This is a genomic window from Microbacterium sp. Mcb102, assembly GCF_024519805.1.
GTDB lineage: Bacteria > Actinomycetota > Actinomycetes > Actinomycetales > Microbacteriaceae > Microbacterium.
In genome coordinates, this window is the sequence record NZ_JALJRG010000008.1 from 172,218 (window position 1) to 229,527 (window position 57,310).

General features: G+C 69.0%; 55 protein-coding genes (2 of these 55 only partly in view). 28 read left to right on the forward strand and 27 right to left on the reverse strand.

The window, feature by feature from the left end:
* The 3 genes in view from OC372_RS17955 to OC372_RS17965 are tightly spaced (at most 28 nt apart) and all read left to right on the forward strand, a layout consistent with a single transcriptional unit that may run on beyond the window.
* Positions 1-1,399: the 3' portion of a flagellar hook-length control protein FliK gene (locus tag OC372_RS17955; RefSeq protein ID WP_262003412.1), read on the forward strand. It extends 50 nt beyond the left edge of the window; 1,399 of the gene's 1,449 nt are visible here — the last part of the coding sequence; the start codon falls outside the window, past its left edge; the stop codon is at positions 1,397-1,399.
* A gap of 15 nt (positions 1,400-1,414) precedes the next feature.
* On the forward strand, positions 1,415-1,852 hold the full coding sequence (locus tag OC372_RS17960; RefSeq protein WP_262003415.1) for a flagellar hook assembly protein FlgD: 438 nt from the start codon (positions 1,415-1,417) through the stop codon (positions 1,850-1,852).
* A gap of 28 nt (positions 1,853-1,880) precedes the next feature.
* Positions 1,881-3,041, forward strand: coding sequence for a flagellar hook protein FlgE (locus OC372_RS17965; protein WP_262003417.1), 1,161 nt, complete (start codon positions 1,881-1,883; stop codon positions 3,039-3,041).
* Positions 3,042-3,110: 69 nt separating this feature from the next.
* Here OC372_RS17965 and OC372_RS17970 read toward each other — a convergent pair whose 3' ends face one another.
* A complete protein-coding gene (locus OC372_RS17970; RefSeq protein ID WP_262003419.1) occupies positions 3,111-4,190 on the reverse strand; it encodes a Fic family protein in 1,080 nt (359 codons plus the stop codon).
* A gap of 356 nt (positions 4,191-4,546) precedes the next feature.
* On the opposite strand from OC372_RS17970, the gene OC372_RS17975 reads away from it, so the two are divergent.
* Genes OC372_RS17975 through csrA form a run of 12 tightly spaced genes read left to right on the forward strand, consistent with a single transcriptional unit; the run spans position 4,547 to position 13,790 of the window.
* The gene (locus OC372_RS17975) at positions 4,547-4,789 is read left to right on the forward strand and encodes a flagellar FlbD family protein (RefSeq protein WP_262003421.1); all 243 of its coding nucleotides are present in this window, start codon (positions 4,547-4,549) and stop codon (positions 4,787-4,789) included.
* Positions 4,789-5,604 (forward strand): motility protein A, encoded by an 816-nt coding sequence (locus tag OC372_RS17980; RefSeq protein WP_262003423.1) that lies wholly within the window; start codon positions 4,789-4,791, stop codon positions 5,602-5,604. The genes OC372_RS17975 and OC372_RS17980 overlap by 1 nt, the downstream gene beginning before the upstream one ends.
* On the forward strand, positions 5,601-6,410 hold the full coding sequence (locus tag OC372_RS17985; RefSeq protein WP_372468673.1) for a flagellar motor protein MotB: 810 nt from the start codon (positions 5,601-5,603) through the stop codon (positions 6,408-6,410). The genes OC372_RS17980 and OC372_RS17985 overlap by 4 nt, the downstream gene beginning before the upstream one ends.
* 52 nt (positions 6,411-6,462) lie before the next feature.
* Entirely contained in the window at positions 6,463-7,389 is a 927-nt protein-coding gene (locus OC372_RS17990) for a flagellar motor switch protein FliM (protein WP_262003603.1), read from the forward strand.
* Positions 7,386-8,045, forward strand: a complete 660-nt coding sequence (gene fliN / locus OC372_RS17995) for a flagellar motor switch protein FliN (protein ID WP_262003425.1) — start codon at positions 7,386-7,388, stop codon at positions 8,043-8,045. Before OC372_RS17990 ends, fliN begins: the two co-directional genes overlap by 4 nt.
* Before the next feature lie 32 nt (positions 8,046-8,077).
* On the forward strand, positions 8,078-8,542 hold the full coding sequence (locus OC372_RS18000) for a FliO/MopB family protein (RefSeq protein WP_262003427.1): 465 nt from the start codon (positions 8,078-8,080) through the stop codon (positions 8,540-8,542).
* Complete coding sequence (gene fliP, locus OC372_RS18005) at positions 8,539-9,354, forward strand: flagellar type III secretion system pore protein FliP (protein ID WP_262003430.1); 816 nt, start codon at positions 8,539-8,541, stop codon at positions 9,352-9,354. The genes OC372_RS18000 and fliP overlap by 4 nt, the downstream gene beginning before the upstream one ends.
* Entirely contained in the window at positions 9,351-9,623 is a 273-nt protein-coding gene (gene fliQ, locus OC372_RS18010; protein WP_029261100.1) for a flagellar biosynthesis protein FliQ, read from the forward strand. The genes fliP and fliQ overlap by 4 nt, the downstream gene beginning before the upstream one ends.
* Positions 9,624-9,627: 4 nt before the next feature.
* Complete coding sequence (locus OC372_RS18015; RefSeq protein WP_105711644.1) at positions 9,628-10,389, forward strand: flagellar biosynthetic protein FliR; 762 nt, start codon at positions 9,628-9,630, stop codon at positions 10,387-10,389.
* Positions 10,386-11,477 carry a flagellar biosynthesis protein FlhB gene (locus OC372_RS18020; RefSeq protein ID WP_105711645.1) on the forward strand — a complete coding sequence of 364 codons (1,092 nt, stop codon included), beginning with the start codon at positions 10,386-10,388 and terminating at the stop codon, positions 11,475-11,477. The genes OC372_RS18015 and OC372_RS18020 overlap by 4 nt, the downstream gene beginning before the upstream one ends.
* Entirely contained in the window at positions 11,474-13,534 is a 2,061-nt protein-coding gene (locus tag OC372_RS18025) for a flagellar biosynthesis protein FlhA (RefSeq protein ID WP_105711646.1), read from the forward strand. Before OC372_RS18020 ends, OC372_RS18025 begins: the two co-directional genes overlap by 4 nt.
* A 4-nt stretch (positions 13,535-13,538) precedes the next feature.
* Entirely contained in the window at positions 13,539-13,790 is a 252-nt protein-coding gene (gene csrA / locus OC372_RS18030) for a carbon storage regulator CsrA (RefSeq protein WP_105711647.1), read from the forward strand.
* 49 nt (positions 13,791-13,839) lie between these two features.
* Here the strand turns inward: csrA and OC372_RS18035 are convergent, their stop codons facing one another.
* The 10 genes from OC372_RS18035 to OC372_RS18080 all read right to left on the reverse strand — a co-directional run bounded on the left by OC372_RS18035 (position 13,840) and on the right by OC372_RS18080 (position 24,427).
* Positions 13,840-14,979, reverse strand: a complete 1,140-nt coding sequence (locus tag OC372_RS18035; RefSeq protein WP_105711648.1) for a hypothetical protein — start codon at positions 14,977-14,979, stop codon at positions 13,840-13,842.
* The gene (locus OC372_RS18040; protein ID WP_262003435.1) at positions 14,976-16,571 is read right to left on the reverse strand and encodes an ATP-binding protein; all 1,596 of its coding nucleotides are present in this window, start codon (positions 16,569-16,571) and stop codon (positions 14,976-14,978) included. The genes OC372_RS18035 and OC372_RS18040 overlap by 4 nt, the downstream gene beginning before the upstream one ends.
* Before the next feature lie 206 nt (positions 16,572-16,777).
* Positions 16,778-17,581 carry a response regulator transcription factor gene (locus OC372_RS18045; protein WP_105711650.1) on the reverse strand — a complete coding sequence of 268 codons (804 nt, stop codon included), beginning with the start codon at positions 17,579-17,581 and terminating at the stop codon, positions 16,778-16,780.
* The gene (gene tsaE / locus OC372_RS18050) at positions 17,578-18,075 is read right to left on the reverse strand and encodes a tRNA (adenosine(37)-N6)-threonylcarbamoyltransferase complex ATPase subunit type 1 TsaE (protein ID WP_029261108.1); all 498 of its coding nucleotides are present in this window, start codon (positions 18,073-18,075) and stop codon (positions 17,578-17,580) included. The genes OC372_RS18045 and tsaE overlap by 4 nt, the downstream gene beginning before the upstream one ends.
* Entirely contained in the window at positions 18,072-19,178 is a 1,107-nt protein-coding gene (gene alr / locus OC372_RS18055) for an alanine racemase (RefSeq protein WP_262003438.1), read from the reverse strand. The genes tsaE and alr overlap by 4 nt, the downstream gene beginning before the upstream one ends.
* Positions 19,175-19,534 (reverse strand): holo-ACP synthase, encoded by a 360-nt coding sequence (locus OC372_RS18060; RefSeq protein ID WP_029261110.1) that lies wholly within the window; start codon positions 19,532-19,534, stop codon positions 19,175-19,177. The genes alr and OC372_RS18060 overlap by 4 nt, the downstream gene beginning before the upstream one ends.
* Positions 19,535-19,627: 93 nt before the next feature.
* The gene (glmS, locus tag OC372_RS18065) at positions 19,628-21,475 is read right to left on the reverse strand and encodes a glutamine--fructose-6-phosphate transaminase (isomerizing) (protein WP_029261111.1); all 1,848 of its coding nucleotides are present in this window, start codon (positions 21,473-21,475) and stop codon (positions 19,628-19,630) included.
* Positions 21,476-21,538: 63 nt separating this feature from the next.
* Positions 21,539-22,492 (reverse strand): type I pantothenate kinase, encoded by a 954-nt coding sequence (coaA, locus tag OC372_RS18070; protein WP_091035079.1) that lies wholly within the window; start codon positions 22,490-22,492, stop codon positions 21,539-21,541.
* Between the two features lie 44 nt (positions 22,493-22,536).
* Positions 22,537-23,415: a hypothetical protein gene (locus OC372_RS18075; RefSeq protein WP_262003442.1), complete on the reverse strand. Its 879-nt coding sequence runs from the start codon at positions 23,413-23,415 to the stop codon at positions 22,537-22,539.
* Complete coding sequence (locus OC372_RS18080) at positions 23,402-24,427, reverse strand: hypothetical protein (RefSeq protein WP_262003444.1); 1,026 nt, start codon at positions 24,425-24,427, stop codon at positions 23,402-23,404. Before OC372_RS18080 ends, OC372_RS18075 begins: the two co-directional genes overlap by 14 nt.
* A gap of 86 nt (positions 24,428-24,513) precedes the next feature.
* Between OC372_RS18080 and OC372_RS18085 the strand changes: the two genes are divergently transcribed.
* The 4 genes from OC372_RS18085 (at position 24,514) to OC372_RS18100 (ending at position 28,292) form a co-directional block, all read left to right on the forward strand.
* On the forward strand, positions 24,514-25,458 hold the full coding sequence (locus tag OC372_RS18085) for a Ppx/GppA phosphatase family protein (RefSeq protein ID WP_105711656.1): 945 nt from the start codon (positions 24,514-24,516) through the stop codon (positions 25,456-25,458).
* 35 nt (positions 25,459-25,493) lie between these two features.
* Complete coding sequence (locus OC372_RS18090) at positions 25,494-25,964, forward strand: VanZ family protein (protein WP_262003447.1); 471 nt, start codon at positions 25,494-25,496, stop codon at positions 25,962-25,964.
* Positions 25,961-26,734: a low molecular weight phosphatase family protein gene (locus tag OC372_RS18095; protein WP_262003449.1), complete on the forward strand. Its 774-nt coding sequence runs from the start codon at positions 25,961-25,963 to the stop codon at positions 26,732-26,734. The genes OC372_RS18090 and OC372_RS18095 overlap by 4 nt, the downstream gene beginning before the upstream one ends.
* 94 nt (positions 26,735-26,828) lie before the next feature.
* Positions 26,829-28,292, forward strand: a complete 1,464-nt coding sequence (locus tag OC372_RS18100; protein ID WP_146114882.1) for a polysaccharide biosynthesis tyrosine autokinase — start codon at positions 26,829-26,831, stop codon at positions 28,290-28,292.
* Between the two features lie 25 nt (positions 28,293-28,317).
* On the opposite strand, the gene OC372_RS18105 is transcribed toward OC372_RS18100, so the two are convergent.
* The gene (locus OC372_RS18105) at positions 28,318-29,403 is read right to left on the reverse strand and encodes a hypothetical protein (protein WP_105712229.1); all 1,086 of its coding nucleotides are present in this window, start codon (positions 29,401-29,403) and stop codon (positions 28,318-28,320) included.
* 328 nt (positions 29,404-29,731) lie between these two features.
* Here OC372_RS18105 and OC372_RS18110 point away from each other — a divergent pair, with 328 nt between their 5' ends.
* From OC372_RS18110 to OC372_RS18120, 3 genes are all read left to right on the forward strand, one after another.
* Entirely contained in the window at positions 29,732-30,628 is an 897-nt protein-coding gene (locus OC372_RS18110) for a helix-turn-helix domain-containing protein (RefSeq protein WP_262003452.1), read from the forward strand.
* A 195-nt stretch (positions 30,629-30,823) separates the two neighbouring features.
* Entirely contained in the window at positions 30,824-31,360 is a 537-nt protein-coding gene (locus tag OC372_RS18115) for a hypothetical protein (protein WP_262003454.1), read from the forward strand.
* 149 nt (positions 31,361-31,509) lie between these two features.
* Complete coding sequence (locus tag OC372_RS18120; protein ID WP_262003456.1) at positions 31,510-32,499, forward strand: MauE/DoxX family redox-associated membrane protein; 990 nt, start codon at positions 31,510-31,512, stop codon at positions 32,497-32,499.
* Between the two features lie 27 nt (positions 32,500-32,526).
* Here the strand turns inward: OC372_RS18120 and OC372_RS18125 are convergent, their stop codons facing one another.
* Positions 32,527-33,591 carry an acyltransferase family protein gene (locus OC372_RS18125; protein ID WP_262003458.1) on the reverse strand — a complete coding sequence of 355 codons (1,065 nt, stop codon included), beginning with the start codon at positions 33,589-33,591 and terminating at the stop codon, positions 32,527-32,529.
* 48 nt (positions 33,592-33,639) lie between these two features.
* Here OC372_RS18125 and lepB point away from each other — a divergent pair, with 48 nt between their 5' ends.
* Positions 33,640-34,323 (forward strand): signal peptidase I, encoded by a 684-nt coding sequence (lepB, locus tag OC372_RS18130; RefSeq protein ID WP_262003460.1) that lies wholly within the window; start codon positions 33,640-33,642, stop codon positions 34,321-34,323.
* 21 nt (positions 34,324-34,344) lie between these two features.
* Here lepB and OC372_RS18135 read toward each other — a convergent pair whose 3' ends face one another.
* The 9 genes from OC372_RS18135 to OC372_RS18175 form a co-directional block, all read right to left on the reverse strand.
* Positions 34,345-36,180: a DUF4012 domain-containing protein gene (locus OC372_RS18135; protein ID WP_262003462.1), complete on the reverse strand. Its 1,836-nt coding sequence runs from the start codon at positions 36,178-36,180 to the stop codon at positions 34,345-34,347.
* A gap of 64 nt (positions 36,181-36,244) precedes the next feature.
* Positions 36,245-37,510 carry a glycosyltransferase gene (locus OC372_RS18140; RefSeq protein ID WP_262003465.1) on the reverse strand — a complete coding sequence of 422 codons (1,266 nt, stop codon included), beginning with the start codon at positions 37,508-37,510 and terminating at the stop codon, positions 36,245-36,247.
* An 8-nt stretch (positions 37,511-37,518) separates the two neighbouring features.
* Positions 37,519-38,715 (reverse strand): ATP-grasp domain-containing protein, encoded by a 1,197-nt coding sequence (locus tag OC372_RS18145; protein ID WP_262003467.1) that lies wholly within the window; start codon positions 38,713-38,715, stop codon positions 37,519-37,521.
* Between the two features lie 26 nt (positions 38,716-38,741).
* Entirely contained in the window at positions 38,742-39,926 is a 1,185-nt protein-coding gene (locus tag OC372_RS18150) for an ATP-grasp domain-containing protein (protein ID WP_262003469.1), read from the reverse strand.
* On the reverse strand, positions 39,923-40,549 hold the full coding sequence (locus OC372_RS18155) for a sugar transferase (protein WP_262003471.1): 627 nt from the start codon (positions 40,547-40,549) through the stop codon (positions 39,923-39,925). Before OC372_RS18155 ends, OC372_RS18150 begins: the two co-directional genes overlap by 4 nt.
* The gene (locus OC372_RS18160; RefSeq protein ID WP_262003473.1) at positions 40,546-41,670 is read right to left on the reverse strand and encodes a glycosyltransferase; all 1,125 of its coding nucleotides are present in this window, start codon (positions 41,668-41,670) and stop codon (positions 40,546-40,548) included. Before OC372_RS18160 ends, OC372_RS18155 begins: the two co-directional genes overlap by 4 nt.
* Complete coding sequence (locus OC372_RS18165) at positions 41,660-43,111, reverse strand: lipopolysaccharide biosynthesis protein (RefSeq protein ID WP_262003475.1); 1,452 nt, start codon at positions 43,109-43,111, stop codon at positions 41,660-41,662. Before OC372_RS18165 ends, OC372_RS18160 begins: the two co-directional genes overlap by 11 nt.
* A gap of 46 nt (positions 43,112-43,157) precedes the next feature.
* Positions 43,158-44,678 (reverse strand): O-antigen polysaccharide polymerase Wzy family protein, encoded by a 1,521-nt coding sequence (locus OC372_RS18170; RefSeq protein WP_262003477.1) that lies wholly within the window; start codon positions 44,676-44,678, stop codon positions 43,158-43,160.
* Between the two features lie 7 nt (positions 44,679-44,685).
* On the reverse strand, positions 44,686-45,888 hold the full coding sequence (locus OC372_RS18175; RefSeq protein WP_262003479.1) for a DegT/DnrJ/EryC1/StrS family aminotransferase: 1,203 nt from the start codon (positions 45,886-45,888) through the stop codon (positions 44,686-44,688).
* 168 nt (positions 45,889-46,056) lie between these two features.
* On the opposite strand from OC372_RS18175, the gene OC372_RS18180 reads away from it, so the two are divergent.
* On the forward strand, positions 46,057-46,980 hold the full coding sequence (locus OC372_RS18180) for a nucleotidyltransferase family protein (RefSeq protein WP_262003481.1): 924 nt from the start codon (positions 46,057-46,059) through the stop codon (positions 46,978-46,980).
* On the opposite strand, the gene OC372_RS18185 is transcribed toward OC372_RS18180, so the two are convergent.
* The 3 genes from OC372_RS18185 to OC372_RS18195 all read right to left on the reverse strand — a co-directional run bounded on the left by OC372_RS18185 (position 46,969) and on the right by OC372_RS18195 (position 50,419).
* Positions 46,969-47,268 (reverse strand): PqqD family protein, encoded by a 300-nt coding sequence (locus OC372_RS18185; protein ID WP_262003483.1) that lies wholly within the window; start codon positions 47,266-47,268, stop codon positions 46,969-46,971. The genes OC372_RS18180 and OC372_RS18185 overlap by 12 nt on opposite strands.
* 4 nt (positions 47,269-47,272) lie before the next feature.
* Positions 47,273-49,084 (reverse strand): nucleoside-diphosphate sugar epimerase/dehydratase, encoded by a 1,812-nt coding sequence (locus tag OC372_RS18190; protein WP_262003485.1) that lies wholly within the window; start codon positions 49,082-49,084, stop codon positions 47,273-47,275.
* Between the two features lie 129 nt (positions 49,085-49,213).
* The gene (locus OC372_RS18195) at positions 49,214-50,419 is read right to left on the reverse strand and encodes a hypothetical protein (protein ID WP_262003487.1); all 1,206 of its coding nucleotides are present in this window, start codon (positions 50,417-50,419) and stop codon (positions 49,214-49,216) included.
* A gap of 70 nt (positions 50,420-50,489) precedes the next feature.
* On the opposite strand from OC372_RS18195, the gene OC372_RS18200 reads away from it, so the two are divergent.
* Complete coding sequence (locus OC372_RS18200; protein ID WP_262003489.1) at positions 50,490-51,842, forward strand: polysaccharide biosynthesis tyrosine autokinase; 1,353 nt, start codon at positions 50,490-50,492, stop codon at positions 51,840-51,842.
* 112 nt (positions 51,843-51,954) lie between these two features.
* Positions 51,955-53,412 carry a polysaccharide biosynthesis tyrosine autokinase gene (locus tag OC372_RS18205; protein WP_262003491.1) on the forward strand — a complete coding sequence of 486 codons (1,458 nt, stop codon included), beginning with the start codon at positions 51,955-51,957 and terminating at the stop codon, positions 53,410-53,412.
* A 21-nt stretch (positions 53,413-53,433) separates the two neighbouring features.
* On the opposite strand, the gene OC372_RS18210 is transcribed toward OC372_RS18205, so the two are convergent.
* The gene (locus OC372_RS18210) at positions 53,434-53,877 is read right to left on the reverse strand and encodes a GtrA family protein (protein ID WP_105712247.1); all 444 of its coding nucleotides are present in this window, start codon (positions 53,875-53,877) and stop codon (positions 53,434-53,436) included.
* Positions 53,878-53,931: 54 nt separating this feature from the next.
* On the opposite strand from OC372_RS18210, the gene OC372_RS18215 reads away from it, so the two are divergent.
* Both OC372_RS18215 and OC372_RS18220 read left to right on the forward strand, forming a co-directional pair.
* Positions 53,932-54,717: a glycosyltransferase family 2 protein gene (locus tag OC372_RS18215; RefSeq protein WP_262003495.1), complete on the forward strand. Its 786-nt coding sequence runs from the start codon at positions 53,932-53,934 to the stop codon at positions 54,715-54,717.
* On the forward strand, positions 54,714-56,162 hold the full coding sequence (locus OC372_RS18220; protein WP_262003497.1) for a hypothetical protein: 1,449 nt from the start codon (positions 54,714-54,716) through the stop codon (positions 56,160-56,162). The genes OC372_RS18215 and OC372_RS18220 overlap by 4 nt, the downstream gene beginning before the upstream one ends.
* 82 nt (positions 56,163-56,244) lie before the next feature.
* Here OC372_RS18220 and glmM read toward each other — a convergent pair whose 3' ends face one another.
* On the reverse strand, positions 56,245-57,310 hold the 3' portion of the coding sequence (gene glmM, locus OC372_RS18225; protein ID WP_105712250.1) for a phosphoglucosamine mutase. 293 nt of this gene lie beyond the right edge of the window; the window shows 1,066 of its 1,359 coding nt (coding positions 294-1,359); its start codon lies off the right edge, out of view — the gene reads right to left on this strand; it ends in the stop codon at positions 56,245-56,247.

Sequence of the window (57,310 nt, forward strand, 5' to 3'; positions counted from 1 at the left end):
GAGCGGCGCGGCGCCTTCGCGCGGCGTGACCCCGGGTGCCGCGGCCTTCGCCGACGTGATCCAGGTTGCGGCGCGGGCTCAGCTCGCCGACGACGCGCCCACCGAAGGCGTCCTCGCTGAGGGAGTGTCGTCGGGTGCGTCGACGGGAACCGAGACGACGGATGCGACCGCCGAATCCGCTGATCCGGTTGTTCCGGTGACCGCATCGCCTCTCCCACCCCTCACGATCCCGAGCGGGTCGGGGACGGCGGCTCCCGTCGACGGAAGCACCACGGGAGCGGACCCCGACCTCGACCTGGTGCCGCCACCGGCGGATGCCGCGGAGGGCACCGGACTCGCGGATGCTCCTGCGGAAGCAGCCGGCCCCACGCCGATCGCAGCGTCCGGCACTGCTGCCGCATCCGCCGATCCGGCACGCGCCGCCGCATCGGCGACCGCCCTAGCCGCCTCATCCCTCCCGCCCGCCGTCACCGGTGCATCGTCGCGTGCCTCGACCGGCAACGGCGTCGGTGCCGCATCGGCTCCGGTCGGCAACGCCGCTGTCGCCGGCGCACCCGGCGCGAACAGCACGACGGCGGATGTTCCGGCCGAGACCGCTCTCCGCCTCGTCACCGCCCCCGCCGGGCCGCACGGTGCCGTCGCCGCGGCTGCCTCGTCGGAACCGGCACCGGCGTCGAACGCCGACACGGCGCTCCTGTCGGGGACAGCATCCGCCGTCGATAGGGCATCCGACGCCGCGCCGTCCCCTGCAGTCTCGGCTCCGGTTGCCACTGCCACCGCCGCGTCGGTACCCGCGACCGCAGATGCTGCCGCCCCGACGTCCGCCGTCACCGCACCGGCTCCCGCCTCTCCGCCCCCGGTCGCCCCGGCCACGCCTGCCGCGGCAGCAGCGATCGCCCGGCCGGTACTGCTTCCCCAGATCACAGCCCCCGTCGTCTCCCTCGCCCAGGCCGCAGACGGTGATCACAGCCTCACGCTGACCGTGTCGCCGGAGAACCTCGGGCCGGTGACCGTGCGCGCGCACATCTCCGGCGGGGCCATCCACATCGAGCTGCACGCCCCGAACGATCTCGGCCGCGAGGCGCTGCGGGCCGTGCTCGCCGACCTGCGGCGGGATCTCGCGGCAGCGGCACCGCACGCCTCCCTGATGCTCTCGACCTCGGACGACGGCCCCGGCTCGTCGAATCCGCAATCGTCGCCGAACGGCGGCGGCTCGGCGAACGGCAACGCGGCGAACGGGAACGCGGCGAGCGCGGGCGGCGGGCAGACTCGCGGCGACGCCCCCGCCGACCGGAATGCGGCCGCGCGGCCGAACCCGGCCGTCGTCCCCTCCGCACCAGACGGCGCACCATCCGTCCCCCTCGTCTCGCCGCTCGGCGGCATCGATGTCTTCGCCTGATCCGAGAGGAACCCCATGACCACGGTCGACCCCATCACCGGCACCATCCCGCCCACCGGCGTGCAGACCGGCAGCACCACGTCCCCGGTCGAGCGCAAGAAGACGCTCGACTCGGAGGTGTTCCTGAAGCTGCTGGTGACGCAGCTGACCAACCAGGACCCCAGCTCTCCCATGAACACGAACGAGATGATCTCGCAGACCACGCAGCTCGCGTCCATGGAGCAGCTGACCGCGCTGTCGGCCACCTCGACCGAGAGCTTCGCGCTCAGCATGCGGCAGACCGCCGCCGCGCTCATCGGCCATGAAGCGCAGTACGTCGATGAAGACGGTGTCACCCAGAAGGGCATCGTCACCTCGGTCTCCTACGCGGGGGCTGTGCCGCTCGTGACCATCGGTGAAGCCTCCATCCCCCTCGACGCCGTCTCCGGCGTCTCCCTCGTCCCCAAATCCTGATCAGCCCCGCACCCAGAAAGGCACCACCATGCTCCGCTCCCTCTTCGCCGGAATCTCGGGCCTGCGCTCGCACCAGACCATGCTCGACGTCACGGGCAACAACATCGCCAACGTCAACACGACGGGCTTCAAGGCCTCGGCCGTGCAGTTCCAGGATTCGCTGTCGCAGCTGCTGCGCAACTCGATGATGCCGCAGACGAACCTCGGCGGTCAGAACCCCGCCCAGGTCGGTCTCGGTGTGCAGGTCGCCGGCATCAGCACCAACTTCGCGTCGGGGGCACCGCAGCCCACCGGCGTCCCGACCGACCTCATGATCGCCGGCGACGGCTTCTTCGTGGTGCGCTCCGGCGGCGAGACGCTGTACACCCGCAACGGCGGCTTCTCGTTCGATGCGAGCGGCAAGCTGGTCTCGGCCGACGGTGCGCTCGTGCAGGGCTGGACCGCGCGCGGCGGAGCCATCGTCCCCGGTCAGGGCATCGGCGACATCACGCTCCCCGTTGGCGCTCTGAGCCCGGCCGCCGCGACGACCACCGCCCGGGTGACCGGCAACCTCCCCTCCGGCGCGGCCGTCGGCGACACGCTCGTGCGCGACATCAAGACCTACGACGCGCAGGGCACGGAGACCTCGATGCGCCTCACCTTCACCCGCACGACCGCCGGCTGGGACGTCACCGACGCTGCCGGCGTGCGCACCCCGCTGGCCTTCACCGACGGCAAGCAGGCCGGTGCCTCGTCGATCGTGTCCGGCGGCATCACGGTCGACCTCTCGGCGGTCACCGGCTTCGCCGACGTCAGCGACATCGCCATCAAGGAGCAGAACGGCAAGCCGGCCGGCACCCTGAGCTCCTACGCCCTGACGAACGACGGCAGCCTCGTGGGCACGTTCAGCAACGGCGACACCGAGGTGCTCGCACGCATCGCACTGGCGGGCTTCGTGAACCCCGGCGGACTCGAGAAGACCGGGTCCTCCCAGTTCCGCCCCAGCGGCAACTCCGGCCAGCCGACGCTCGGCGAGGCCGGGACCGACGGCCTGGGCGGCATCATCAGCGGCGCCCTCGAGATGTCGAACGTCGACCTCTCGCAGGAGTTCACCAACCTGATCGTCGCGCAGCGCGGCTTCCAGGCGAACGCCCGCATCATCACCACGAGCGACGAAGTGCTGCAGGAGCTCACGAACCTCAAGCGCTGAGCCGCGGCCGCTCGCTGCTTCCCCGGGAGGGTTCTCCGCGTGATCGCGGGGAGCCCTCCCGGTCTGCGTTCAGATGCTCATCTCCGCCTGGATACGGCGGTCGAGGTCGTCGAGTTCTGCGAGCAGTTCAGCGGCGACCCACACCCTGTCCCGCTTGCGCCCGGTGATCTCCTGGACGAATCCCGCTTCTTCGAGCCGGATGATGGCCTTGTAGGCCTGCTGCTCGGACGCTCCCGAGCGCTGCTCGATCTCGGCAGCCGCCATGACGGGGTGGTCGTAGAACGCAGAGATAAGCGCGGCCGCTGCTGACCCGGCACGTGGGCGCAGCTCGTTCGCCCACTCCTCTGGCAGGGCTTTGATGCGGGCGATGGATACACGCGAGCACACAGCCGCCGCACGTGCCGATCGGGCGAACAGGTCGATGAGTGGCGTAGGGTCGCCCCGCCGATAGTCGCCCAGCGCGGCGAAATAATCGTCCCTCTTGGCGAGCAGACCGCTCGCCAGCGGGACGACCGCGTTCACCGTCGCGCCTCGGCGACGGAGCACCGCCGATACGAGAGCTCGACCGAGGCGGCCGTTGCCATCCGTGAACGCGTGTATGGACTCGAACTGCGCGTGCCCGATCGCGGCCTGCACCATCACCGGGACGTCATCCCGGTTGAGGAAGGTGATCAGGTCGTCCATCAGCGGAGCGACTCGTTGCGACGCTGGCGGCACATGCAGCGCACCGCGCGGCGAGTGGTCACTCCCCCCGATCCAGTTCTGCATGTCACGCAGACGGCCCGCATAACTCGCCTCCACGGGGTCGTCCTTCATCAGTTCATGGTGACCCGCCAGCAGATCATCGACCGCGAACCGGCCTCGATCGCCGACGCCGGTGACGAGCGCGTGCAGCGCGGTGCTCGCCGCCACCATGCTCGTCGCCGAGGAGTTCGAACGGTTGCCCGCCAGCGCCCTGGCGTAGTCCGTCGCTGTGGCCGTGATCCGCTCGATCTTCGACGATGCGACGGATTCCGTGCGAATCATGAACCGGCTCAACGCCGCCGAATGCCCCTCGGCGTCGGTATCCGCCTGTGCGACGGCGAGCAGCGCGCGCTCCGCGGCGACGATAGTCGCCGCGGGTGCGAGAAAGTCGAGATCCGCGATCATCGGGGGAATGGACGCCTCCACCGACGCCAGCATCCGATCTGCTCGCGTACCGCCGCGAACCTGCTGGCGCCAAGGAAGCGTCTCCGTGGCATGTTCTGGCCACCCGGTTCCCTGCGCATCTGCCTGGGGGTTCATAAAGCCGATTATCGCACCCGAAACTAAGGTTTAGCATCCTTAACCACGAGTAACGGAGCGACTACTCGTGTTTACAGCACCAGTGCGCCGGTTCCCCGCGCCCACCGGCCCCGTCACTAACGCCGGACGCTCACCGGCCGACAGTCACCTCCGACAGCCCAGGACGGGCCGTCGGGTCCGCGCTCCCCGGAACGCGGACGGATCTTTCCAGGATGGAGCCCATGATCGTCCTCACGCGCCTGAACCGTTCCCGGTTCGCGGTGAATCCCGACCTGATCGAACGTGTCCAGGCAACGCCCGACACGACGCTCATCATGGTCGACGGTGCGACGTTCGTCGTCACCGAGACGATGGACGACGTGATCGCGCAGATCACCCGGTTCCGGGCCGGCGTGCTCGCTACCGCCGCCGCCCTCATCTCCGCGAACGAGGGCGACTCCCCCACTCCCGAGGTGGGTCTCTGATGGATCCGTCCCTCATCCTCGGGCTGGTGCTCGCGTTCGGCGCTTTGATCGCCATGATCAACCTCGAAGGCGCGACCATCGGATCGCTGCTGATCCCCGCCCCGATGGTGCTGGTCTTCGGAGCCACGATCGCCGTCGGCATCGCGAGCGGCACCGTGCGCGATGCGCTGCATGCGGTCAAGTCGCTCCCCCGCGCCTTCCGCGGCGAGCGCCGCACCGCGTCGAGCATGATCGACACGGTGGTCGGCTACGCCGAGAAGGCGCGAGCAGAAGGGCTCCTCGCCCTCGAGCAGGGGCTGGAGGACGAGAAGGACCCGTTCCTGCGCCAGGCACTGCAGAGCATCGCCGACGGCACGGACGCCGAAGACCTGCGAACCCTGCTGGAGGATGAGCTCACCTCGACCGCTGCCCGTAACCGCACCGCCTCACGCTTCTACATGACGCTCGGCGGCTTCGCGCCCACGGTCGGCATCATCGGCACGGTCGTCTCCCTCACGCACGTGCTGGAGAAGCTCGACAAGCCCGACACCCTCGGTCCCATGATCGCGACGGCATTCGTGGCGACGCTGTGGGGTCTCCTGTCGGCCAACTTCATCTGGCTGCCCATCGGCGGACGCCTCCAGCGTCTCGGCGAGCTCGAGCTCGAACGCATGACCGTGCTCATGGAGGGCATGCTCGCGATCCAGGCCGGCGCCCCGCCGCAGTTCGTCGGAGAGCGCCTGCGCGCCCTCGTGTCCGAGCGCCCCTCCGCCCGCTCCGGCCGTCGCACCCGCACCCGCGCCGCGGAGGAGACGGAGACGGAGCCCGCGCCGTGAGCGTCCGGGCCCGTCGCCGAGTGCCCCAGGAGGAGCACAGCGGTCCGGACGAGCGGTGGATGGCGTCCTACATGGACATGGTGACCGTGCTGATGTGCATGTTCATCGTCCTGTTCGCGATGTCGACCGTCGACCAGGAGAAGTTCGAGGCGCTCAGCGCGTCACTCGCGACCGGCTTCGGCCAGGAGCCCTCCGAAGACGTGGACGCCGTCACGGGGGTCGTGGTGCCGCCGGAACTGGTCGACGAGAAGGGCGAGGACTTCGCCGACATCGAGCTGGCCGCGGCGCAGACCGAGTTCGACGAGCTCTCGGCCCTCCGCGAGCGGCTGCGCACGGTGCTCGCCGAGAACGGCCTCGAAGCCGACGTCACCTTCACCATCGACGAGCGCGGTCTCACGATCGGACTCGTCAGCGCCGAGACGTTCTTCACCACGAACAGCACCACCCTCAGCTCGAAGGCCGTGCTGGTGCTCGACGCACTCGGCTCGGTCCTCGTGACCGCGCCGAATGAGATCTCGGTCGAAGGTCACGCCGACGTCCGCGGATCGGTCGCCCCGTTCCCGACGAACTGGGAGCTCTCGGCCGGTCGATCCACCCAGGTGCTGCGGCACCTCGTCGAATCGTCCGGGCTCCCGCCGGCGCACCTGAAGTCGGTCGGGTTCGGCGACACGCGGCCCGTCGCGGCGGGTTCTTCGCCCGCGGCGCTGGCCCAGAACCGGCGCGTCGACATCGTCGTCCTCTCCGACGCGACGGAGGAGGTGCGAGCACTCATCCCGGAAGCACAGGCCGCGCAGCCGGCCTCCTGACCGTTCCCTTCTAACGCACGTCGATCACCACCCGATAGTCGGGTTCGTGGTGATGGAGGACAGCGTGCGCTCCGACGTGCGCACAGCGACGGCGTCGAAGACCGCCGAAGTCGAGGTATACGACTTCGGCCGTTCGGCGACCCTGTCGCGCGAGCACACCCGCGCCCTGGAGCTGGCCTTCGAGACGTTCTCGCGGCAGTGGTCGGCGCAGCTCTCGGCGAAGATCCACGTACGTGCCACCATCGCCGTCGAGCATGTCGGGATGCTGACCTACGGCGAGTACGCCGCCTCGCTGCCGACCACGACGACCTTGATCGTGTGCGCGCTGCCCGACTCCGACGAGCGGCTCATCGTGCAGCTGCCGACCTCCGCCGCCACGACCTGGATCGTGCAGATGGTCGGTGGACGAGCGTCCGCGACGTCGGAGGACCGCACGTTCACCCCGATCGAGCAGGCACTGATCCGCTCCCTCATCGTCGACGCGCTCGACCACCTGACCGGCTCCCTGGACGGGTTGCTCCCCGCCGGTGTCACCGTGAGCGGCATCCAGTACAGCTCGCAGTTCGCCCAGGTCGCGGCATCGGGCGAACCGGTCATCGTCGCCCGCTTCTCGATGCGCCTCGCGGGTCGGGCGGTACCGGTGAGCATCATGCTGCCGGCGTCGGTCCTCGCCGGCTTCACCGTGCGCACCTCCGACGCCGACCGCGCCGCAGCGCCGGGCCTGGTCCGACGCCAGGTCGAGGTCTCCCCCATCGAGCTCTCGCTGCGTCTGGCCCCGCGCGCCGTGCTCCCCCGTGAGGTGCTCGACCTCGCCGTCGGCGACATCATCTCCTTCCCGCACTCCGCCGATCGCCCGATGCTGCTCGCCGTGGGCGATCAGACCGTCGCCACCGCCGCTGTGGGCAGTGCCGGCGCCCGTCTCGCGTGCGTCGTCGCCACCACCGTCCCCGATCCCGTCTTCGCCGAGGAGCCCGCGTGACCAGCACCACCACCTATGAGTCGGCCGTCGCGGCCGCCTTCGCCGCGTCGTTGCCGACCGCCGCTCCCGTCACCGCCCGCGCCTCGCAGGTCTCCGGAGACACCGGCGATGCCGTGATCGTGCAGTTCGTCGGTGAGGCCAGCGCGCAGCTCGCCGTGCAGCTCTTCGACGCCGAGACCCTGGTCGACGGGCTCTCCGGAGCGCCCCTCGCCGATCGGCTGCGCGACGTGCTGGAAGCCTCGACGAGCGCCCTGGGAGCCGGCGCGCTCGGTGATGCCGTGATCGGCGATGCCTCTCCGCTCTTCTCGAATACCACCGCGCAGCTCTTCGACCTGCAGGACGACGCGGATCGCACGATCGGCCGCCTCGCCGTCGTCGTCACCCGCGCTCCGGCGGCGGCATCGAGCTCGACCCGGCGTCTGCACCGCATCGCCGGCGTCGAGATGGAGCTCACGGTCGAGATCGGCCGAACCCGCATGTCGGTGCGCGATGTGCTCGACCTCGAACCCGGCCGCATCGTCGAGCTCGACCGTTCCGCCGGCGCCCCGGCCGACATCAAGCTCAACGGCCGCATCATCGCGCACGGCGAGGTGGTCGTGGTCGACCAGGACTACGCGGTGCGGATCACCCGCATCCTCGAGAACGTCGAGGCCTGACCCTGGACGACCTCCTGCTCGGCCTGCGGGTCGTGCTCTCGCTCGCCGCCGTGCTCGGGGTGTTGTGGTTCCTGCAGCGCCGCGTCGCACGTACGCAGGCGCGTCGGCGCGACGGCGAGGTCATCACGGTGCTCGGGCGGCAGGGCGTGGGTCCGAAGGCGCAGGTCGTCGTGGTCCAGACCGAGGACGCCCGGTACGTCCTCGGTGTCACCGAGCACGGCGTGAGCGTGGTCGACAAGCTGCCGGTCAAGGCCGCGGCGCTGCCCGATGAGGACACCCGCGCCGAGTGGTCGACGGCCACCGCGGACGCCGCATCCGATGCCGCGGAGTTCGACCGCATCCTCGCCGCCACCGCCCTGACCGAGACGACCGCGGCATCGCCGACCCGGCCGGCTCCGCAGCGTCGGGTGCGTCATCGGAACGATCCCCTGCGCGGCTCCATCCTCTCCCCCGAAACCTGGCGGCAGACCGCCGAGGCCATCCGGCGCACGCGATGAGCGCGTCCCGTGGGGTCGTCGACGGCCGCGCGCTGCGACGGGTCGCGCTGATCCTCCTCGCGGCCTTCGCCCTGGTCGCGGTGCTCACATTGCTCACCGGCACCGCCGCCCACGCCGAGGTCACCCCCGACGCCCCGGGCGAGGGCGTCACGATCGACATCAACGGCGTCGACGGCGGCCCCTCGGGTTCGATCCTGACCCTGCTGGGCATCACGCTGCTCTCGGTCGCCCCGGCGCTCCTGCTGATGATGTCGTCGTTCACGAAGATCTTCGTCGTGCTGGCGATGACCAGGAACGCGCTGTCGCTGCCCACGATCCCCCCGAACCAGGTGCTGGCCGGACTCTCCCTCTTCCTGTCGCTGTTCATCATGTGGCCGGTGCTGACCGAGATCAACACGGTCGCCGTGCAGCCCTACATCGACGGAAGCCTCACCTTCACGCAGGCGATCGACGTCGGCCAGCTGCCGCTGCAGGAGTGGATGCTGCGCTTCACGCGCGAAGAAGACCTGGCCCTGATGACGCGGATGGCGGGTCAGCCGAACCCCGAGGATCCCTCGAGCGTGCCGATGTACACACTCATCCCGGCGTTCATGATCTCCGAGCTGCGCGCCGCCTTCATCATCGGCTTCGTCATCTTCGTGCCGTTCCTCGTGATCGACCTCGTCGTCGCCGCGGCGCTGATGTCGATGGGCATGATGATGCTGCCGCCGGTCATGATCTCGCTGCCCTTCAAGATCCTGCTGTTCATCCTCGTCGACGGCTGGGGCCTCATCATCCGCGCCCTGCTGGAGAGTTACGGGGGTGTCGGATGAGCCCGGAAGCGGTCATCGACATCGGCACCCAGGGCCTGATCATCGCCGCGAAGCTGGCCGCCCCGGTGCTCGTCACGGCCCTCGTGGTCGGCTTCGCGATCTCGCTGCTGCAGTCCATCACGCAGGTGCAGGAGGTGACGCTGTCGTTCGTGCCGAAGATCGTCGCCGTCGGCATCGCGCTGCTCATCGCCGGCAACTGGATGATCGCCGAGATGATCGCCTTCACGAACGAGATGTTCGCCCGCATCCCCACCCTGCTGAGCGGGTGACCGCGTGTTCATCCCCATCGACTTCGCGTGGCTCGAGGCGACCATGCTCGCCGCCGTGCGCATCACCGCCTTCATCATGATCGCCCCGCCGTTCTCCTACGGCGCCATCCCGGTGCGGGTGAAGGCGATGCTCGCCATCGGCCTCTCCCTCGCCGTGGGCACGGCCGTCGCTCCCGGCTACGAGAACCTCGACACCGGCCCGTTCCTCGGAGCCCTCGTGCTGCAGCTGCTCACGGGAGCCCTGCTCGGCTTCCTCGTGCTGCTGTGCTTCTCGGCGCTGCAGGCGGCCGGCAGCCTGATCGACGTCTTCGGCGGGTTCCAGCTCGCGCAGGCGTTCGACCCGCACTCGCTCGTGAACGGCGCCCAATTCACCCGGCTCTTCCACATCACCGCGCTCACGCTGCTGTTCGCCTCGGGCGGGTATCAGCTGATCCTCGCCGGTCTCGCCCGGAGCTTCGAGGCGGTGCCGGTCGACGGCATCTTCGAGGTGGCCGGGCCCGCCGAACTCCTCATCGACGGGGTGTCGCAGATGGTCCTCGCCGCCGTGCAGATCGCAGGTCCCCTGGTGCTGGTGCTGTTCCTCGCCGACGTCGGGCTCGGACTGATCACCCGGGTCGCGCCGGCGCTCAACGCCTTCGCGATGGGCTTCCCGGTGAAGATCCTGCTCACCCTGCTGCTGGCCGGTGCCGTGTACGCGGTGCTCCCCGGCATCGTCGACGCCCTCTCCGGGCAGGCGCTGAAGATGATGCAGGGGGTGCACGAGTGAGCGGCACCGACACCGGCGAACGCAGCGAGAAGGCCACCGACAAGCACCTCAATGAGGCCCGCAAGAAGGGGCGTCTCTCGCGCAGCCAGGACCTCACGGCGTGGCTCGGCATCGGCGCCGCGGCGATCGCCATGCCCGCGGCGATCGCCCTCGGCGCAGGCGCCGGGACCGAGCAGCTCCTCACCGTCACCTCCCTGGTGTTCAGCCCCACTCCGGAGGCGGCGCTCGGTGCACTGGAGCGCGGCCTCGGCTCGGTGCTCCCGACCATCGCGGTGATGCTCGCCGCCGTCGCCATCGTCACGCTGATCGGCGCCGTGGTCCAGGGCGGCGTGCATCTGAAACCGCTCACCGGGCGCTTCGAGCAGTTCAACATCGTCAGCGGCATCCGTCGCGTGTTCGGCCTGCAGGCGCTGTGGGAGGGCGCCAAAGCCCTGCTGAAGACCGCGGCGATCGGCATCGCGCTCTGGGTGGTCATCGCCGGTCTGATGCCGGTGCTCACCGCCAGCGGCGCCCATTCGATCTCGCGCCTGCTCGGCACGGCATCCGAGGGCACGGCCGCCCTGCTGCAGACCGCGATCGCCGTCGGTCTGGTCCTCGCCGCGATCGACATGTTCGTCGTGATGCGCCGCAACCGCAAGCACACCCGCATGACCAAGCGCGAGATCCGCGACGAGAGCAAGAACTCCGAGGGCGATCCGCTGATCCGTCAGCAGCGGCGGTCCCGGCAGCTCGCCGCCAGCCGCAACCGCATGATCGCCGCGGTCGCCGGATCGGATGTCGTGGTCGTCAACCCGACGCACATCGCGATCGCCCTCCGGTACGAGCCCGGTCGCGCGGCCCCCAAGGTCGTCGCGAAGGGCAGCGGTGTGATCGCGGAGCGCATCCGTGACGAGGCCGTGCGCGCCGGTGTGCCGCTCGTGCGCGAGATCACGCTCGCCCGCGCCCTGCACGCCGCGTGCGAGCTCGGCCAGGAGATCCCCGAAGACCTGTACAACGCCGTCGCGCGCGTGCTGGTGTTCGTCGACGCGCTGCGTCGGCGCGGCGCCGCCCGCGGCATCCACACCCTTCCCTACCGGAGGACCGCATGAGACAGCTGTTCGTCAAGCTCATGGTGCCCATCGGGGTCGTCGGCATCATCATGCTGCTCGTCGTCCCGGTGCCGCCGTTCCTGCTCGACATCCTCATCATCCTGAACATCATGTTCGCACTCGTGATCCTGCTCACGTCGATGTTCGTGAAGAAGCCGCTGGACTTCTCGGTGTTCCCCTCGCTGCTGCTGGTGGCGACGCTGTTCCGGCTCGGGCTGAACGTCGCGTCGACCCGGCTGGTGCTCGGGGAGGCGTACGCAGGTCAGGTGATCGAGGCGTTCGGGGCGATCGCCGTCGGCGGCTCGCTCATCATCGGCGCCGTGGTGTTCCTCATCCTCGTCGTCATCCAGTTCGTGGTCGTCACCAAGGGTGCCGAGCGCGTGGCCGAGGTCGGCGCCCGGTTCACGCTCGACGCCATGCCCGGCAAGCAGATGGCGATCGACGCCGACCTCAACGCCGGACTCATCACGGATGCCGAGGCCCGCGAACGCCGTGCGGAGGTCGCCGCGGAGGCCGACTTCTACGGCGCCATGGACGGTGCGTCGAAGTTCGTGAAGGGCGATGCGATCGCCGGCCTCGTCATCATCATCATCAACCTCATCGGCGGCATCGCGATCGGCATCGTGCAGCACGGCATGGCGATCGACGAGGCCGTGAGCACGTACAGCCTGCTCACGATCGGTGACGGGCTCGTCACGCAGATCCCGGCCCTGCTGATGGCCGTCTCGACCGGCATGATCGTCACCCGCTCCACGGCCGAGGCCGAGATGGGGACGGCGGCATCGGCGCAGCTCGGGCAGTCCCGCAACGCGCTCATCATCGCGGGATGCGCCGCGATCATCATGTCGCTCATCCCGCACATGCCGATGCTGCCGTTCGTCGCGATCGGAGCCCTCCTGCTGCTCGTCGCGCAGCGCATCAAGGCGAACCAAAAGCGCGAGGAGGCGGTCGCCGCCCAGACCCCGACGGCCGCCCCGACCGACCAGCCGGAGGAGCTGATCGAGAAGATGCGGGTGCACCCGCTCGAGATCCTCCTCTCCCCCGACATCGTCGATCTGGTCACGGGCGGCCCGGACGACCTCCTGGCGCGCGTGAAAGCACTCCGCCGCCGGATCGCCCTCGACCTGGGCCTGATCACCCCGCCCGTGCGCACCCGCGACAGCATCGAACTCGCACAGGCGACCTATGTGATCCGCATCGCCGGGGTCGAAACCGGGCGCGGCACGGCACCGATCGGCTCGGTGCTGGCCCTCGGACAGGGCCTGGAGTCCCTTCCGGGGACGGCCACGCTCGACCCGGTGTTCGGGCTGGAGGGCAAGTGGATCCCCCTGGAGATGCGGCACAGCGCCGAGTTCGCCGGGGCCACCGTGATCGACCGGGCCAGCGTCATCATCACGCACCTCTCCAGCGTGATCCACGCCCACGCCGCGCGTCTGCTGAGCCGCGAGGACGTCCGTCAGCTCACCGACGCCCTCAAGCAGGCCTCCCCGGCCGCCGTCGAGGAGCTCACGCCCGCCCTGCTGTCGCTGGCCGAGATCCAGCGCGTGCTCCAGGGTCTCCTCGCCGAGCGCGTGCCGATCAACGACCTGAGCCGGATCTACGAGGCGCTCGCGCTGCGGGCCAGGACATCGACCGACCCCGAGGGTCTGATCGAGGCAGCACGCGCCGCACTCGGCCCCGCGATCGCCGCGCGCTTCGCCGACGCGGGCATCCTGCGCGTGGTGATGATCAACCCGCTCCTCGAGCAGGCCATGCTCGAGAACCTGCGTCCCGGCGACGAGGGTACTCAGATCGTCTTCGACCCGCAGCGCATGGAGTCCGTCGTGGAGTCGGTGAAGCAGGCCGTCTCCTCGGTGCGCGAGGGCGGAGAGCCGGTGCTGGTGTGCGCTCCGTCACTGCGTCCCGCCGTGCGACGACTCGTGTCGGCGCAGACCGACGGCCTCCCCGTGCTCTCCTACACGGAGGCGACGTCCGCCGCGCTCACCATCGAGACGGTCGGTGTCGTCCGTGACGCCCCGGCCCCGTCGATCGGCGCCGTCTCCGCGGCAGTAGGCTGAACGAATGCTGGTTTTGACGAGGCGGATCGGTGAGAGCGTGCGCATCGACGGCGACATCGAGATCACGCTGCTCGAGATCAAGGGCGACAGCGTGCGGATCGGCGTGAAGGCGCCGCGAGAGACGCGCATCCAGCGGACCGAGATCATCGAGGCCGTGGTCGCGGAGAACGTGTCTGCCGCTGCCGAGACCGGCGCCGATGCCGAGGATGCGATCGTCGCCGCCCTCGCCCGTGGCCGCGAGTCGCGCCCGTCCTGACTCGCATACGGACGGAGGATCGTCGTCCGCCGTCGACGACCTCAACCTCTCAGGCGACCGTCGAGTCGGCCTCGGCCGCTCGCTTCCACTGATCGCCACCGGCCTCTCGTGCCCGCGCCGCCGCCCGTCCTGCAGCGGCCACCAGCACGTCGTAGTCGTAGCCGCAGGTGTCGGCCGTGGCCCACCCGATACTGGCGGAGGCGCGGACGCCACCGACGGCCCGGTCGTGGTCGATGTCGGAGATCCGGCTCAGCACCGCCCTGACATGGAACCTGACCGCTTCATCGCTCGCACGGATCACCACGACGGCACGGTCGTCGGCGATCCGCTCGGCATCGGCCAGCGGCGGGAGCGCCTCCTGGATGTCGTCGTGGAAGCGATCGACGATGCGTGCGAACTCCGAGCCCGACATCGCCTCGCGGAGGTCGGCGGGGTCGTCCAGACGCACCTCGAGAATCGACCAGCCGTGGTCGTTCTGCGCCTCCGCCTTCCGGAGCCGCCGACGGGCGCGCTGCGCGACCCCATCCGTCTCGGTGGGTCGGGACTCCCCCGCCCGCACCAGCAGCACGAGCGTGAAGGCCGCGCAGGTCGACACCACGATGGTGCCGACGGCGTTCATGCCGCGCAGGGCGTCCAGCTGCTCCGAGGAGCTCGCCGTGCCGATCGTGAGCGCACTGACCGCGCTGGCGACCGACACGATCACGAAGCCGCAGGACGCCAGGGCGAGCGGGAGAATGATGTCCCGCGAGACCGGCTGCCTGCGCAGCAGCTCGTAGGCGACGAGACCGGCGAAGACGCCGCTGCCGACGAAGACGAGGTTGAAAGCGGACAGATACCAGGGCGAGTCCGATGTCGCGACGAGCAACACGGGAGCGACGGCCACGAACACCACCACGATCCACCAGGGAGCGCGTCGTCCGAGGTGCACCCGCAGACCGATCCAGATCAGCGGTTCGAAGCAGAGCAGCAGCGCCGATGCCGCACTGCGAAGCGGCTGGAAGTCGTTCTGGTGCCCCGCGAGCCAGAGGTATGCGCCGAGCATGCCGAGCCCGAACGCGGCTCCCCAGATCACCGTCGCCCGCGATGGGCGGGCGAGTGTGGCGAGGCCGAGCACCAGCACCGTCAGGACAGTGACGACCGCGACCATGCTCGTGGTGATGTCGACGTTCACGGGCACGAGAGGCGTCATGCCTGCACCTCTTTCTTACGACGGCGGGGAAAACGGAGTGTGACGGTGGTGCCCTGCCCCACCTCGCTCGTGACCTCGATGGCGCCCTCGTGGGCGACCACGATCTCGCGGGCGATGCCCATGCCGAGACCGGTGCCGGCGATGCCGCCGCGGATGGCGGCGTCGGAACGGAAGTACGGCTCGAACAGCCGGGGCAGCTCATCCGGCGCGATGCCCATGCCCGTGTCGGAGAGGACGAGCTCGGCCTGCGCACCCATCGCCCGCAGCCGGGCCGTGATGCGCCCACCGGAGGGCGTGTACTTGACGGCGTTGCTGAGCAGATTGTCGAGCACCTGACGCAGCCGGAAGGCATCCCCGTGGATGATGAGGGCATCCACGCCGACGATTTCCAGCACCTGGCGATTCACCGCGATCAGCGGCGCAGCGGATGCGGCGGCGGCATCGAAGATCTGACGAAGGTCCACAGGCTCGAACGGGTCCTCGGTCGGCGGCACGGCCTGGTCCAGCATGGTCGTCACGAGCTCCTGCATCCGCTCTCCGGCACTGGCGATGACCTCGAGCTGCGCGGGGACCCGGCCCGGCAGATCCTCGCGCTCGCGCAGCAGGTCGACGTGGCCGACGATCGCGGTGAGGGGATTGCGCAGCTCGTGGGAGACGATCGCGGTGAGTGCGCGGCGCTCCTCTGCTGCTTCGAGGAGCATCGTGACGTCGTCGATGACGACGAGCGTGATCTGGTCGCGCGCCTTCGCGCTGGCCACCGTCTGCGTCGTCACCTCCAGCGCACGCCACTTGCCGGTGCCGTCGAAGAGCCAGACGCGCTCGTCCTGCAGCTGCTCGCCGGCGGCCGCCCTGGCGAGGGTCGTGCGCTCGGGGGGCACGGTCGCCCCGCGCCTTCCGTCGTACTCCACGGCCGCCGTGGGCAATGCGGCTCCGAAGCGATCCCGCCCGTACAGCACCCGGTAGGCATCGTTCATCTGCAGGATGCGTCCCTCCGCCGTGACCACGACGAGGGCCACCCCGAGTGCATCGATGATCTGCGTCACCCGCTGCTGGTTAGTCTCGGCACGCTCCGCGGCGCGGTTGATCTGCTCGGAGCGACGCTGGAGGAGCCGCCGGGAGGCGCGCGCCCGCTGCGCTCCGATGCGGACCGTCACCCCGAGGAAGCCGAGCGTGATGATCGCGGTGAGCACGCGCAGCAGAACGTCGGCCGGCGTGCCGGTGCGATCGGAGAACACCGCCAGACAGAGTCCGATGAAGGCGATGCCTCCCACCACCCACGGCATGGTGAAGTATGACGCCAGCCACACGACCGGGAAGACCCACAGGAACCCGAGCCGCAGGTCGGGAGCGTTGGTGGTCAAGCCCACCGCGAGCGCGTCGAGGAACGGCACGACGATCACCGCGTTCGGTGGGAGGCGGTGCCACGGGACGAGCAGCGTCGCGATGGTCGTGACGACGATCAGCGTGATCCCCGCGAGGAAGAAGGGTATGCCGAGAGTCTGCGGCTTGAAGGCTGCGACCATCACGACGATCGCCACCATGCTGCCGGTGAAGACCAATTGCCAGCGCCAGATCGACACAGTACGGATCATCGACGCTCGCCCTCCCCCAAGAACCTCAGCTTTACCGCAAGATTACTCAAAGATCGCGGGTGCCAGCTCTTCAGGCGTCCCCGCAGCCCTAGCATTCTGAGTGGGGGCCGACACTGCGACTGGGGAACAACGCAGACGCTGGGGCCACGCGAATGGGGATTCGCAGGCACCGGGGCCGCGGCTGGGGAGCCGCGGCCCCGCCCCAGTCAGGTCGCCGTGTCATCGGCGGGAGCGAGGCGATAGCCCACGCCGCGGACTGTCTCGATGTAGCGCGGTCGCGCAGAGCTGTCGCCGAGCTTGCGCCGCAGATTCGCGATGTGCGTCTCGATCGCGCGCTTGTCCGGCTCGCTCACGTAGTCGGTGGAGCCGTCGGGAGCGCCGCGCAGCCCGCGCGCGAGGTCCGCTTTGCTGCGCACCCGGAGCTTCGCTTCGAGGATGGCGGCGAGCAGGTCGAACTCCGTGGGTGTGAGGTCGATCCGCTTCTGCCCGATCAGCACGAGCCGCGTGTCCAGGTCGACGCTGAGGTCGCGGTGCACCAGGCCCCGCCAGGTCAAGACGGTGGCGCCTTCCGTCCCCGGCTCGTGCACGACGGCCGGGGCCGGCGTCGGGTCCGGGCGCGTGTCGACGATCCGGGGGCGTCGGAGGAGCGCCTCGATCCGCGCGCGCAGCTCTCGGGGCCGGAACGGCTTCACGAGGTACTCGTCCGCACCGGAGGTGAGCCCGAGGACCACGTCCGACTCGTCGGAGAGCGCGGACAGCATGATGATGAACGTGTCGCTCACCCGACGGATGCGTCGAGCGACCTCGAACCCGTCGATGCCGGGGAGGTTGATGTCGAGGGTCGTGATCACCGGCTGGTGTTCCTCGATCGCGGCGATGCCCTCCGGCCCGGAACCGGCGAGGTGGGTCTCGAAACCGGCGGCGAGGAACACCTCGTCCAGGAGCGAGCGCACACCCGGGTCGTCTTCGATGATGACGGCGACGAGCGGCGGGCGCACAGCCGCCGTCACGTGATGCCCTCGCGCACGATCGTGACGATCCGCGGAGCGTCGGCGTCGAGCTCTGCGGGGTCGAGCTCTGCGGGGTCGAGGTCGGAGGCGCCGACCGGCCGCTCGAGCTCGATGTCCCACCACGAATCGGCGAGCTCTTCGGCCATGCCGCGTCCCCACTCGATCACGACCACCGAATGCTCCAGGTCCAGATCGAGGTCGTCGAGCTCCGCAGCGGAGCCCAGGCGGTAGGCGTCGACGTGCACGAGCGGAGCCCGGCCGGTGAGCGACGGATGCGTGCGCGCGATCACGAAAGTCGGACTCTGCACGGGTCCGCGCACCCCGAGCCCCTCGGCGAGGCCGCGGGTGAAGGTGGTCTTCCCGGCGCCGAGAGGGCCGGTGAGGATGAGCAGGTCGCCCGCCTCCAGCTGCTCGCCGATGCGGAGGCCCAGCTGCTCCATCGCCTCGGTCGTCGCGATCTCCCGCCGGCCGAGGAAGGCCGGGTCGACGCTCATGATGCCCGCCGGGGGACGCGGGGACCGATGCGCGTGACGATCTCGTAGTTGATGGTGTCGGCGGCCGCAGCCCAATCGGCGGCGGAGGGCACCCCGAGCGTGGGGTCGCCGAAGAGCACGACCTCGTCGCCGATCGAGACCGGGGTGTCGCCGACGTCGACGACGAACTGATCCATCGCGATCCGCCCGACGTTCACGAAGCGGCGTCCGGCGATCGAGACGGGGAGTCGCCCGGAGGCATTCCGCGGCACACCGTCGGCGTATCCGAGCGGGACGAGGACCAGCGTCGTGTCCCGGTCGGTGCGGTGGTCGTAGCCGTACGAGACGCCCGTGCCCGCCGGCACTCTGCGCACGGCGGCGATCGCTCCGCGGAGGGTCATGGCGGGTCGCAGCCCGAGTTCGGCGGAACTGCGGTCGTCGAAGGGGGACAGGCCGAACAGGCCGACCCCGATGCGCACGGCGTCGAGTCGCATCTCGGGCAGGTCGATGGCGGCGGCCGTGGCGGCGATGTGGCGGATCTCCGGGTGGATGCCGAAGGATGCGGCCGCGGCGACACCTTCCTCGAACTTCGCGAGCGCCGCCCTGTCGTCGTCCGCCGAGGTGTTCGAGAGGTGGCTGAACAGCCCGACGATGCGCAGCCGTCCGATGCGTTCGAGGCGCGCGGCCTCGGCGAGCACACGCCCCCAGTCGGCCGGGGCGATGCCGTTGCGCGACAGCCCGGTCTCGAACTTCAGGTGCACGCCCACCGGCCGGTCGACCGTGGCCGCCGCCGCAGCCGCTTCGAGCTGGTCGAACGAGGAGATGCCGATCTCGATGTCCTGCGCGGCCGCGTGCTCGAACCTCTCCCCCGGTGCGTGCAGCCACGCCATGAGGGGGGCGTGCACGCCCTGCCTGCGCAGTTCGAGCGCCTCGGGGATCTCGGCGACGCCGAGGCGCGTGGCACCAGCCGAGAGCGCGGCCACCGCGGTGGCCGCGGCGCCGTGCCCGTAGGCGTTGGCCTTGACGACGGCGATGACCTCGACGCCCGTGAGTCGGCGGAAGTGCCGCACGTTGTCGGCGATCGCGTCGAGATCGATGGACGCCTCGCGGAAGGGGACGGTCACAGCGGGGCTCCTTCGGCGACGACGAACGCCGCGGCCAGGCCGGCGTCATGGGTGAGGGTCAGATGCAGAGTACGTATGCCGCGCTCCTCGACGACCGCGGCGGTAGAACCGGTGAGCACGAAGTGCGGGCGTCCCGACGGCTCGGAGGCGATCTCGATCTCGGTCCAGTGCACTCCGTCGGAACCGCCCAGCGCCTTGATGAGCGCCTCTTTGGCGGCGTATCTCGCGGCGAGCGAGGGAAGGCGCAGCGTGCGCTCGGAGGGGGCGAAGAGCCGCTCCCTGAGGCGGGGCGTTCGGGTCATCGTCCGTTCGAATCGCGGGATGTCCACGAGGTCGATGCCGGTGCCGATGATCACCCGTTCAGCCTAGCGAGCATGCGTCGCATCGGAATCGTGCGAATGGCCTCGTCTCCGTGGAAACAAGGCCATTCGTGCGACGTGAAGACGGGACTACTCGACCGTGACCGACTTCGCGAGGTTGCGGGGCTGGTCGACGTCGAGTCCCTTGGCGGTCGCGAGTGCCATCGCGAAGATCTGCAGCGGGACGACGGCGAGCAGCGGCTCGAACATCGCGCCGGCCAGGGGGATGTGGATGACCTCGTCGGCGAACGGCAGCACGGCCGCGTCGCCCTCTTCGGCGATCACGATCACCCGGGCGCCGCGAGCGCGGATCTCCTGGATGTTCGAGACGACCTTCGAGTGCACGAGCGCGGAGTGGCGCGGAGACGGCACCAGCACGAACACCGGCTGTCCCGGCTCGATGAGCGCGATCGGTCCGTGCTTGAGCTCGCCGGCGGCGAAGCCCTCGGCGTGGATGTACGAGATCTCCTTGAGCTTGAGCGCACCCTCGAGCGCGATCGGGTAGCCCACGTGGCGACCGAGGAACAGCACCGAGCGGGTGTCCGCCATCCAGCCGGCGAGCTGCGTCACGTGCTCCTGCTCGCTCTCGAGGACCTTCGCGATCTTCTCCGGGAGAGCTGCGAGCTCGGCGACGTCGGTCGACGCGTCGGCGATCGCTCCGCGCACACGGCCCATGTGCAGGCCGAGCAGCAGCAGCGCGGTGATCTGCGCCGAGAACGCCTTGGTCGACGCGACGGCGACCTCGGGGCCGGCGTGGGTGTAGACGACGGCATCCGACTCGCGGGGAATCGTGGCGCCCTGCGTGTTGCAGACCGACAGCGTGCGTGCGCCGCGCTCGCGGGCGTACTTCACGGCCATCAGCGTGTCCATGGTCTCGCCGGACTGGCTGATCGAGACGACGAGGGTGTCGGCGCCGATCACCGGGTCGCGGTAGCGGAACTCGTGCGCGAGCTCGACGTCGACGGCGACGCGTGCCCACTGCTCGATCGCGTACTTGCCGACGAGCGCCGCATACGACGCCGTGCCGCAGGCGGTGATGATGACACGGTTGATGCCGACGAACAGCTCGTCGAGTCCGTCGAGCTCGGGGATGACGACCTGGCCGTCCTGGATGCGTCCGCGGATCGTGTTCGCGACGGCCTCGGGCTGCTCCGAGACCTCCTTGGCCATGAAGCTCGACCATCCGCCCTTCTCGGCGGCGGCGGCATCCCACGACACGTCGAACGGCTCGGCCTCGACGGGCGTGCCGGCGAAGTCGGTGACCGTGACGGCCTCCGGCGTGATCGAGACGATCTGGTCCTGTCCGATCGACAGCGCCTTGCGGGTGTATTCGATGAAGGCGGCGACATCGGAGCCGAGGAAGTTCTCACCCTCGCCGAGTCCGATCACGAGCGGGGAGTTGCGGCGGGCGCCGACCACGAGACCGGGGTGGTCCTGGTGCATCGCCAGCAGGGTGAACGCGCCCTCGAGACGGTTCACGACGCTGCGGAAGGCCAGCTGCAGGTTGCCGCCGTTGCCCGCGTACTCACGCCCGAGCAGGGCCGCCGCGACCTCGGTGTCGGTCTCGCTGCGGAACACCACGCCATCGGCGAGCAGTTCCTCCCGCAGGGCCGAGAAGTTCTCGATGATGCCGTTGTGGATCACGGCGAGCTTGTCGTCGTCGGCCAGGTGCGGGTGCGCGTTGACGTCGGTCGGTCCACCGTGCGTCGCCCAGCGGGTGTGACCGATGCCGGTCGACCCGTCGGGCAGCGGCGCGTCGGCGAGCGAGTCGCGCAGCATGGCGAGCTTGCCCGCCTTCTTGCGCATGCCGAGCGAACCGTCCCCGTCGATCACGGCGACGCCCGCGGAGTCATAGCCGCGGTACTCGAGGCGGGCAAGACCGGCGAGAAGGATGTCCTGGCTGGGGCGCGGGCCCACGTATCCGACGATTCCACACATGGGATCAAGAGTAAGGCGGGTTTTTTGCGAGTCGTCCGTACATTCTCCCGCCCCGAACGGCGCTCAGAGTTTGCGCAGCAGCACGGTCTCCACGTCGTGATCCGCGCCCTTGCGCAGCACCAGTCGCGCACGGTGCCGCGTCGGCATCACGTTCTCGACGAGGTTGGGCATGTTGATCTCATTCCAATATCCGAGTGCCGTGGTGATCGCCTCCTCGTCCGTGAGGTGCGCGAACACGTTGAAGTAGGACGACGGGTTGGCGAACGCGGCCTGGCGGAGGGCGAGGAAGCGGTCGACGTACCACTTCTCGATGTGCGAGGTGTCCGCGTCGACGAAGATCGAGAAGTCGAAGAGGTCACTCACGGCGACGTCGTTCGGCGCGGGCGGCGGCTGCAGGACATTGAGGCCCTCGACGATGACCACATCGGGACGACGGACGACGACGTTGGCGTCGGGCACGATGTCGTAGCGCATGTGCGAATAGAAGGGAGCGCGCACCTCGGTCGCGCCGCTCTTGACGTTCGTGAGGAACTCGATCAGCGCGCGGCGGTCGTACGACTCCGGGAAGCCCTTGCGATCCATGATCCCGCGGCGCTCGAGTTCGGCGTTCGGGTAGAGGAAGCCGTCGGTGGTGACCAGCTCGACACGCGGAGTGCCGGGCCAGCGGCTCATGAGCTCGCGCAGCAGGCGCGCGATGGTCGACTTGCCGACCGCGACCGACCCGGCGACGCCGACGACGAACGGGGTGGTCGTGTCGTCCTCCTGGAGGAACGACGACGTGGCCGCCCCCAGTCGCTTGGTGGCCGTGGCGTAGAGACTGAGCAGACGGCTCAGCGGCAGGTACACCTCGCGCACCTCGGTGAGGGAGAGCCGGTCGCCGATGCCGCGCAGCTCCACGACCTCGGTCTCGGTGAGCGGCTGCTCGAGTCCGGCGGCGAGCCGGGCCCATTCCGCGCGGCCGATCTCCCGATAGGGCGACAGCGGCAGCGTGGGGTCGACGGTGGTCACGGAGTACATCGTATCCGGGCGCGAGTAGTCTCTTTCCGTGCGCCTGGGAGTCCTCAGTCTCCCTGCTCGATAACCGCGAGGAATTCCTCAACTGCTCCTACTGCTCGCCGCCGCTGAAGCAGATCCCGATCGGGTGCCGCGACGAACGCGGCGAAACTCGCGGGCCCGATCTGATCCACGTCGGCGAACAAGTCACGCAGGTCGAGTAGCGCTGCTCGCGTCTCTTCCCGATACGCGGGCCGTTTCATCACCGCTTCCGCGGCTCCTCGCGGCCCACCCGGCCAGTTCTCGATGATCCACACGATGTCGTATGCATCCTTGGGCTTGTCTCGTCCGACCAGCGCATCTTTCTTGGCGAGCAGAAACGCGAGCGGACCCGTCACGCGCAAGGGGATGGAGAGTTTGCCCTTGCCCTCGGGCAGAGTCACCGCACGCTCGACCGTTTCGACATCTTCGACGAGCACATTTCCTGCCTTCAGGCTGAGAGCAGACAGCTTCCCGCCGAAGTTGTGCTTCGCTGTGGCATTTCGAGCTGCCGGCGGTCGGTAGGCCCTCCCCGGAGGCCGTTCCGAGGATGCCGGGCAGAAGAACTCGAGCGTCATACGCAGACCGTCCTTGCGCACCCAGCGGAACGACTGCTCACTCTGTTCGAACCCGATCCCTGTGATGGCGCTCTCCAGGCGTTCATACTCGGCGGTATCCCCTTCCACCAGAGCCACGCTCAGGCATAGATCGAGATCCGTAGTCCCGATGTGCGCCTCAGCGTCCTGCGCAAGCACAGGGACGAGCAGCGTGGGAACCAGGCCGCCGATGACAATGAGGTGCTCGCCAGCAAAGCCGCTGGCGCGAATGACGTCTGCCAGTTCTCCGAGCACAAGGTCCGTCGTGGTCGCATCGTATTGATCGATGCGACGTCCGTCAGGGACGTTCAAGGATTCTCTCCTTCAACAGCGAGGCGCCGTCAGCGTACCTGCCACCCTGACGCATCAGGTCCAACCAGATCCTGCTTTCCGGTGCGACGAAGGCGCCGTCGATCTCGGTGCGCGAGAAGGTACCCACCTTCCCCGTATCGGGCCACAGCTCCAAGTTCGCCCCCCTTCCTGCTTCGTCCGCATCCAGCACCGGCAGTCCCAGGAGACCGAGGACACCGTCCATGTCTGAACCATCGACCCGAACTCTCGTGACCACAGAAGTCGTCACGGGAACGCGGCGGAATCGTGCTCCGACCGTGGAGGTGACCGCGTAGGAGATCTCCGCCTTCTGCGCTGCTTCGTGAAATCTCTGCATCAATTGCACTTCGTTCGCGGCGTACATATAGGTGAAGGCGCCCGTGGGAAGCCGCAACCTGCTTTCCGTGGCGCCGAGCCATTCGAGCAGACGCTCGCGGTCGACCACAACACGCCGCTTCGATGCCCCCACCCCCAGCGCCTGTACGAGCTGCTCGCTTTCGAGGAGGTCGAATACGTTGTGCGCCTGCCCCATGGAGACTCCCGCTTGGGCGGCGAGCGCGCTCACGCTCCATCGGTGGCCTCGTTCTCCTTCGATGAGAAACTGGGCTGCGCGCACGCCCACCGGACCGAGCACCCGGCCGGTGCCGACGTCGAGCGTCCGCGAAGGGCGGCGGCCCTGGCGATCGATGTGGATCAGCACATCGTCGCGCTCGAGATGCAGGGCACCTCTCAGGTCCCACCAGGCGAGTCCTTCATCTTCCAGCGCGACGCGCTCGTCGTCGGGAATCTGCGCCCCGAGGACCAAACCGATCGCGCCCGGTGTCACGGCATCCACGATCCCCGGCGGCAGTTTCGAGGCGCGCTCCACGAGCCAGAGCGGCCACTGCCGATCATTCACCTGAATCCAAGGGCGAGAGCCGCGATTGATGACCTCCACGCCCGGCAGACCACTGGAGGTCATTCGACGGTCCGCGAGGTTCACGACTACCTTCATTTCTACTCCTCTTTCATGGTGTAGTGAATATCGTCACAGAATGAAACTACCAGCCCCCTGTATCCGGGCGCGAGTAGTCTCTTCGCGTGCGCCTGGGAGTCCTCGACATCGGATCCAACACCGTCCACATGCTGGCGGCCGACGTCCGCCCCGGTGGACGTCCGCTCGCGACGACGAGCGACAGGACGGTGCTGCGCCTCATGCGCTACCTCACGCCCGACGGCGCGATCTCGGAAGAGGGCGTGGTCGCGCTCGAGGCCGCGGTCGCCCAGGCGCGTCGCGTCGCCGAGACCGAACGCGTGGATGCGCTGCTCGCGACGGCCACGAGTGCGGTGCGCGACGCGCGCAACGGAGCCGACGTGATCGCCCGCATCGAGGCGGCTCTCGGGCAGCCGCTGCAGGTGCTCGACGGTGAGACCGAGGCCGAGCTGACGTTCCTCGCCGTCCGCCGCTGGGTCGGATGGTCGGCGGGGCAGCTGCTGCTCCTCGACATCGGCGGGGGCTCGCTGGAGATCGCCGCGGGCGCGGAGGAGATGCCCGATGCCGCGGCATCCGTCCCCCTCGGTGCCGGACGCATGACCGTGCAGTTCCTGCCGAACGACCCGCCCGGCGAGGCCGACGTCGAGAAGCTGCGCACCCACGCCGCCGCGACTCTCGCCACGGTCCTGCCCCAGTTCGCCGCGCTGCCCCGGCCTGACCACGTCGTCGGTTCATCGAAGGCCATCCGCTCGCTGGCACGGCTGGTCGGCTACCCGGCGCCCGGGTGGTCGGGGACCGAGCGGATGCTGCTCCCCCGGGCCTCGCTCGGCTCGTGGATCCCTCGGCTGGCGCGGCTACCCGCGTCGGCCCGGCAGGAGCTCCCCGGCATCACCCCGGATCGCACGTTCCAGATCGTGGCCGCGGCGGTGTCGCTGCATGCCGCGATGACGGCGCTGAAGGTGGAGGAGCTCGAGGTGTCGCCGTGGGCGCTGCGTGAGGGCGTGCTGCTGCGCTACATCGAGCAGCTGAGCTGGAGCGACGCCCGAAGCTGAGAGTCGCTCCGGGGCGCCGCGGCTACCATGACGGGATGTCCTCCGCCACCGCTGCCCCCGTCCGCGCCGGGGCTGCGACGGCACGGGTCGCACTCGTCGGCTACCTGCTCTTCATCGGCTTCACGGTGTGGCTGCCGGCGAACGTCTCGGCGAAGGTCACCGGTCTCGTCGGCGTCATGGCACGGTGGGTCTCCGACGCCGGCATCGCTCCCTACTATCAGAGCGCCGTGGTGTTCGAGTTCCTGGCGAACGTCGCTCTCTTCGTCCCCGTGGGGTTCCTGCTGCCGTTGGCCTGGTCGCGTCTGCGGCTGTGGCAGGTGGTGCTGATCGGCGCCCTGATGAGCGGGCTGATCGAATCGGTCCAGGGGCTGATGCCCTCGCGCTTCCCCACGATCTCCGATGTGATCGCCAACAGTCTCGGAACGCTCGTAGGCGGGGTGATCGCGGTGCTGCTCATCCTGATGCTGCCGTCGCGGTCGGCACGGAGCCCTAGGCTGGTGGCGTGAACCCGCAGCACGACGATGGACCGCCGGCCGGCATGAGCCGCCGGGAATGGCGCGAACGACAGAAATCCGCCACCGCCCCGGAAGCACCGTCCGCACCCGTCGCCCCCGCATCCGCCCCCACGGAGGATGCCGCCCCCCTCGCCGCGATCCTGGGCGCAGCGGCGTCGGATGCCCCCTCGTCACGCCTCACGATCCTCACCGTGTGCACCGGCAACATCTGCCGGTCGCCGCTGGCCGAGGTCATGCTGCGGGCCGACCTCGAACCGCTCGGCGTGTGGGTCCACAGCGCGGGCACCCATGCCCTGGTAGGTCACGGCATGCCCGAGCCGGCGCTGGAGCTGGCCGCGCAGGCGGGCGTCGATCCCGCGACGGCATCCGCCCACCTGGCCCGCTACCTGGTCGAGCCGCTTCTCGAAGACGCCGACCTCGTCCTCACCATGGCACGCGAGCATCGGTCGCACGTGGTCAAGATGATGCCGAACCGACTGCGTCGCACCTTCACGGTCCGCGAGTTCGCGCGCCTCGCATCGACGGTGAGCACCGACGACGCCCGCGCTGCCGCCGATGCGGCCGGCTCGTCGTCGCACGAGCGGTTCGCCGCCGTGCTGCGTGCCGTCAACGATCAGCGCGGCGTCACCGCCTCCTCCGGGGATGATGACGACGTGATCGACCCCTACCGGCGGTCGCGTGAGACCTACGCCCGGTCGGCGGCGGAGCTGACTCCCGCGCTGGTCGAGGTCGAACGAATCGTGCGCGCCGCCCTCACGTGAGCCGTGTGCGCCTCCGGCGGCGGGGTGTTCGCCGTATGCTCATTCTCATGTCTGCATCCCGGCCTCCCCGCGGGATGTGCGAGGGGATGAAGAGTTGGAACTGAGAGACTACGCGCGCATTCTGCGCGCGCATTGGATCGTCATCGTCGCGGCCACGCTGGTGGGTGCGGCCCTCGCGTTCGGCTGGAGTTCCCTGCAGCCACGGGTGTACTCGGCCGACACGACAGGCATCGTGACGGCCGTGGGCGGAGACGGCACGAGCGGTTCCGCCCTCGTGGGCAACCAGCTCGCCCAGAGCAGGGTCAAGTCGTACCTCAATCTCGGTTCCTGGCGGGCGGTCGCCGAGCATGCGATCGACGAACTCGACATCGACGCCTCGCCCGACGTGCTGGTGAACCGGGTCACGGTGACGAACCCCGTCGACACCACCGCGCTGAAGGTCACCGCCACCGGGCCGACGCCCGAGTCGGCGCAGGCACTGGCGCAGGCCTGGCTCGACGGCATGGCGATCGAGATCGAGAAGCTCGAGGGCGGCACCGCCGAGACGCCGGCGGCGATCTCCCTCATCGTCGGTGACTCCGCGCGCCTTCCCAGCACCCCGTCGTCGCCGAACACGCGACTGAACGTGATCATCGGCGCTCTCGCCGGTCTCGCCCTCGGTCTCGTCTATGCGTTCGTGCGGCACACCGTCGACCGTCGCGTGCGTCACCCCCGCGACATCGAGCGCGAGACGGGCGTCTCCGTCATCGGCACCCTCCCGCTCGAGAAGTCGATCGCCGGCGAGCGACAGGTGATCGACTTCTCCCTGGAATCGCAGCACGGGGTGTCGCACCACCTCATCGAATCGATGCGCGAGCTGCGCACGAACCTGCAGTTCATCGACGTCGACAACCCGCCGCGCGTGATCGTGGTCACGAGTTCCGTGCCCGGAGACGGCAAGTCCACCGTCTCGGTCAACCTCGCCTCCAGCCTCGCCGCCGCCGGACAGTGGGCCATCCTCATCGACTGCGACCTGCGCCGCCCGGTCATCGCCGACATCTTCGGGATGTCCCACGACGTCGGCCTCACCGATGTGCTCGCGGGTCGGGCCGAGCTGCAGGATGTGGCGCATCGCCCCTCCCGCGACATCCCGCTCGCCGTCGTCGGCGCCGGGCGCATCCCGCCGAACCCCAGCGAGCTGCTCGGGTCGCAGCGGATGCGCGACTTCCTGGCGGAGATCAGCAAGTCGGCGATCGTCATCCTCGACTCGCCACCGGTGCTGCCGGTGACCGACGCCGCGGTGCTGGCCGCGAACGCAGACGGCGTGCTGATCGTCGTCTCGTCCGGGAAGACCACCTTCGACATGCTGCAGCGTGCGATCGACAACATCACGCGCACGACGGGTCGGGTGCTCGGCGTGGTGCTGAACCGTGTGCCGCGCAAGGGTGCGGAGTCGGCGTACTACGGCCGCGAGTACTACGGCGCCTACGAGCGCTACGCGAAGGACGGCGCGGACAGCGAGAGCACTGAGCCCGACGCCGCGCCCGGTGTACGCCGGCGCGGCACCGCTCAGGTCTGAGTCACCGCTCGGTCTGCGGCCCCTCTCAGGGCTGAGTCGGCGGCAGCAGGATCCCGTCGGCGATGAGCACCTGCACGGCCGTCTGCACGATCGTCACGGGGTCTCCGTCTGCGGGCTCTCCGTGCATGGTCACCACGGCGTCGACGAGCTGAGCGAGCGTGCTCCCGCCGGCGGCCGCGCTCCAAATGGTCGGGCCGATGCCGTCGAGGACGTGCACCTGTCCCCCGGTCGGCGTCCGCCGCAGCACGGCGACACGGGAGTCGAGCACCAGCTCATCGACGGTCTCCGCGCGGCGGTACGCGTCCGCGGCTGACGCGTCGACCACGGGTGCGGTGCGGGCGATGATCGGCGGCACCGGAGCGGGCTCGACCGCGAGCAGATCGTCGATGATCCCGTCGATGCCCGCCACCTCCCGGTAGCGCAGTCGAACCGCACCGCCGGTGGCTTCGAGCAGCGCAGCGATCCGCTGCAGGGGTGCCGGCCCGTCGGAGAGATAGCTGGTCTGCGGTCCCAGCAGAGCCAGGGCGTCCGCGACGTCCAGCAGTTCGACCTCCGGCACCTCCGGGCCCTCCGGCGAGCGATCGATCACGACGATCTTCGCCACCCGCAGCTCATCGGGAAGCGGGTGCGCGCCGCCGATGCTCGACAGCGCGACCTGAGCCTTGGGAACGGCATCCTGTTCGATGATCGACAACGGCTTGCGGTAGGGCACCACGCGACCGGTGTCGTCGATGCCGATGGTCTCGTCACTCACATACGCGTAGCGCTTCGAGAGGTGGCGCGCCGCCGTCGTCTTGCCGGTGCCGGATGCCGCACTGAGGACCACGACGCGACCGTCGTCAGTGGCGAGACCGGCAGCATGCAACATCCAGATCGGGTCGTGTCGGCGGTGCGCGAGGGCTTTGATCGTGACGTCGGTCGAGAGCGCGGAGAGGGCTGCGGCATCCTCCGTGTCGGCCGGAACCACGGCGACCGCATCGGCGACTCGATCGCCCTCGTAGCGGGCATCCGCCCAGGCAGCCGCGGCGCGAGCCCGGAAGTCGTCGTCGCGTTGGGAGGCGTCGATCTCGATCACCGCTCCGACCGCGTTGACGAGGAGGCGATCGGGCATGCCAGCAAGCCTATCCACGTTCGCCGACTCGGCGAGCCGCGGAGTCGGCAGCACAATGCGCGCAGGAACAACGCACATTGCGCGCTTTTCGTCTATTCGTCGGATTTTCCCTGACGGGCGCTCTACGGTGGCTCGCAGTGAGGCTCCTGGGGGATGCAGATGAGTTTCGTGTCGTCTCACTACACGAATTCGAGATCTGCATTGACAGGAGGTCCGGGATGATTGAATCTATATTCAATACACCGCTGTATCGGGGCTTCGGCTTCGAGGCCGCACCGATCGCAGAGGCGCTACTGCCGCTCGCTGGCACCCTGAAAGGGGACGTCTCGTGAGTCATTCCCACGCTCAGGTCATCGACGACAGAGAGCTCGCGAAGCACGGTGTCCGGCGGGTCGGAGACCGCCCTGGACTGCGTTCCCGGGAGCGCGCCTCCGGCGGTGTGCGCCTGCTCAGCACAGGCGGAGGGACCTCCGAACTCCACGTGGACACCGTGAGCTCGTACCCCGACCACGCCGTGTTCGCGTTCGTCGAAGCGCAGGCGTTGTGGTCACGTCTCGAGGGCGAACCCTGGGTCGAGACCGACGGCGGTCTCGTCGTCGCCGCGCACGGCATCACACGCCGGTTGCGGTGGGCCGGACAGTGGCGCTTCGTCGCCGCACTCGTGCCGCGCTCGGCCATCGCCTCGTTCGTGCCGTCGCTGCCTCCCGACGCGACCGTGTTCACGGACCGCCGGCTCCTGGACACCTCGATGCAGCAGTTCGTCGGATGCCTGCTCGACGCCGACGACAATGCATCGGCGATCGAGCAGTACGCCATCGAGCAGTTGGTGATGGAGATGTGCGGCGCGGTGCTGCTCGACCGGATCGGCGGGGTCAGCGGGCAGGGCTCGCCGCATGCCGTGCTGCGTGAGCGGGCGATCGCCGTGATCTCGCAGCAGTGCGGTGACCCGTCGCTGAAACCGTCGCGCGTCGCGCATGAGGTGCAGTCGTCGTTGCGGCAGCTGCAGCTCGTCTTCTCCGAATCCGGCAACAGCGTCGCGGCGGAGATCCGTCGCCAACGCGCGCGGCTGGCGCACTCGCTACTGGTCGACAGTCGCTACGACGTGCTGAGCATCGACCAGATCGCGCAGCGCGCCGGATTCCACTCTCCGATGAGCATGCGTCGGGCACTCGACGAGGCCTATCAGGCCACCCCGCGCACCCTGCGCTCCTCGCGCCGGGCATAGCTCCGCGCAGCCAGAACGCACAGATCGCGCAGGTTGAGCGCACCCTGCGCGTAGTTCACCGAAACCCCCTTCCTCCCCCTCTTCCTCTCCCTACTTTGATGACCACGAAGAGGCTCCTGGGGGATGCAGACGACGTGTCGCCTCTTCACGACACCGCGGGAAACCGCATCTGCATCGAACAGGGAGGGCACTCACGTGACCGAAGAAATCCAGAAGAACAAGGGCATCTCGCGGCGCACCATCGTCAAGGGCGCGGCGTGGTCGGTCCCCGTCATCGCGGCAGCCGTCGCCACGCCGCTCGCTGCGGCCTCGGTGCTGAACGACGACCTCGTTCCCGCGCTCAGCGGTCCGATCACGCTGAACCTCGGTCTCCTCGCGTCGGTCAACACCGTGAACACGCTGACGATCACCAACAACGGTACCGACGCCTCGCCCGCCGGTGCCACGGCCGTCGTGCAGTACAACCCGGGCCTGCTGAGCCTGAACATCGCCACCGTGGCCGGGGTGTCCATCGGTGGGGCAGACGGCAACTACACGCTGACGCTCCCGTCGATCCCCGCCGGCGGCAACATCGTCATCGGCCTGGGCACGACGCTCGACTCTCTGCTCAACGTCGGGCTGCTCACCTCGCTCCTCGGCGGACCGCAGCAGGTCATGTCCGCGACCGTCACCGGCGACTCGGTCACCGGCAACAACTCGACCTCGCAGAACGTGGGCATCAACCTGCTCTGAGCGGATCTCGATGGGAGCGCCGGGCCCAGCACCGACGCTCCCATCGTCGCTCCGGCCACCGCCGATGGTGGCGGCAGGGCGACGTGCAGCACCGAGCGGGCGGATCCTTCCAGGATCCGCCCGCTTTTCCGATCCGGGAGAATCAACCCATGAGCGCATTCCTCGTTCCGCTTGCCTTCTTCCTCGCCGTCGTCTTCGCCGTGAGCGCCGTCGGCAAACTGCGCTCTGCGGATCACGGACAGTCGGCCTTCGCTGCCCTGCGCATCCCGGTTCGCCACTCGAAGACCGCGGCCGGGGTGCTGATCGCGGCCGAGGCCGTTGTCGCCGTGGGCCTGCTCGCGACCGCCAGCTGGCTCTTCGTGGTCTCCGCCGCGGCGGCACTCCTGCTGACCTCCGGCCTTCTGGTCGCCGTCGCCCGGGCGCACCGACTCGGCGCCACCGATGATTGCGGCTGCTTCGGTGACTGGCTCCCCTCCGCGATCGGGCCTCGACTCATCGTGCGCAACGCGGTCCTCACCGCCATCGCCGCCTCGGTACTCGCAGGGGCCGTCACGGCGGTCGCCGTCTCCGAGCCCGTCGGGATTCCGGCCACACTCCTCACGGGCCCGTCGGTGCCCCTCGTGCTCGGCGCTGTCGGTGCAGGATTGCTGATCGCCGTCGGCGTCTGGTCCCTGGTCCGCGCATCGAACGCCATCGGGCGAACGGATGCGCAGATCCCCCGCGGAGCCGGCGCCGTGCTGCTGCCTGGCACCGCAGAGATCGTCGATCTGCTCGTCCCGGCCGCCCGCGCCCGGCTACTCGTGTTCGTCGCGCCGGAGTGTCACGCGTGTGCGATCGCCCTGGCATCACTCAAGGCCGCGGAGGCGCCTCTGGCGGCCGTTGTCGACGTCTATGTGATCCAGCGCGCCGTGAGCGTCGCGGCGAGCACAGAGCCGCCGCACGACCTCCCCGCTTCGACGCGGTTCGCGCTCGACGTCGGCGGTTCGGTTGCGGCGGCGCTCCGCATCGGAGCGGAGACACCCGTGGCCGCACTCATCGGCACCGACGGGACGCAGGCCGGGCCGCTGGCGGTCGGCAGCGACGAGGTGCGGGTGCTGATCGACAGCATCCGGGCGGCGGTCGAGGTCTCCCCCGCCTGACGCGGTGTCAGTGGCGCGAAGCCGCCTTCATCGTGCGCGGAGCAGGGGCTTGCGCCGACCGGTCAGCCAGCCCATCACCCATTCGACGGGGCCGGTGCCGACGAACCGCCACCAGAGCCACCCCACGAGGATCATGCCGGGAACGATCACGAGCCAGCCCGGCCAGAAGTTCTCGGTCGGACGTCCGTTCGCGTTGTTCCACAGCGCGATGAGCCCCACGTGCAGCAGGTAGAGGCTCAGCGCGACCTGTCCGCATGCGACGAGGGGCACGAAGATCGGACTCCAGAAGCGCTTCGCGCCCTCCCGTCGAGCGGTCGCGGCGAAGACCACGATCACGTAGACCGCGAAGACGAGGCCGAAGTCCTTCAGGGTGTCGAGGTAGTCGCCGGACTGCACGGCGCCGAGGCGCTGCCCAACAGCCCAGGCCACGTAGGCAAGCGGCGCCGCGATGGCCAGAGTCGTGAGCAGTCGGTCACGCTGCAGACCGTGCCGGATGAGGAGCGCGCCGATGAGGAACATCGGCAGGAGATTGAGCACGCGGTAGTGCGATCCGAGGAGGAGCCACTGCATGATGTCGGCGACCGGGGCGGGTGCGGTGTACACCCAGGTCCAGGTCCGGGCGAGATCCACCAGAGGCTGGCTGATGAGCAGCAGAACCGCTGTCACGGCGATCACCACGGGCGTTCGTGCGAGGAGGATCGGCGCTCCGAGGATGATGGTCACGCCGAGATACGCCAGGATCACGTCGACCCACGAGCCCCAGCTCGCCATCCAGACGCCCAGCGCGATCAGGAACAGTCCGCGGAAGACCTGCTGAAGAAGTGTGACGCCGACGCGTCCGCCACGGCGCCAGACGATCTCTGCCGACATGCCCATCACCAGGGCGAACAGCGGCGACGCCAGGTCGCTGAACATCGCCGTCGTGAACTTCGCGGCCCAGGGCAGTTCGGGCAGGAACGGGTTCGCGTGCGCGATCACCATCGCCACGATCGCCACGCCACGGAGGACGTCGGGGATGAGCAGGCGCTGCGCCTGCGATGCCGATGCGGACTCGAGCAGGCGGGGACCGCTGTCACCGGAATACTGGGCCATTCCCTGACAGTATTGTGTCGACACCGCAGCGCGCGAGCCGGAGAGCAGATGATGACGACAGATGCACCGAGACCGCGTCGGCGACTCCTCGGGAACATCTGGGTCAACATCGCGCTCGCCCTCGCATTGACGGGGATCATCGTCGCCTTCATCGGCCAGCCGTCGTCCGGATCCATGTCGCCGACGCTCGAGCCGGGCGACCGCCTCATCGTCAACCGCCTCGCCTACGTCGCCGCAGACCCCGCGCCGGGCGACATCGTCGTGTTCCGTCCCGATGAGGCCTGGGGCGAGAAGCCCGCGGCCGGCGGAAACTGGTTCTCGCAGGCGTTCCACTGGGTCGGCGAGACCACCGGCATCCGGCCCTACGTGCTGGTGAAGCGGGTCATCGCCGGACCCGGGCAGACCGTGGAGTGCTGCGACGCCCAGGGCAGGGTGCTGGTCGACGGCGAACCGCTCGATGAGCCCTACGTCGTCAAGGATCTCCCCTTCGTCGCCGGGTCGCTCGACTGCGACAGCGAGCCGATGTCGACCCGCTGCTTCGCGCCGGTCACCGTTCCGGAGGATTCTTATCTCGTGCTCGGAGACAATCGGGCGAACTCGGCCGACTCCGCGTATCTCTGCCGAGGGACGGCGGATCCAGACGAGAGCTGCTGGCGCTGGATGACGCGCGACGACGTGTTCGGCAAGGCCGGGCCGATTCTGTGGCCGATCGGGCGGTGGGGTGGGCCGTAGCGGGTCGGTGCCGCGCACGGATCAATCGATTGCGCATCCCTTGGCGGTGACGGCGATCGGAGTCGCGGAGACCATCGGCGTCGTCCAGACGTCGAACGGACCGTAGTCGCTCGCCGCGACCGCGGGGTCGCCCGACATCGTCGTAATGATCGTCGCGGTGGTCTGCGGAGTCGTCACCACGCCCAGGCGGATGACATGACGCCCCAGGTGCTGCCCCTCCGCCTTGACGACGACGTTCGCGGCGCCTTCGACGTTCCACGATTCGATCTTCGCCCCCGGCGGGGAGTAGAGCAGCACGTCGGTCGCGATGTCGCCCGGTGTGTAATTGGGGCCAGTGACGTAACGCGGAAGGCCGAGCGCCTGCTCACGGACGGAGTCGTTGATTAGTCTGACCGTGAGGTCGAACGTCGGGGCTCCCTTCGCGACGCACTGATCCGAGGTCGCATCGATCTCCGCGCGCATGAAGAAGTCCATCTTGGAGCCGGTCGTGTCGTTGAAAAACGCGCCCGCCGTCGTCGTGGTCTCGTTCGTGGTCGGCAGCACGCCCGACAGCTTCGTGCCGGCGACGAGGTCGCGCTCCTCCGGTACGCTGCTCCAGAACTTGATCCGTCCCTCATCGGTCGCCTGCTGCAGACCCTTCATCATCGCGAGGGGATCCTCCACCCCGTCCATCAGCGAGGTGAAGACACGTGCGGCGGCGGCAGCGAAGAAGTCATCGGGGGTGAGCGGCGTGCGCCCCTCCTCATAGAGGGAATAGGCATCGTGCAGCAGGAGCTTGACGGCATTGTCGCGCGTCAGCGTCTCCCCCGTGTCCAGGACGATCGGTCCCGTCGCATCGAGCAAGTAGCTCAATGCCACCGGGTCGATAGACAGCACGCCGTCGAACGCGGGGAGATCGACCGTGCCCCACCAGCCCTTGAGGATGTCGACCGTCGTGGGGAAGTCCGGCATGTAGGTCATGTCGGGCACCCAGCGTCCGACGGTGTCGCCGTAGATGGCCTCAACCTCCGGGGCGAGCGGGATGACGCTGGTGGCGCGGTCGTTCTTGAACGAGTAGCTGTCCGCCTGCTCGACGAGCTCGATACGCCCCTCCGAGGCGCGCACGATCGCCAGGGCCGCGGGGTTGCCTCCGGATGCCCTGACCTCGGAGTTGCCCTGGAACATGAGCACGTAGGTGCGGGGGCCGTCGGCCCCAAGGATCGACGGCAGTGCGGCGGCCACCTGCTGGAGCGGGCCCGCGAAGTCGGTGATCTGCCCCACGGCGCCCTTCAGCGTCTCGAGAGGGCCGGTCAGCTGCGGCATCAGATCGTCGGTGGGCAGCTCGTCCAGCTCGCCGTCGATGTCGGCGGCCACGGTCGCGATCTCACCGACCGCCTCCCCTGCCGTCGTGAGCTTCGGCAGGTCGATCGCGCCGTCCACGGGCCGGAACGCCTTCAGATCGACGGCCGAGATCACATCGGCGCCGACCTCGGTCAGGTCGGCGACACTCTGGCTCATCACTCGGACAGCGGTGAGGTTCGGTCCGAGCACGGGAACTTTCTCGCCGAGCGACCACAGCCAGAAGTCCGACTGCCGCACGGCGTCGGCCGCGGCGTCGTGCACCTCTTGCGTCGTGCGAGTCGCCCCTTCCACATCGCCGCTGAGCACCAGCGCGGGAATCTCCTGTGCGCGCGGCACGGCCTCGGTGAGGGAGTCGCGGGCGGCAAACACCCGCTCCGCGAGCAGCCAGCCCAGAACCGCGAGTAGGATGCCGACGGCGACGAGCACCAGCGCTGTGATGCCGATCCGTCGACCCCAGCGGCGCGGGCGGCGCTCCTGCGCGGCAGCCCGCATCTCCCGACGCGACAGATCAGTCATAGTGCCGCAATCCAATCATTCGTTCCTGAGCTTCTTCCCGCAGCCCGCGTCCGCGGGCGTGCTTCTAGGCGGCTGGGCCGGTCGCGGAAGCGATGTCCGCGACGAATCCCGCGTAGTTCTCGTCAGCACGGAAGCGCTGCTGCCAGACGGCGCGGGCACCCCTGCGCAACGGCGACCCCTCGGTGCCCGAACGGAGGGCGACGTCGACCAATGCGCGAGCCAGTTCCTCCGGCGGCACCGCCTCGGGCAGCAACCGCCCGTTCACCCCGTCCTCGACGATCTCGGCGACACCACCCACATCGAGCGCGACGATCGGGATACCGAAGGAGCAGGCCTCCATCATCGAGACCGGGACCCCTTCGGATTCGCTCACGTTCACGAGCGCGTGGAACGGCTCGCGTCGATATACGTCGAGGAGTTTCGCATTCTCGATCTCGCCTCGGAACTCGACCGCCGCGTGCTCCGGCAGAGTCGCCACCGCGGCTTCCAGGCCTTCACGGAGAGGCCCGTCGCCGTAGTGGACCCACCGGATGGGCTGTCCCGGCTCGGAGACCGCCAGCGCCTCGACCAGACGATCTAGTCTCTTGACACGGACGATGCTCGAACACGTGATGATGCGGACCTCGTAGGTTCCCTGCGGCGCCGGCGCGAGGCCGCGGTCGACCGTTCCCAGCATCGAGACGCGGGCGCGTCCGGCGACCTCGGGGGTGCTGCCGAGCAGGTGGCGGAGTCCGTGCTGGCCGACCAGATGCACCGAATCGACGTCCCGGGCCACTCGGGCGCGGAGGGGGATGTACCCGTTCGACGCCGCCTTCTCGTAGAGGTCGCCGCCGTGTGCGCGCGCCACGCTCTTCACCGAGCGTGCTGTGATCCGACGGCGGACGATGTCGGCGACGTAGGGCTGATAGGCGTACCGGTACGAGTAGAGCACCACCTCGTCTTCAGGACCGACCAGTCGGTGGCGTCGGATGAGCTTCACGACTTCGCCCGCTTCGTGGTGGGCACGGCTGAGAAAGACCACGAGCTGCACCCAGCGGCGAGGGCTGAGCCGTCGTTGTCGGACGAGTCTCGCCGTCTCGCGATAGAGCTCGCCGTCGAACAGCACCCGGAGCGCCCCGATGGCATAGAAGGCCTTCGAGCGGAAGCTGATCGGGTGAACGCGGATCCGACTGTCCGCGATCGCCCGTCGACTCTTTCGCTGCTCGGCACGCACCGAGAGCGAGAAAATCTCGACACGATCGAAGGACGAGTAGTACTCGACCTCGGTCTCGAGGTATGGTTCCCACGCCCCGAACGGGAAGGCGTTGGCGAAGAGCAGCAAAACCTTCACGCGGTACCCTACGCGACGGACAACGATATGGCTCGCTCGGCGGCGTCGAGCTTGCGCAGCGCCTCGTTCAGCGAGTCGGCGGAGACGGCGACCTGACCGATGCAGTCCCCGGAGTTGGTAAAGCCGTTGAGGGTGTCTCCTACGTTCCGGAACAGGACGTAGTCGGCATCCGGGACGACCGACTCATCAACGCCGATCGACTGGATCGTGCCGAACTTATCGGGGGCGGCCACCATGCGCACGGCGACGGCGGGCCGGTCGCCCGGCTCTCCGCGCCACGGCTCGGTCGGGTCCTCGCCGAGAGCGAGGCGGGCCACCGTCTCGTAGTAGTCGATGCCGAAGTGCCCAGAGACCATCTCAGGCAGGCCGTTCGCGCCGGCGCGCCCCGTGAGCTCGATCACGAACACCTCGCCGCCGCGATCGATGAGATCGACGTTCACGGCGCAGTCGTCGAGCCCGATCGCACGGATCGCCTTCTCCGTCTCGGCGACGACCAGCGCCAGGAAATCCTCGTCACGTTCGAGAGGCACCGAGTGGCCGACCGGCACCGCCGTCTTCGCCATGAAGACCTCATCGCCGTGCGGCAGGACAAACACGACCTCGCCGTTGCGCACCAGCGCCTGAGCGCCGAACTCCTTGCCCTCGATGAACTGCTCGATGATCACGTGCGGGCGACGGGTCGCCTCCATCGCGAACGCGAAGCCGTTGCGGGCCTCCTCCTCATCGCGCACGATAACGATCCCGAGGCTGCCCTGCAGGTCCGTCGCCTTGATGATGAGCGGGAAGCCGAGCGCCGCGACCGCGGAGTCGAGCTGTTGCTCCGTCGCGATCACACGGTAAACGGCCGTGCGCACGCCCGCCTCGGCGAACGCCGCCTTCATGAGGTTCTTGTCGCCGCAAATCGCGGCGGCCTGTTCCGAGAGCCCTGTGAGCCCGAGGGCGTCGCACACGCGCCCGAGCGCAGGAACTCCGGTGTCTGCGCAGCTCGTCGCGATGGCGGTGATGCCGAGCTCGCGGGCCGCACGCTCCACCGCGTCGGCGTCGGCGATGTCGACCGTCACGACGTTGTCGGCCAGCGCCAGTCCCGGCGCGGTGGTCGAGGGCAGGGAGGCGACGTGCGTCTCCACACCGAGGGCCTTCGCCGCCCGGATCAGGCCGACCTGTCCGCGGCCGGCACCCAGAACGAGAATCTTCTGAACTGTCATCGTGTCTTTCCCCTCTTGCACCGATCTCACGGCTCTCGTTTGAGGAGGAGCGTGATCGCTGCCTCCGCGGTTGTCGACGCCGTGGTCACAGTGTCACCCTCTGCGATGACGTGTCCGAGCCTATCAGTGCTGCTTCGCACGGCCCGGGCATTCGTCCCCTCGACGACGGCGACCAGTACGACACCCGCCATCGCTCGGGCTTCGGGAGCCCGCGACGGCGTCCCCGGCGATTTCAGGAAGCGCACCGCGCTCCCCCGTCGGATGCGCTGCGCGGTGTCCGGGCGGGTCCCGACGGCGATGTCGATGAGCCCGCCGATCATGTCCACCCCGGTCGACAGCGGCACGAGGTGCGAGGTGATGAAGTCGCCGCCCAGTCGCGCGCCGATCTCGACGAGCTTGGGGCCGTCGGCGGTGACGATGATCTCCGCGTGGAACGCGCAGTCCCCCAGTTCGAGTGCAGCGAGTGCCTCCTGCACGATTTCCTCGATCTGCCTCCGCCGCTCCCCGGAGAGCTGCGACGGCTGGGAGTGCCCTAGCTCGACGAACGAGGGCGCCCCGGTCGTGATCTTGTCCGTGATTGCGACGATCGTGCGCTCGTCACCGAAGCAGAGCCCCTCGACGCTGACCTCCGGTCCGCGCATATATTCCTGCACGATCACGCGGCCGCTCCGGCTCGAGGACAGGGCGTACTCGAATGCGGAATCCATCCCCTCCTCCGACTCGACCAACGTGACACCGCGGCTCCCCGAGCTGTCGGCGGGTTTCATGATCAGCGGATGCGGTCGGCCCGCGGTGACGGCGCGCATCTCCGCGACGGACGTCACCACCTCGGTCCAGGGCAGTGCCACGCGTGCGGCACGCAGAGCCTCGGCCATCGCTCCCTTGTCCGTGGCGTTGTACACCGCGCGACGAGAGGGTCCGCGCAGGCCGAGCGCCTCCGCTGCCGCGGCGAGCGCCCGCATCGGCATGTCCGTGCCGATCGTAATGATGCCGTGCGGGGCGAAGTCGCGTGCGGCGGCGGTCACGCCGTCCTCGTCGATCGTGCTGACCTCGTAGAAGGCACTCGCCAGAGCCACTCCCGGTGCTTCCGGGTCGCGGTCGGCGACCGCCACTTGGTACCCGAGCTCCCGAGCGCGCTCGATCGCAGGCACCTGCAGTGCGGACGCACCGATGATGAGCAGACGTGAGGCCGAGTCCGATGCGCGAGTCATGCCCGTCTCGCCTTCTCCCGGGCGTGCGGGGCCGCGTTGATGTTCTTCCCCGCGAACACCGATGTGAAGGTCTTCACGAGCACGGTCGCGTCGAGTCCGAGCGAGACCCGGTCGACGTACAGCCCGTCGAGGCGGTACTTCAGCCGTGTCGAGGCCGCGTTGCGATGCAGCGCCTGAGACAGACCCGTGATCCCCGGACGAACGCGGATACGCTTGCGTTCGACGTCGGAGAGCTCATCCCAGGACTGCCGTGTCATGTTGGGCCGCGGACCGACGAAGCTCATGTCGCCTTTGAGCACGTTGATGATCTGCGGAAGCTCGTCGACGGAGGTCTTGCGGAGGAGCCGGCCGAGGCGCGTAACACGTGCATCGCTGTCGCTGTTCACGGTCGAGAGATCGGCATTGCGCAGATCGGGGGCGTCCGGCGTCATGGACCGGAACTTGAGCATTGTGAAGTGCGTGCCGTCCCGTCCGCGCCGGCGGCTCCGGTAAAAGACCGGGCCGCGGTCACTCAGGAGAACAAGCGGAGCGACCACCGCCACCGCGATGCCGAGCGCCGGAAGCGCGATCATCGCCCCGAAGACGTCGAGCGAGCGCTTGCCTACCGATCTGTACACGGTCATGTCGCCGCTCCCTCTCGTTCGAATGCCAGAGCCGCCAGGAGCGTCTCCTGCCCGCGCGCGCTGTCGAAGGGCGTCCCGACCAGCGGATTCCCGCCGGCGCTCCGATCGTTGGCTTCGACCGCCCGGAGGATTCCGTCGGCCCATGCCTGGGGTCCGGCCTCGAGGGACAGGAAGGTCGCGAGCGGCGAAGCATCCGCCTCTCGCGTCACCGCTGACGAGAGGATGACGGGGAGACCGGCTGCCTGCCCTTCCAGAGCCGTGAACGGGAGGCCCTCGAAGTGCGAGGGCAGGATGAGCGCATCACTGGCCTGGAGGATGCCGTCGACGTCGTCCCGCATACCCAGGAACTGCACGCGGGAGGACAGCCCGGCCTCCTCGACACGGTGCCGGATGTCGTCGCGCAGCGGTCCGTCCCCCACGAGGACGAGCACGGCCTCGGCATCGCGTGCGAGCAGCGCGGTGAGGATCTCGAGGGAGAAGGCATGGTTCTTCTCCGGGCCGAGCCTGGCGACGTGCGCGACGACCAGTGTCTCGTCCGCGAAGCCGAGTTCGGCGCGCATCTCCGCACGCCTCGTCGCATCGAACGTGAACGAGGCCGCGCCGAACAGGTTTGGGATGAACGTGTAGGACCGCTTTCCGAAGAACCACTCGGCCGCCGGCTGCGAACAGGCGAACCTCCGGTTCGCCACGAGTGGGACGAGCGGCCGCTGCAGCGTGTGCAGCGCCCCGGTCAAGCGGCTCCCCATGTTGCGACTCGAGTGGCTGTGCAGGATGCGGTACGGGACGCCGTGCCGACGGGCGATCACAAGCGGCTCGATCGAGTTGACCACGGTCTGATTGAGCCAGACGGCGGTGAAGTGGTTGTCGCGGATCAGACGGTCGAGGTCGCGCAGGTAGCGCAGCGGTGCCGAACCGCGGGGAGCAACGCGGACGATCGTTCCCCCGGCCTCGGTGATCTCATCGGCGTAGGCGATGGAGCGATCGGCGATGAACCAGCAGTCGTACCGGTCCTTCAGTCGGTGGAAGGCGTTCATGATGAACGCCTCCTTTCCTCCCTGGTTCTCCGTCATGCCCCCGAGAAGAAGGCGCGGCTTCGAGGTTGCGATGGTCTTACCCTTCACGCTCATCGCCTATGGCGGCGTCGTACTCGTCGACGGGGTCCTTCGGCGACTTTCGGGAGGTCATCGCCCGACTGCGGACGCGCCACCATACTAGCGAAGCCGTCAGCGCGACGGCGGCCAGCGCGACCAGCCAGACGAGGTTCCCGATCGGGTCGAGGAACCAGAAGACCAGCGACGATGCGAGGGGCAGCAACAGGGCCGCGCCGGCACGCCAGTAGCCGAACCGGAAGTCGATGCGACGCCGCAGGATCAGGTGCAGCATGAGAAGGCCGAACGCGAAGGCCAGGACCGCCGAGAGGTTGGCCCCCTGCAGTCCGAGCACGGCGATCAGGGGGATGGTCAGCCCCACATTGGCGACGGCGGCCACCACCGCGCCCCAGAACACCCCACGCGAGTTCTTCGCGGCGTAGAAGATACTGACGACGAAGTTGAAGTAGCCGCTGAACGCCGCCGCCAGCAGCGTGGTCGGGATGACGGTGAGCGCGGCGTCGTACGCCGGGTCGACGAACCACGGGAACACGAGCCGCACCGCGGGCATGAGCACAGCGACGGACGCAGCCAGGGCTGCGAAGTACACCGTCGAGGCACGGCCGAAGAACGGTCCGTCGGTTCCACGGCGGAAGGCGACCTCCTGCCACGCGAAGCTCATCGCGGTGAGCACGACCGCGAGCAGCGAACCCCAGCGCGCGGCGACCGCGAAGATGCCGTTGTCCTCCAGCGTGAGGAGTCCCGACACCACCACCCGGTTGAACGAGTTGATGAACCAATACACCATCGCGGTGAAGCCGATCGGCAGCGCATAGAGCAGCATCGACCGCAGGGCCGTCGCTCTGATCTTCGTGAACCAGTGCCAGCGCAGCCGCCGGAGGATGCCGACGCGGATCTCCAGGTAGATGCTCTGCGCCAGGTACCCCGCAATACCGGCGATGTAAAGCGCCGAAATGTCAAAAGAGAGTCCGACCAGCAGCCAGATGTTGAGCGCCGCGGTCACAATCGCATTGACCACGCCCGACACCGCGAAGTCGGCGCTGCGTCCGAGACCTCGGCAAGTGTAACCGGTCAGATAACTCAGGCTGATACTGAGCCCGTAGAAGGCCACCCACCAGATGTGCTCCGGCGTCACGACGACGGCGACCACGCCCGCCGTCGCCATGTACAGCACCGTCGACGACAGGAATAGCACCAGCCCCGGAGCGAGGGCGCGCACGCGCTCCTCGTCGGAGGAGTCGTGCATGTAACGGAGGATCACGACCCAGATGTTCATGAAGATGAACTCGTAGGCGAGCGTGACGTACACCACCGACAGGTCGTAGTACCCCATCTGCTCCGGCGCGACGAAGGCCGTGATCAGCGGCAGGAGCAGAAAACCCACCAGGCGGGAGAGCACGCTCCCCAATACGTAGACGCCGGACGTGCGGAGAAAGCCTATGACCGTCTTCATGCCGTCTCGGTACTTCGGTTCACGGAGGATCGGTTGCGCGGCGCCGTCACGACGGCTCTCCTGCGCGCACGCGCCTCCCGCGTCTGGTGGAGCCGACACTCGCCAGCAGCAGGATCGCGGCGAGTCCCGCAAGGGTGCTGGGGGCGATCAGGGTCTGGATGAACCCGGTCGACGAGCCGCGAGGAGACCACAGGATCGGCTGCGCGATCAGCAGGCGGAGGATATTCACGGTGATCCCGCCGCGGCCGAGGCGGTCCAGCCACGCGAGCAGCAGGCCGTAGACGAAACCGATGGCGGCGCACCCGGCGAGGCCGAAGCCGACGAAGGCCTCGGCGATGAACGACGTGCCCGTCGAGAGGCCGGCCATGTAGGCGTTTGGGCCGAGCACGACCCAACTGAGCGAGTGCGAGAGCGAGCCGCCGGTCAGGGCTCGCGCCTCGGAGTTACCTTCGAGCACGGGGAAGCCCAGAAGACGCGGAAGAAATCCCGTTCTCGCGAACTCCAGCAGGTAGGACTGATCGGGAAGATGCTGCCCGTAGTTCGCGACGTTCTGCAGCACCGTCACACTGACGCCCTGGCCGTAGAAAAATCCGGGGAGCGCGTCGAAGTTGAAACCGGCGTCCGCGGATCCGACGCCGCGCCAGGCCTCGAGGCCCGCGAAGCCGATCGCGACAAACGGGATGATCGCAGCGACCACCCAGATCCGTTTGCGGGTGAGCCACGGATCGTCGGGCGTGATCCGGTTCCTTGTGATGGCGTAGCACGCGACGAAGAGGAGCAGGACAGCGACATCGCGGCGACGACCGGTGAGCATGAAGGACCCGGTGTACGCGATCCACAGGAACACCGGGAGGCGGGCGCTGCGGAACGTCGGCAACGTCGCCAGGTACACGACGAACGCGACCAGCGCGATCTCATGGGCGTACTGGAGAAGCCCGCCGGCCAGACCCGAGGTGCGCTCGACGTAGTCCGACGTGTAAAGCGCCGCGTACGAGGCCCCCGCGACGAATCCAATGCTCTGGATCACGGAGAACAATGCGAACGGTAGCGCGCAGTAGTAGACGATGAGCGCGCCGCGCCGCACGTCCTCCCGCGAGACAGACGAGCTCTTCCGCCGCGGATCCGGATCCAGCTCCGCTGGCATCTCCGAGTCACGTCGCGCACGGGCGATCGCGTAGCCGACGAGGATTCCTCCCATGGCGAGGAGGAGCATCCAGCTGATCGCCTCCAGGTCGTCGAGGTCGACCGTCGGGTTTGCGAAGTCGAACACCCGCTCCAGCGTCGCGCGCGACAGCAGGAAGATGAAGAACGCGACCAGGAAACCGGCGAGGAACGCCCGCCGCTTCAGCGCGGAGATCGCGTAGAGGAAGGCGTTGAACCAGACGAACAGGACAAGGCCCCAGCTGAGGGGGACCTCTTTCTGCACGAGGAGCAGCACCAGCACCACGTCGAGGATGAGCGCGGCCACCAGCCAGCCGATACGGGGCCGCGGACGAGCGGCACCGAGATCATCGCGCAGGGGACGACCGTAGCCAGCTCCGCTGCGCCCTCCCATGACCCCCGTCATCAGTGACTCACCGGACACTCGGGAGCGCCCGCACGACGGACAGGAGGGCGGTCGCGACCGTGTCGACGTCGTCATCCGTCAGCAGGGTGTGCAGCGGAAGCGAGAGCACTCCCTTGAACTGGCGTAGTGCGTGCGGGTAGTCCGCGGCCTCGAAGCCCAGGTCACGATAGGCGGTAAGCAGGGGCAGCGGCTTGTAGTGCACGTTCGCGGCGACGCCGCGCTCGGCGAGTCCTGCGATGATCTCCTCGCGACGCGGGCGCCACTCACCCAGGTCGACCAGCTGCAGGTGCCCGCTCGACGCGAACCCCTTGCCTTCGTGCACCAGGACAGCGAAGGCGTCGCCCAGCAGCTCGGTGTAGCGGCGGATGATGGCCTGGCGCCGGGCGACCGCTTCGGGGTAGCGGCGTAGCTGCGACACTCCCAGCGCCGCGAGGACGTCGGGCATGTTCGCCTTGAAGCCGGGCTCGAGGATGTCGTATTCCCACGCTCCCGCCTTCATCTTCGACAGCGCGTCCTTCGTTTGGCCGTGCAGGGAGAGCCGTCGCACCGTCGCCGTCAGGGCGCTCTGGTCGACCGGGAGGTCGGAGCGCCAGGTCAGGGCACCGCCCTCGGCGGTCGTGAGGTTCTTGACCGCGTGGAACGAGAAGGCCGTGAAGTCCCCGAGGCCGCCGGCCCGCACGCCATCACGGATCGCGCCGAGCGAGTGGGCGCCGTCGGTGATGACCACGGGCCTGTCAAGCGCATCCAGGAGAGGGTTGCCGTCGGCATCCACCCCCGTGCCCTCCAGCCGCTCGCGAAGGGAGGCGGCGTCGAACGGCACTCCGCCGATGTCGACGACGATGATCGCCTTAGTGCGGGGTGTGACGGCCGCGACGATCTCGTCGATCGCGGGAACGTACTCTTCGGGGGCGACGTCGACCATGACGATGTCGGCTCCCACGTGCGCGATCACGGCGGCGGATGCCGAGTATGTATACGCCGGGACGATCACTTCGTCGCCGGGTCCCACCTGGAGCACGCGCAAGGCGAGCTCCAGCGCCGCCGTGCAGGAGTTCAGGAGGACAACCTCGTTCACGCCGGAGTACTGCGCGAGATCCTGCTCGAACTGCCGCCCGACGGGTCCGGTGGTGATCCAGCCGGATCGCAGGACCTCGACGACTGCATCGATGTCTTCCTCGCGGACGTCGGGCGGGGAGAAGGAGATGGCCACGCAGAGACTCATTTCTTGGGAGGGAACGTCTGTTCCTTCGGTAGAGAGATGGGCGTTCCCTGCGCGCGCCAACATACCGCCGACGCCCGGGCCCCCCGGTTCCGATCCACTATATCGGCGGTGGCCTCCGCTGAAGAGCGGCCTCGGCGATCATCTAGTCTGGGTCTCGTGCCCGGTCCGAACCTGAGTCTCACGCTCTCCGCGGCGGATGCGCTGCTCACCGCGTGGTCGCAGGCTCTGGCCGACGACATCGGGATCCGCCAGCTGCTCATCAAGGGACGCACACTCGCGCACCATGGCTTGCGCGCCCCACGCACGTCGTCCGACGTCGACGTGCTCGTGGACCCGGCGCGGTTCGACGACTACTGCGCTGCCGTGACCGAGGCGGGGTGGGCGGAGCTTCCGGAGACCTTCGTCACGAAGTTCTTCACCCTGCACTCGCGCACCTTCACCCGCGAGGGTTGGCCGAACACGCTCGACATCCACCGCTACTTCCCCGGGTTCCTCGACGACCCCCGCTCGGTGTTCGACGAGCTCTGGAAGCGCCGCGAGACCCTGTCGGTCGCACAGCACGACTGCGCCATCGTCGACCGATCCTCGAGCTTCCTGATCCTCGCGCTGCACAGCCTGAGAAGCAGCAGGCGTTCGCAGCGCCCCGGCGACGAGCTCGAGGGCCTCACCCGGAGCGAGTACGGGCCGGCCGAGCTGGACGACATCATCCGTCTCGCGCACGCGACGGGGAGCGCCACCCCGCTCGGTGCGACGTTCGCCGCCATGGGGATCGACGTGCCCCTCGACGCCGCAGTGATCGCGTCCCCGGAGTACCGGGACTGGGTGCAGCTCGTCGCCGCGGCGGAGGGCTCACCCGCGGATTGGGGAAGCGTGCTCCGCCGCGCGCCCTGGGGTCAGAAGGGGCGCGTGCTGTTCCGTGCCGTGTGGCCGGCACGCGTCGACCTGCAGCGTGCGCATCCCGAAGCGAGAGGAAGCCGGATGGCGCTTTTCCGGGTGCGGCTGTCGCGTCTCCGGCGCGGATCACGGTGGCTCATCTCCGGCCCGACCGCCGAGCGCGAAGCCGGCCGCTCAGGCGACTGAGGCCGCCGCCTCGAGGATTCGCTGCGCGCGCAGCTGCTGCAGGAAACCGAGCACATCCGCTTCGATGTCCTCGACGGACATCTGCGCCAGCGCGGCGAGCTCGGCGACGAGATCTCGTGTCGCACGAGGATGCTCCGGCGACAGGCGATCCCAGATCTCCTTGGCCGTTCCCTCCAGGATCACCGGGGCCGCCGAGCCAGAGAGGGACAGCGCCAGCACCGACACCCGCTCCTCTTCCTCGAACCAGGCCGCGTCAGGACGGACGCGCCACGAGACCTCGTCGCTCATGAGGCTAGGGCCTCACCGACAGCGGGTCGATGATCGCGGTGTCGTTGATCCGCGGGCTCGCGAACATCCGGTCCATCCAGCCCGCTTTGTCGAGCCGCTCGGGCGTGATGATGTCGGCCCGCGTGTGCGACACCTTCGGGTGGAAGGGCCGCTCCAGGTTCTCGCGCGAACCGACGAGCTCTTCGTGCAGCTTCTCGCCGCGACGGAGCCCGGTGTAGACGATCTCGACGCTCTTGCCCGACATCGCGATCATGCGCTTGGCGACCTCGAGGATCGACACGGGCTCACCCATGTCGAGGATCAGCACCTCGCCCGCACGCCCGATGCCGCCCGCCTGGACGACCAGCTGGCACGCCTCGGGGATCGTCATGAAATACCGCGTCGCCTCGGGGTGCGTGACCGTGATCGGCCGCCCCTCAGCGATCAGCCGCTGGAACGTCGGAAGCATCGACCCGCGGCTTCCGATCACGTTGCCGAATCGCACCGAGAGGTACCGCATCCCGGTCTCTGATCCCGCCCAGGCGGTGAGCTTCTCGGCGACGCGCTTGGAGTGTCCGAGCACGCTCGTCGGGTTGGCCGCCTTGTCGGTGGAGATGTTGACGAAGGTGTCGACGCCGACGGCACGCGCGGCGTTGATCACGTTGAGCGTGCCTAGCACGTTCGTCTTCCACGCCTCGTCGGGGTACTGCTCGAGCATCGGCAGGTGCTTCAGAGCGGCGGCATGGAACACGACCTCTGGCCGACGGTCGACGAAGATGTCGAGCAGATTCTGCTCTTCCCGGATGTCCGCGAGGACGACGTCGCGAGAATCGAGCAGCCCGTGTCCGAGCGTCCCGAGCTGAGCCACCTGAAGGCCGGTCTCGTCGCGGTCGATCATGATCAGCTCGCTCGGCCCGTACTTGGCCAGCTGCCGGCACAGCTCCGAACCGATGGAGCCACCGGCACCGGTCACGAGCACGCGTCGACCGGTGATGTACCCGGCGATCAGCTCGACGTTAGTGTCGACGGGGTGGCGTCCGATCAGATCCTCGATGCTGATGTCGCGCACGTCGGTGACGGACTGCTCCCCCGACGCGAGCGTCGCCAGCGTCGGGGTGACGGCAACCCGTAGACCGGCGCTCTCGGCGCTGTCGCTCAGGGTTCGCAACAGGGTGCTGTCTGCGTGGGGGATGGCGATGACGGCCAGCTTGGCTCCAGTGCTCTTGGCAACCGATGCGATGTCGCGCGTGGTGCCGAGCACCGGAACGCCTCGCAGACGGAGGTTGCGCTTGGCCGGGTCGTCGTCCAACAGCCCAACGGGCCGGATCGGTGAAGACGGGTCGGTCGTGACGTTGGCGAGCAACTTATCGCCGAGGAACCCCGCGCCGATGATCAGCGCCGCCTCAGCGTCGGCGCCGGGCTTGCGCGCACGCTCGATCGCGAGACGAGCCACGTAACGCACGCCGAACATCAGCAGCAGCACGAACGGGAACGCGAGCAACAGGGTGCCGCGCGGAATGCCAACGAGTGGTCCGAGCGGGATCACGATCAAGGACAGCAGCACACCCTCAAGGACCACGATCAACGCCACTACGCGGACCTCGTCGAACGAGCCGTAGGTGAATCGCCCGCGGTAGAGGGCTGTCGCGAATCCGACCGCCATCTGGATGACGCCGGCGAGAAGCGCGAGCACGATCGTCGCGATCCACCCTTGCGCATCCATCGCGAACTCGAAGCGCAGTCCGATCGCCAGGACGACGCCGAAGATCCAGGCGAGCCCATCGACCACCGCGGCCAGCAGTCTGCGTCGCCGCTGCTCGACGGATACCTCGGACACCTCGGACAATATTGGAATATTGCCGGTAGACACGTCGACAGACCCATCCGGAATCAAGATACGGAGCCCCCTCAGACTTATTCACTCCCCTGGAGATATGTTCTCACAGCGAATGAGCAGGTCTGTGCGTTAGGGCGTGCCCTCGCCGTCCGGCGGCGGATCGGTGCCGGGATCGGGTTCGCCGCCGCCGGGGTCCGTGACCGGCGGAGTGACGCCGGTTCCCGGGTCGGTGCTTCCCTCCGTGGGCGGATTCTGGGTCCCGTCGCCCTGCTGCTGTTGCTGCTGCGGCTGCCACTGATCCGCCTGCTCGCGCTGGTCACGCTCGATCTCGAACCGCAGTTGGTCCGCGGCCAACGCGACGAACGCATCCCGGTAGGCGGCCAGTGCGGAACGCCCCTCGACCGCCCACAGATCCGCGGCAGCGACGCGCGCCGCCGCATCCGACACGGCCGTGCGCAGCGACTCCTCGCCGTCCGGGTAGCGGGCGATCGCGGCAGCCGCCGCGGGCACGAACGAGGCGGCGTACGCATCCACCGCCGCGTCTGCGGCGGGCCGGAGAGCATCGAGCCGCTCCCGAACCGCCCGCATTTCGGCGGTCGCGTCATCCATCGCGACCAGACGCTCCTGCACGCCGTCGATCGCGCCGCCGACCTCCACGAGCGAATCCTCGTCGATGTCGGCACGTGCGTACTCGGCGGGCAGCTCGGGAACGGTGATCGCCGCCAGCCCCGAGGCGTAGGCGTCGACGGCCGCGAGCGCCGTGGCGAGCGTGGCGGCGTCGGTCACCGCGATCGGCGCATCGTCGGTCTCACCGGCCGGATCGGGGGCGGTGCTCGTCCCGGTGAGCGCACTCCGAAGCGGGGCGACTTCCGCCGTCTGCGCATCGATGTCGGCGATGAGCCGGTCCTGAGCCGTCTTCAAGGACTGGTGAGCATTCAGAAGGGCGGCCTCATCGGCCTCCAACGAGTCCACGGCACTCGCGGCCGGGCTGGCCGTGGCCATCTGGATGCCGCCGACGGTGCCGGCGATCACGAGTGCTACGACGGCGAGCGAGGCTGCCGACAGCGTCACGGCGTCGACCGACCGTCTCGGGCGCTTCTTCGAACGGGAGGACTCCCCGGAACCTGCACCGACCGGAACGGCGGTGCGGGCGGCAGCCTGAACCATGTCGGCGAGCGCCCTGGCGTCTGCGTCGGACGTCGCCGCTGCGCCACTCTGCCGCGGCTCCCCGATCATCTCCCGCAACCGGCGAGCCGTGTGGTGGTCGTCGAGCACCACACTCCCTGCGTCGCCGGCGAGGGGCCCGTCGGGGAAGAGATCGTTGAGGTGCGTCATGTCGCCTTCATAGGAATCGGTAGTCTCGGAAGACGATACCGCCGATCGCACCCGACCATGCTGGAGAGCTATGGACATCCATGACTACCTTCGGGTGTTCCGTCGACAGATCGTCGTCATCGTCGCGAGTGTTCTGATCGGGCTCTCCACCGGCGCGCTGGTCGCGATGCTCACTCCTCCCCGCTACCAGGCTTCGACCGAGGTCATGGTGGCCGCGCAGGTCGCCGACACGGCCACGCCCGCGGAACGCTCGCTCGCCACCGGGTACGCGAAGCAGGCCGTCGAGACCTACCGCTCGCTCATCACGAGCTCCCTCGTGCTCGACCCCGTCACCGAAGACCTCGGCCTCACCACAGCCCCCACGGGCATCAGCGCCTCCGCACCCCTCAACAGCGCGATCATCACGATCACCGTCGACAACCGCAACCCGGGGCAGGCCGCCCGCATCGCGAACGCCGTCGCCGAGAGTTTCGCCACCGTCGTCACCGACACGCTCGAGAGCCGCGACCAGGCCGCCGCATTCAGCATCCGGATCGTCACGCTCGAACCCGCTCAGGTGCCGACGAATCCCGTCGCGCCGAACCTCTCCCTGTCTCTCATCATCGGCTCACTGCTCGGGCTCGCGGTCGGCGTCGGCGTCGCTCTCCTGCGTGCGACGCTCGACCGCCGGGTGCGCGTCGCCGCCGACGTCGAGGCCGCCGTGCCGGTTCCCGTCCTCGGACAGATCCCGCTCGACCCGGACACGAGAGAGCACCCCCTCGCCATGAGCACCGCACCGCACGGCCTCCGCGCCGAGGCCTACCGCAGCCTCCGCACCAACGTGCGCTTCTTCTTCTCCGGCAACCAGGGCGTGTTCGTCGTGACCAGCTCCGGCCCGGGCGAGGGCAAGTCGACCACCGCGGCGAACCTGGCGCTCGCCTTCGCCGACGCCGGTCAGCGCGTGGCCCTGCTCGACGGCGACCTCCGGCTCCCCCGCGTGGCGGAGTACTTCGGTATCGAGGGCGGGATCGGGCTCAGCGACGTGCTGGCCGGACGCGTGCACCTCAACGACGTCATCCAGCGCTGGGGCCGCAGCGCCCTGTTCGTCCTCCCGGCCGGCACCGTGCCGCCGAACCCGGCCGAGCTGCTCGGCTCTTCCGCGATGGAGAGCCTGATCGAGGCGCTCACAGAAGCCTTCGACGTCGTCATCATCGACGCGCCACCGCTGCTGCTCGTGACGGACGCCGCCGTGATCGCCCGCGTCACGACCGGAGCCCTGCTGATCGCCGCCGCCGGATCGTCGCAGGCGAACCGGCTCGCCGACGCAGCCAAGAGCATCGAGTCGGTCGGAGCCCGCGTGCTCGGAACGGTGCTGACGAAGGCTCCGGTCAGCGCGGCCGCGAGCACGGCCTACGGCACCGCCGCGCCGACCACGACGCACTGACCACACGCAGCGGCCGGTCGTCCCACCGCCGCTGTGGAAGAATACCGGGATACCGTTTTCACGGCCCGCCTTGATCGGCAGCGGTCGCATTGCATCAGGGGGAATCTGCCGCGTGGAACTTCGCGACTATGTGCGTGTGCTGCACAGAAACTGGATCCTGATCCTCGTCCTGATGGTCCTCGGCCTCGCCGGCGGTGCCGGCTATGCCGCACTCCAGCAGCCGAAGTACGTCGCATCGACGCAGCTGTACGTCTCGGTCCGCACCGAGGGCGCCGCCACCGGCGACCTCGTGCAGGGCACGACCTTCGCACGACAGATGGTCACGAGCTACGTCGACGTCGTCGGCACGGCGCTCGTGCTCGAACCCGTGATCGATGAGCTCGGCCTCGACGACTCGGTCTCGGGGCTCAGCAGCCGCGTCACCGCGACCACGCCGCTCAACACGGTGCTGATCGACGTCAGCGTGACCGACGGAGACCCCGAGCAGGCCGCGGCCATCGCCAACGCCGTCGCGACCAGCTTCCAGGACGCGGTGCAGAAGACGCTCGAGCAGCCCGCCACCGAAGACGCCGTCAGCCCGGTGCGCATCACCGTGACCGAGCCCGCCATCGCCTCCTCCACTCCGACGAGCCCCAACGTGCGCCTGCTGATCATCCTCGGCGGCATCATCGGCCTCGCACTCGGCCTCGGCATCGCGATGCTCCGCACCGTGCTCGACAATCGCATCCACACGCTCCACGACATCGAGGCGCTCACTGATCGCCCCGTCCTCGGCGGCATCGCGTACGACCCGGATGCCACCAAGCGTCCCCTCATCGTGCACGCCGACCCGCGCAGCCCGCGCGCCGAGTCGTTCCGCAGCCTGCGCACGAACCTGCAGTTCCTCAACCTCGACTCGGGCCCCCGCATCTTCGTCGTCTCCAGCGCCGGCCCCGGCGAAGGAAAGTCGACGACCACCGCCAACCTCGCCATCGCCCTCGCCGAGACGGGAGCCCGCGTGGCTCTGGTCGACGGCGACCTGCGGCTGCCCCGCGTGGCCGACTACCTGGGCATCGAGGGCGGCGTCGGACTCACCGACGTGCTCATCGGACGCGTGGACGTGGCCGACGCGCTGCAGAAGTGGGGCACGTCCGACCTATACGTGCTGCCGAGCGGTCAGGTCCCGCCGAACCCTAGCGAGCTGCTCGGCTCGGCCGCGATGGATCAGGTGCTCAAGTCGCTCGGTGACTACTTCGACTACGTGCTGATCGATGCCCCGCCGCTGCTGCTGGTGACCGACGCGGCCGTGGTGGGAAGCAAGACCCGCGGAGTGATCCTCGCCGCCGCCTCCGGCAAGACCAAGAAGCAGGAGCTCTCCGGAGCACTGCGTGCACTCGAGAACGCCGGCGTGCAGATGCTCGGCGTGGTCGTCACGATGCTGCCGACCAAGGGCCCCGACAGCTACGGCTACGGCTCCTACACCTACGGCTCGACGCACGACCTCGACGGCGAGACGTCGACGGATCGGCGGAAAGCGAAGAAGGCCAAGAAGGCGAAGAGCGCCAAGAAGCGCGCAACCGCCCGAGCCTGACCTGCCCCCGACCGAGCCGCACTACTTCGTCGGCGCCACCCGGAAGACGATGCCGTGATAGAGCACGAAGCGCAGCAGGACCACGATGACGATGCTCGTCAGGTTCACGAGGTTGACGGCGACCGCCCCCGGCTCACGACCGAGGATCGCGCCGACCGCTTCGACGCCCACCCAGACGAGCACGGCGCCGATGGCCGTGCAGACCGCATTGGTCACGAGGAACAGCGTGACCTCGGAGACCCGTCCGCGACGGTCCCGGTGGCGGAACGTCCACTCGCGGTTGCCGATGTACGCGTTCACCAGCGCGACGAGGGAGGCGACGATCTTCGCGGCGACCACATCCCATCCCCACACGAAGACCAGCAGATTGAAGACGCCGACCTCGATGATGGTGCTCAGCGCACCCACGACGAGGAAACGGCTGCCGACGCTGGCGATGCGACGGATGCGGGAGGGAGGGTTCATGGCTCAACTAGGCTACTGGCTGATCCCCGCGCCCTCCGCCACCCCAAGGACCCCGTGACCCTTCGCCACCTCGCCGTCGTCATGCCCGCCTACAACGAGGCCGAGGGCATCCAGGGCTTCATCGACGAGATCCGTGACTGCGTCTCCCCCCTGGCCGATCACGTCTCCTTCCACGTCGCCGACGATCGCTCCACGGATGCCACGGCCACGGTGTTCGACGCCGTCTCCGACGTGACCGTCGAGGTGCAGCCGCTGAACCGCGGCCACGGCCCGACCGCGCTCTCGGCCTACCGTGCCGGGCTCGCCGCCGACCCCGACGTGCTGGTGCATGTCGACGGCGACGGGCAGTTCTACGGGAGCGACTTCGTTCGGCTCATCAACGCACTCACGACCGAAGACGCCGATGTCGTCCACGGCGTGCGCGACGGCCGCACCGACCCCTGGTACCGCAAGGTGCTCACGGGCGCCGTCGGCCTGCTGATCGCCCTCGCCGCCGGACGCCGCATCCCCGACGTCAACACCCCGCTTCGTGCCTATCGCCCCGACGCCCTGCGACTGCTCGTCGACGCGACCCCGGCCGACGCCACGGTCCCGCACGTGCACTTCTCGCTCGCCGAGGCGCGCGCGGGCTTCACCGTGCGCTACCTCCGCGTCGCCAGCATCCCTCGTCGGGGCGAATCGACCACGGGCACCATGTGGGGGCGAGGGAACTCGGTCACCCTGCCGCCGAAGCGTCTGCGCCGGTTCGTTCGCGTCGCCCTCGTCGAGGCGTGGACCCTCTCTCTGCGGCCATCCGCTCCCCTGCGCGGCATCCGTCTTCCGGAGACCGTCGCGCGATGACCCGAGCACGCACGGTCGTGTTCTGGGCGGCGGCCGTCGCCCTGCTGATCGGTCACGTCATCGTGGCCTGGCACAGCCTCGTGGTGTGGCGCTTCTGGGAGGACGAGGCCTTCAACCTCACGGTCCCGCTCAATCTGTTGGACGGACTCGGATACTCCAGCGACGGCGTGCTCTCCGGCTCGACCATCACGCCGTTCGACCCGCGTATCTCGACCGGGCCCGTCGTGCTCCTGCCCGTCGCCGCGCTCCTCGCGACCGGGATGGACCCGGTGCTGGCCGCACGTCTCGTCCCCTTGGCCTTCTGGGTGGCGCTCCTCGCCGGCCTCGCCGTGATCGGGCGACGCATCGGCGGACGCTGGGCCGCTCTGCTCGCCGTGGCCGTGCCCCTGGCGTTCACTGCGGATGCCGGCTTCTCCCCCATCCAGGGCCCCGCCGATCTGCTGGGCGAGATCCCCGCGGCCGCGCTCCTCGTCTGGGCCCTCACACTGCTTCCCCGCCGCGCCTGGCTCGCCGGGCTCCTCGTGGGCCTCGCGATCCAGGCGAAGCTCATCGCCGCCCTCGCCCTCCCCGCCTTCGCCATCGCCCTGTGGGTGCTCTCCGACGGCACCGGCTGGGCCCGGGTGCGCGACACGCTCCGGCGGTCGTGGCTGCCCCTCCTGCTGGCCACCGTGCCGACGCTGCTCCTCGAGCTGGGCGCGCTGCTGTCGCTGGGGTTCTCCGGTTATTGGCAGCACGTGCGCGACTTCGCCCACTTCCTCCGCACGGGCGGGCAGGGCGACGCCGCGACCACGGTGCTGCAGAAGCTCGGCACGCTGGCGGACTCCTGGTCGCTGCCCGGTTTCGTCGCCGTGTTCGGAGCGGTCATCGCCCTCGGCCTCGCCATCACCGGCATCGTGCGGCGCTGGCGTGACGCGAGCGCAGCGGACCGGATCGTGATCGCCTACGCCGTAGCGGCGATCGTGGGCGCGCTCGCGTTCGTCGGCTGGTGGGCCACCGCCTCCCGCCTGCCGCTGTGGGTTCGGCACCCCGCGCCCGGCATCCTCGCGTTCTTCCCCGTCATCGCCGCGGCCGCGCTGTGGGCGGTGGCCGCCCTGCCCCGCCGCAAGGGCGCGCGCGTCATCGGGATCATCGCCGCGTCCGCTCTGGCCGCCATCATCGCCGGCGGCGGCGTGAGTCATGTCGTGTCGACGTACGAGCCCCGCACCACGCTGGAGAGCCAGCGCACGGCCCTCGTGCCGCTCACGGCCTGGGTCGAGGCGAACGATGTCGAGTGGCTGGCGGCCGAGCCCTGGGGGTACGCGGTCGCGCCCATCGTGCTGACGGGTGCGCACGTCGGGCTCTTCGACGCCCCCGCCATGGCCGACGTGCCACGGCTGACCACTCAGCCCTGCACCACCGAGACGCTCGTCGACGCCGGCCAGTACCGCATCTGCGCGGCACCCTGACCGCCGCCCCTCGCTCCCCGTACACAGAGAACCGGCCGACCGCTGAGATCAGCGACCGGCCGGTTCCGAGGTTCTGCGAGCGTCAGAGCGAGAGGCGCTCCTGCACGACCTCCGCCAGTCGTCCGGCGTAGGCGTGCACCGACTCCGCATCGGCGGCTTCGACCATCACCCGCACCAGGGGCTCGGTGCCGGACTTGCGCAGCAGCACGCGGCCGGAATCACCCAGCTCACCCTCGATGTCGCGCACAGCCTGCTGCACGACCTCGTCGTCTGCGACGCGATCCTTGTCGACGTCGCGCACATTGATGAGCACCTGCGGGTACACGGTCATGATCGATGCGAGCTCCGCGATCGACTTCTTCTGCCGCGCCATCTCCGCCACCAGGTGGAGGCCAGTGAGGATGCCGTCGCCGGTGGTGGCGTACTCGCTCATGATCACGTGACCGGACTGCTCGCCGCCGAGCGCGTATCCGCCCTCGTTCATGTCTTCGAGCACGTAGCGGTCGCCGACGGCGGTCTGACGCACCGTGATGCCGTGCTCGCGCATCGCGACATGCAGGCCGAGGTTGCTCATGACGGTCGCGACGAGCGTGTCGTCTGTGAGGCGTCCGCGCTCCTTCATCGACACCGCGATGATGGCCATGATCTGGTCACCGTCGATGTGATTGCCCTCGGCGTCCACGGCGAGGCAGCGGTCGGCGTCGCCGTCGTGGGCGATGCCGATGTCGGCGCCCAGACGCACGACAGCCTCGGCGAGGTTGTCGAGGTGGGTCGAGCCGACTCCGTCGTTGATGTTCCAGCCGTCGGGGTCTGCCCCGATGACCGTCACCTCGGCGCCCGCATCGCGGAACGTCTCGGGCGAGACCCCGGATGCCGCGCCGTGGGCGCAGTCGAGCACCACGTGGATGCCCTCGAGACGATTCGGCAGCGAGCCGAGGAGGTGCACGACGTAGCGGTCCTCCGCGTCGGAGAAGCGGTCGACACGACCGACGCCGGCACCCGTCGGGCGCAGCATCTCGCCGTGCATGGCCTCTTCGATGCGCTGCTCGACCTCATCGGGGAGCTTGCGGCCCCCGCGGGCGAAGATCTTGATCCCGTTGTCGGGAGCGGCGTTGTGCGAGGCCGAGATCATGACACCGAAGTCGGCG

What these genes read in the sequence shown, in the direction of transcription:
- coaA (WP_091035079.1), bottom strand. Translation starts at nt 22,492, where the DNA reads ATGTACTCCGTGACCACCGTCGACCCCACGCTGCCGCTGTCGCCCTAT.
- fliP (WP_262003430.1), top strand. Translation starts at nt 8,539, where the DNA reads ATGAGCGCGTCCCGTGGGGTCGTCGACGGCCGCGCGCTGCGACGGGTC.
- fliQ (WP_029261100.1), top strand. Translation starts at nt 9,351, where the DNA reads ATGAGCCCGGAAGCGGTCATCGACATCGGCACCCAGGGCCTGATCATC.
- OC372_RS18035 (WP_105711648.1), bottom strand. Translation starts at nt 14,979, where the DNA reads ATGACGCCTCTCGTGCCCGTGAACGTCGACATCACCACGAGCATGGTC.
- OC372_RS17965 (WP_262003417.1), top strand. Translation starts at nt 1,881, where the DNA reads ATGCTCCGCTCCCTCTTCGCCGGAATCTCGGGCCTGCGCTCGCACCAG.
- OC372_RS18195 (WP_262003487.1), bottom strand. Translation starts at nt 50,419, where the DNA reads ATGACGCACCTCAACGATCTCTTCCCCGACGGGCCCCTCGCCGGCGAC.
- OC372_RS18165 (WP_262003475.1), bottom strand. Translation starts at nt 43,111, where the DNA reads ATGAAGACGGTCATAGGCTTTCTCCGCACGTCCGGCGTCTACGTATTG.
- csrA (WP_105711647.1), top strand. Translation starts at nt 13,539, where the DNA reads ATGCTGGTTTTGACGAGGCGGATCGGTGAGAGCGTGCGCATCGACGGC.
- OC372_RS18120 (WP_262003456.1), top strand. Translation starts at nt 31,510, where the DNA reads ATGAGCGCATTCCTCGTTCCGCTTGCCTTCTTCCTCGCCGTCGTCTTC.
- OC372_RS18150 (WP_262003469.1), bottom strand. Translation starts at nt 39,926, where the DNA reads ATGACTCGCGCATCGGACTCGGCCTCACGTCTGCTCATCATCGGTGCG.
- OC372_RS18155 (WP_262003471.1), bottom strand. Translation starts at nt 40,549, where the DNA reads ATGACCGTGTACAGATCGGTAGGCAAGCGCTCGCTCGACGTCTTCGGG.
- OC372_RS17960 (WP_262003415.1), top strand. Translation starts at nt 1,415, where the DNA reads ATGACCACGGTCGACCCCATCACCGGCACCATCCCGCCCACCGGCGTG.
- OC372_RS18220 (WP_262003497.1), top strand. Translation starts at nt 54,714, where the DNA reads ATGACCCGAGCACGCACGGTCGTGTTCTGGGCGGCGGCCGTCGCCCTG.
- OC372_RS18135 (WP_262003462.1), bottom strand. Translation starts at nt 36,180, where the DNA reads ATGACTGATCTGTCGCGTCGGGAGATGCGGGCTGCCGCGCAGGAGCGC.
- OC372_RS17980 (WP_262003423.1), top strand. Translation starts at nt 4,789, where the DNA reads ATGGATCCGTCCCTCATCCTCGGGCTGGTGCTCGCGTTCGGCGCTTTG.
- OC372_RS18145 (WP_262003467.1), bottom strand. Translation starts at nt 38,715, where the DNA reads ATGACAGTTCAGAAGATTCTCGTTCTGGGTGCCGGCCGCGGACAGGTC.
- glmS (WP_029261111.1), bottom strand. Translation starts at nt 21,475, where the DNA reads ATGTGTGGAATCGTCGGATACGTGGGCCCGCGCCCCAGCCAGGACATC.
- OC372_RS17975 (WP_262003421.1), top strand. Translation starts at nt 4,547, where the DNA reads ATGATCGTCCTCACGCGCCTGAACCGTTCCCGGTTCGCGGTGAATCCC.
- OC372_RS18040 (WP_262003435.1), bottom strand. Translation starts at nt 16,571, where the DNA reads ATGATCCGTACTGTGTCGATCTGGCGCTGGCAATTGGTCTTCACCGGC.
- OC372_RS18105 (WP_105712229.1), bottom strand. Translation starts at nt 29,403, where the DNA reads ATGCCCGATCGCCTCCTCGTCAACGCGGTCGGAGCGGTGATCGAGATC.
- OC372_RS18025 (WP_105711646.1), top strand. Translation starts at nt 11,474, where the DNA reads ATGAGACAGCTGTTCGTCAAGCTCATGGTGCCCATCGGGGTCGTCGGC.
- OC372_RS18210 (WP_105712247.1), bottom strand. Translation starts at nt 53,877, where the DNA reads ATGAACCCTCCCTCCCGCATCCGTCGCATCGCCAGCGTCGGCAGCCGT.
- lepB (WP_262003460.1), top strand. Translation starts at nt 33,640, where the DNA reads ATGATGACGACAGATGCACCGAGACCGCGTCGGCGACTCCTCGGGAAC.
- OC372_RS18200 (WP_262003489.1), top strand. Translation starts at nt 50,490, where the DNA reads ATGGACATCCATGACTACCTTCGGGTGTTCCGTCGACAGATCGTCGTC.
- OC372_RS18185 (WP_262003483.1), bottom strand. Translation starts at nt 47,268, where the DNA reads ATGAGCGACGAGGTCTCGTGGCGCGTCCGTCCTGACGCGGCCTGGTTC.
- OC372_RS18090 (WP_262003447.1), top strand. Translation starts at nt 25,494, where the DNA reads ATGTCCTCCGCCACCGCTGCCCCCGTCCGCGCCGGGGCTGCGACGGCA.
- OC372_RS18125 (WP_262003458.1), bottom strand. Translation starts at nt 33,591, where the DNA reads ATGGCCCAGTATTCCGGTGACAGCGGTCCCCGCCTGCTCGAGTCCGCA.
- OC372_RS17990 (WP_262003603.1), top strand. Translation starts at nt 6,463, where the DNA reads ATGGAGGACAGCGTGCGCTCCGACGTGCGCACAGCGACGGCGTCGAAG.
- OC372_RS18170 (WP_262003477.1), bottom strand. Translation starts at nt 44,678, where the DNA reads ATGACGGGGGTCATGGGAGGGCGCAGCGGAGCTGGCTACGGTCGTCCC.
- OC372_RS17970 (WP_262003419.1), bottom strand. Translation starts at nt 4,190, where the DNA reads ATGATCGCGGATCTCGACTTTCTCGCACCCGCGGCGACTATCGTCGCC.
- tsaE (WP_029261108.1), bottom strand. Translation starts at nt 18,075, where the DNA reads ATGAGCGTCGACCCGGCCTTCCTCGGCCGGCGGGAGATCGCGACGACC.
- OC372_RS18080 (WP_262003444.1), bottom strand. Translation starts at nt 24,427, where the DNA reads ATGAAGGTAGTCGTGAACCTCGCGGACCGTCGAATGACCTCCAGTGGT.